Origin of the sequence: Micromonospora sp. WMMA1363 (assembly GCF_030345795.1) — a bacterium.
Lineage (GTDB): Bacteria > Actinomycetota > Actinomycetes > Mycobacteriales > Micromonosporaceae > Micromonospora.
Map to the genome: position 1 here is coordinate 1815426 of NZ_JAUALB010000001.1, position 57281 is coordinate 1872706.

The following is a 57281-nucleotide window of genomic DNA, read 5'->3' on the forward strand; positions in this document are numbered from 1 at the left end:
CCCCAACGTCAGATACGCGGTCACATGCGCCGGCAGTTTCCCGTCCGACCGCTTCTCCCGCACCCCGCACACCTCAACCGCCGCGTCGACCTCCTCCCGCGACACCTGCGAGATCAACACCCCGAGCGTGACCTGATCCGACCGCACCGCCGGACGATCCACCACATCCACCGACATGACCCGAGATCAAAACAGCCCGCCGAACCACGGCCACCCCGCCACGCCGCACCACCCGCGAGTCCACACAAAACCGCAGGCCACACCCAAGATCAACCTAGCCTACGTGGCATTGGGCCGAGGTGGCCCTGGTCCGCGAGCTCTTCCCGGAGTTCCCGGACTACCTCGCCGTGTACGAGGCAGCCGGCCTGGTAACCGACCGATCGGTGTTCGCGCACGGCGTATACCTGTCCGACTCGGAGTTGGCTCGCGTCAGCGCCGCCCGTTCGACGATCGCGCACTGTCCGACCTCGAACCTGTTCCTGGGTAGCGGCCTGTACGACCTGCAGCGCGCGAACCGGTGGGGCGTGCAAACATCGGTAGGGACGGACGTCGGCGGAGGAACATCTTTCTCCCTCCTGCGGACGCTCGACGAGATGTACAAGACACAGCAACTGCAAGGGTTCCCTGTAAATGCCTTTGAAATGTTGTACAGGTGCACTCTCGGGGCAGCACGGTACCTACACCTGGCGGGGACCATCGGCAGCTTCGACATCGGTAACGAAGCGGACTTCGTCGTGATCGACTATCTGGCCCAGGACATTCAGCGCACCCGAATGGAGTATCTGCGGAGTGCCGGCGACTGGACCACCGAGTCGATGTTGTTCGGCCTGGAGATAACTGGCGACGACCGGAACATCGCCGCGACCTACGTGATGGGTCGCCCGGTGTATACCTCAAGGCTCCAACGTAGCCGTCAGACGGAGCCCCGGGTAGGGCGAGTGGGCTGATGTCACATTGACCGGAATCGTCGACGTCCGGATCTAGGCCGATGTCAGTGCGTTCGTTGGAGGCAGCCAGGTTGGGGTGACGTCGTGCCTGCCGGGCTCACGCGACGTGGTTGTCGTACGCGGCGCGGTTGGCGAGCACGTCGTCCATGTGCGTTTCGGCCCAGGTTTTCAAGCCGCGCATCATCTGATGCAGAGAGTGGCCGAGGTCGGTCAGCTCGTAGGTGACCGTGACCGGCACGGTCGGCTCCACGGTACGGGTGATCAGACCGTCGCGTTCCAGGGAGCGCAGCGTCTGAGTGAGCATCTTCTGGCTGACCCCGGCCAGCAGACGCGACAGCTCCGAGTACCGCATCGGTCGGGGTTGACCGGCGCAGTCGGCGCCGAACTGAGGCGAGCCGTCGCTGCGTAGCGCGGCCAGCACCAACGTGACCCACTTGTCCGCGATTCGGTCGAGTAACGCGCGACTAGGACATTGCGCCAGGAAAGCATCATATTCCACCTTCGCCTGGGCCCTCCTCTGTGCCGCTGTCGTCGTCGCCACCGAACCACCCCTTCCGCACCGGTATGTTACGCACCTCTAGGTGCCTACTTCCCATGGGGAAGTTACCCCCTGATAGTGGAGCATGCATCCGCGATGCACCAGACCCCTTCAGCACCACACGAAAGCCAGAGGATATGAGCATGGCCTCCACTTCCCTTCCCGGCGGCACCTGGACGCTCGGAGACTTGACCGTCACCCGGTTCGGCTACGGCGCCATGCAACTCGCCGGCCCCTGGGTGATGGGACCGCCGGCCGACCACGACGGCGCGCTCGCCGTTCTCCGCGAGGCCGTCGAGCTCGGCATCACCCACATCGATACCGCCGACGCCTACGGGCCGCACGTCACCAACCGCCTGATCCGGGAGGCGCTGCACCCGTACCCCGACTCGCTGCACATCGTGACCAAGGTCGGCGCGAACCGCGACCAGCAGGGCGGCTGGCCCCCGGCCCGTGACCCGCAAAGCCTGCGCCGGTCGGTGCACGAGAACCTCGAGAACCTCGGTCTCGACGTGCTCGACCTGGTCAACCTCCGGCTCGGAAACGCCGAAGGACCCCAGCCCGGTTCGGTCGCCGAGGCGTTCGAGACGCTTGTCGAACTCCAGCAACAGGGCCTGATCCGACACCTCGGCCTGAGCAACGCGACGCCGGACCAGATCGCCGAGGCGCAGACGATCGCGCCGATCGTGTGCGTACAGAACATGTACAACCTCGCGCACCGCCAAGACGACGAGCTGATCGACGCGCTCGCCGATCAGGGCATCGCCTACGTGCCGTTCTTCCCCCTCGGCGGCTTCAGCCCGCTGCAGTCCTCGGCACTGTCTGCCGTAGCCACCCGGCTGCGGACAACACCGATGCCTGTCGCCCTGGCCTGGCTGCTGCAACGCTCGCCGAACATCCTGCTGATCCCCGGAACCTCGTCCACGACACACCTGCGCGAGAACATCGCGGGCGCGGGACTCTCCCTGTCCGACGACGACCTCGCCGAGCTAGACAAGATCGGCCGCTAACCCACACAACCGACGGAGTGCGTGAATCAGGCGTCCTCCTGGCCCGGTCCTCGAGTCGGTCCGCGCCCTGGGATCGGGTTACCGGCGGCCAGCGCGGTTGACGCGGGGTTGATCTGCACGGCGCACTGATCCGTACAGGACGGTGTCACCGTCCTGTACGGATCCTCACAGGACGGTGACACGGGAACCTGTGCGCGGGGGCCGGGCTCGGACAGACGTGGATCCTTGGAGGCTTCGTTGCGACCAGACAGTGGTATGGACCTGAGCCTGCTCGACAAGGGGGCGCACAGCGCCTCGTACTTCATGCTGACCCGGGGCATGGGTCCGGACGCGGACATCGTCGACTTCTGCATCCCATGCAACCCGTACTTCCCGACACCGGAGATGTTCGCCACGCTGGCGGACAACCTGACGACGATCCTCAAGTACTACCCCAGCGACGCAACGTCGATCACCAAGCAACTGGCCGGGGTGCTCGGGTTGCACCCGCAGACCGTAGCCATGGCGAACGGCTCCACCGAGCTGATCACCTGGATCGACCATTTGCTGATCAAGCAGAGCGTGGCGGTCCCGATCCCGACCTTCGGGCGGTGGACGGACCAGCCGTTGGAGACCGGCAAGCGGGTGGACATGTTCCTGCTGCAGGAGTCTGAGGGGTACGCCCTGGACCTGGACGCGTACCAGCAGTTCATCCGGGATCGAGGTTCCCGGGTCGCGGTGGTGTGCAACCCGAACAACCCGGACGGCGGGTACCTGCCGCGGCGCAACCTACTCCGATTCGTGGACGGCCTGCACGACCTGGACCTGGTTGTCGTGGACGAGTCGTTCATCGATTTCGTCGACGCCGAGCGATGCGGTTCGCTGGCCCGGGACGCGGCGATCCGGCCTAACGTGGTGGTGCTGAAGAGCCTGGGCAAGAACTTCGGCCTGCACGGCATCCGGTTCGGCTACCTGACGGCGAATCCGGCGCTGGCCGAGCGGGTCGGCAAGGCACTGCCGAAGTGGAACCTGAACTCACTGGCCGAGGCCGTGGTCTACATGATCAAGGACTATGAAGCGGAGTATCGGGAGAGTCTCCGACTGCTGCGCCGGGACCGGACGCAGATGGCCGAGACACTGCGGCTGGTGCCGGGACTGACGGTGTTCCCCTCACAGGGCAACTTCCTGCTGGTGAAGCTGCCGCCCGGGCAGAACGGGACGGCGATGCGGGACTACCTGATGAGCCAGCACCAGGTGTTCGTCCGGGAGTGCGGCAACAAGCTGGGCATGACCAGCCAGTTCCTGCGCCTGGTCGTACGCCCGCGCCACGACGTGGACCGGTTGATCGACGGAATGCTCAGTTACGGCCGGTACCTGCGCGGCGAGGACTCGGTGGGCGGTCACCTGGTCGTGCACCCGGCCAGCCGTACGGCGAGTCACACCGCGCGCGAGGCGATGGTCGCGCACTGAGTTCGGCGCCGACCCCGACGGCGCGCACCATCGCCATGGAACGCCCTGGGCGGCTGGCGGACCACGACGTACGGGTGCCCGACATGGTGCGCCGTCCCTGCTCGGAACGGCTGGCCGGGGCGCTCACCACGCTGCCGGGCCTCGACCGACCAGGTGGGCGCACGCGGCGGATAACCACCGCTCCGTCAGGGGGCTGGGAAGAGTCATCCCCGGCGGCACCGATGCCAGCCTAAGCGGCGCTGACGCACTTCCGGACTGGGACTGACCTGCCTGTACCCCGATCGTGCCATGTTCGTGCCGACCGTCCCGGGGCCGCCAACCGCGCCGCTTAGCGTTATGCCCACGAAGCGGGCATAAAGGGTGGTTAGCGCATGTGTGGGATAGCTGGCTATATCGGCATCAGCGCCATCTGGGGTGAGCCGGTGCTTCGTCGCATGGCGGATGCTCAGGTGCACCGGGGTCCCGACGGAGACGGATATCTGGCCGAAGGGCTGATCGGTCTGGCGCACCGGCGGCTGGTGGTCATCGACCGGGCCCGCGGCCAGCAGCCGATGCGCTCAGCGGACGGCCGATACGCGATGGTCTACAACGGCGAGGTCTACAACTACCGGGAGCTGCGCGCGGAGTTGACCGGTCTCGGCCATCGTTTCACCACCGCGAGTGACACCGAGGTCGTGCTCGCCGCATGGACCCAGTGGGGCCGGGCGGCGTTCGACCATTTCAACGGGATGTTCGCCCTGGCTATCGCCGATTTTGAACGCGGGGAGGTGGTATTGGCCCGCGATCAGTTCGGCATCAAGCCGCTATACCTCGCCGACGACGGGGACGGCAGGGTGTTCTTCGCCAGCGAGATTCGGCCGCTGCTGGCCAGCGACGCAATCCCACGAAAGCCGGACGACCTCACCATCTATCGATACCTACGGTTTCGGACACACGACGACACCACCCGCACCTTCTTTCACGGGATCAGCCGGTTGATGCCCGGCGAACTCGCGCTACTCTCACCGGACGGCCGAATTCAACGCTCGACCTACACCAACCTGTACGAGGACATGGACCGGCTCGCCGCGACGCCGAAGCCCTACGACCGGGCAGGCCGGCAGCGGTTCACCGCCGCGCTCAACAATGCGATCAAGACACGGCTGGTCAGTGACGTTCCGGTGGGAACCGCGCTGTCGGGTGGCTTGGACTCCTCGACCCTGGTGGCTACCATCCAACGGCTCCTGGCCGCCGCCGACCGGGCCGCCCAGCCGGTGGGTGCGACCCAGCAGACGTTCTCGGCGGTCTTCCCCGGCGAGAGCAACAACGAGGAGGACTACGTCGACGCGGTCGTGGCCGGTTGCGACGCGCTGCAGGTCCACAAGGTGCGCCCTGATCCGGACCGGTTTCTGGTGGAGCTGCGTGACTTCGTGCGGACCCAGGAGGAGCCGGTCATCTCCACCGCCCCGTATGCACAGTACTGCGTGATGCGCGAGGCGAGCCGCCACGTCACCGTGATGCTGGACGGTCAGGGTGCGGACGAGATGCTTGCCGGCTACCTGCCGTACTACCTGGTGAACCTGCGCGGCCTCCAACCGGTCCGGGCCGCCGCGGAACTGTCGCGGTCCCTCGACGTGCTGTGGCGGCTGAGCCGGTTCCGGCTGGCCGACACCGTACGCCGCCGCCGACTGGCACCGGCCGACGCCCTGCTCGGCCGAGACTTTGCCACGGCCTACCGGCACGAGCGTTTCCCGACGGTGAACAACGACATCAAGGCGCGCCTGGCCGAGGACCTGTTCCGGCACAGCCTGCCGGCCCTGCTGCGTTACGAGGACCGGAACACCATGCGGTTCTCCATCGAAGGACGGGTGCCATTCCTGGACACCACCCTGCTGCGCACGGTGTGGTCGCTGGACACCTCAGCCATCATTCACCGCGGCTGGAACAAGCGGGCACTGCGGGACGCGACCACCGATCTGCTGCCCCGGCTGGTGCATCGTCGCCGCGACAAGATTGGTTTCACCACGCCCGAGGACAGCTGGTTCAGGCGGATCAAGAACGACGTGTACCTAGTCTTCGCCTCGCAGTCGTTCGGCGCCCGACCCTACTTCGACCAGCCCGCCGTACTAAGGGCCTTCGAGGACTACGTAGCGGGCAGGGGCGGCGCGGAAAGCATGACGTTCTGGCGAATCCTCAACGTCGAACTGTGGCTGCGCGAATTCATCGACGCGCCACCGGCAGTCCGATCGGATTCAGGCGATCGCGTCACGTCCCTCAGGGCAGCCCGCCCCCAGGACGACGATTCGCACGCGGATCTCCCGGGGCTACACCCGCAGGCGCCCCCGAAGCCGGACTTCGTCCCCAACGCCCAGAAGGAACTGCTGCTAGCCGATGGCGCCTGGGCACGGTTTCCCCTTCGCACCGATCTCATCGCGACCGGCGACGACGTGCCGACGCTCGCCGCCACCCGGGTCGGGGAGTTCTTCAAGCAGGTACCCGAGATGCCACTCCCCGCCCAGCAACTGACGAACGCCGGACGCTGGTACCTGTTTGTCAGCGAGAAGGTGGTCGCGGTCGCCCAGGGACGGATCTTCAAGGTCGACGACATCCGCAGTGGGGTTTGGGCTCGACTCCTGTCCCGATTCGTCCGTCATACTCCGTACGGCATCGGGCTGGGGCACCCGGCCACGATGCAACTGGCCATCCAGGAGGTCGGGCTGCCGCGAATCCTGATCGCCTCGGCAGTCGCCGCCGCTGGCAAGGCGGTGGGGCGACGCGGGCTGTTCTATCAGGTCACAGGCCCGGCGGTGCGGGCGATCGACGGGCCCACCGAGTACTCGGCCTACCCGGCGAACATCTCGGCGAAGCTGGCGCCGACCGATCCGGCCAGGGTTTCCCGGGAGACCACAGCGGCGATCCGGGCGGTCCTGCCCACAGAGATCGCAGAGCGGTTCGGCGGCACCGTGGTGATCGATGCCAACGACTTCGGGCAGGACGTCCTGGGCCACGACGCTGATCTGCCCGAAGCGGTGTTGGCCCGCGCGTTCGCCGACAATCCCCTCGGCCAGGCGCGCGAGCAGACACCGTTCGCGGTCGTGGTCGACCAGGCATCCCGCGCTCCGGCGACATCGGATCGGTGCCGCTCCGGAACGCCGTCCAGGACTCGTTAGGGCCGATGCCGGTGCGGCGAGGGTCGCCCGGATGGCGACGAGTTGGACGAACCAATCCCTTGGCCCCGGCGGGTGTTGCGACCCGGGCGGGTGACCGCCCCGGCGGTGGTCCTTGTCGCCACCCGCCCGCGGTCCGACCGGTAGGGTATGCGTCCGTGGCGGTCCGCATCGACGTTGAGGCGTTTCATGATTCGATCCCTACGGCCGTGGGTGAGGCCGCGGCGCGGCTGCTGACCGACGACGGCGTCGGTGAGGTGGAGCCGGCCGGCGGTGGCGTTCAGGCAGTGGTGCGCGACGACGACGTCGTCATCCAGTCGTGGGTGGGCATCGTCGACGGGGTTTTCACCGGCGACTGCGACTGCGGGATCGTCGTCGGAGACGACTTGTGCGCGCACGGGGTCGCGACCGCGCTGACCGCGTTCCAGGCGGGCGTCACCTTCTCCGGCGCCGCGACCCCGCCCGGCGCCGCCCCCGTCGAGCCCGACGAACATTCCCAGTACCTTCAGGCGGTGCAGCGGCTGGCGCCCCACCAACTGGCTGACCTGGTGGCCGGGCACGCGGTCCGGGACCGCCTGTTCGCCACCCTGCTGCTCACCGAGGCCGGCATGCTCGACGCCGCCGACGAGTCCGGCCTCGCCGACTTCCGGGCCGCCGTCCGGGAGGCGTCGGGCGTGACCACCGGGAGCAGGTGGCAGATCTCCGATGTGGAGGCCGCCGGGCACCGCCTGGCGGCCGAGGTCGACATCCTGTGCGCCCACCCCGCGACGCCGTCCGCGCTCGACCTGGTCGAGGAGGCCATCGTCGTCTGGGACGAACTGTCCGGACATCTCCGCGACGCCTACCACGTCGCTCGCACCGAGCCGGAGGAGATCGCCGAGCCGCTCGTGGACGCGCACCGTGACCTGTGCGAACGCCTCGACATCGACCCGGACGAGATCGCCGAACGGCTGAACCGGATCCGCGCCCGCTGCCACTACGACACGATGGACGCCGACAGGTACGCCGATCTCCTCGGCGAGCACGCGGAGACACGCTGAGCGACGGGGCGGGGCGGGGCACGGGTGATCACCTCGAGCGACAACCGGGCACCACGACTCCATGATCAAGGCCTCTTCCTATTCCGACCCGGGCAACCGCAGGGCTGAGACCACGTCCTCGAGGGTGGCGGCTCGGGCAACCGGCTGGACGTGGCCCCCCTCGTCCAGCCAGAGCCGGCATCCCGTCCGGTCGACCGACACCACCACCGGCCGCCCGGCGTAGTGCCGGCCGACGCGGCGCAGCAGCGCGGTCGGTTCCACCACCGGGGGCGACGGTGCCGCCTGCGGCGCGGGCACCGGCCGGTCCGGCTCCCGGGGCACGGCGGCGAGCAGGTGACTGTCGAGGTACTCGACGCACCGGGCCACGGCGAGTTCGACGCTGGCGCAGAACGGGAACTCCGCCCCGATCGGCGCGTCCCGGGCAGCGAGGCGGATGTCCCACCGTTCTCCCTGGACCTTGGTCGGGTCGCCCGTGTCGAGCCGGTGGTCGCAGTAGGTCACCACGGCGGCGAGGTCGAGGGCGTGGGCGAGCCGCAGCAGGTCGGTCAGCGGTGGCGCGTCGGGCGCGGCGGCCAGCACGAACAGCCGGGCTCCGGGCAACCCGGCGCCGATCCGCTCGACGTGCCGGCGGGCCGGCTCGACGGCGGGGTCGTAGACCGTCACGGTGCCGTCGAGCAAGTCCTGGTCGACCGGCTGCTCCTCGTCGAGGCGGGTGAGGTCGGCCGGGCGTACCCCGAAGACGGTGGCGTGGCGGGACAGCCGCCAGCGCGGGCGTAGCTGGTGCACGGGCGTGCCGTTGGGTTGGTGCCCGGCCACCGGCGCCGACTCCCCCGGGGCCGGGCGCCACGTCTCGTGGCGCACCCGGCGCAGGTCGGTCACGGTCACCGTCAACGCCGCCGGGATCCGACCGCCGTCGCGGCAGGTGAAGCAGGCCAGACCCGACGAGGCGAAGCCGGCGCCGGAGCAGCGCGCGCACTGCGGGTCGGGACCGGGCGCGCCGACCCGGCAGTGGCAGCGGCGCAGCCGGGTGCCGGGTCGGCAGTCCGGGCACGGCCGATGCTCGACTGGCTCGCCCCACCAGGCCGGGTCGGGCGGCTCCACGGCTCTGCGCACCATCTCCCGCACATACCGGACGATCTGGCCGGTGTCGCGTTCATGCAGCTCCTCGACGCTGCCGGCGGGCCGCAACGGGGTGTGCCACCAGCGCCCGTCGCGCCACACCGCCTGGGCGCCGGGCGCGTCGTCGGCCAGGTCCGCGAGGACGGCCCGACCGAGCCGGTCGAGGTCCACGCCCGACGGCACGCCGGCAGCTCGCACCGGGCGCACGGTGTGGGCGGGCGCGTCACGCCCCCGCTCGTCGATCCCGCGCATCGCGTCCCGGAACGTCGTCGCGGCGACCGCCGAGGGCAGGTCTTGGGCGTGGGCCTGCGGGTCGAGCGGCACCCGCCCGCCGGGCAGCTCGTAGCGGATCGCCCAGACCGCCTCGTCGCGCCGGCGTCGCGCCTCCACCACCAGGTCGAGGTGGAGCAGGTCGGCCAGTTCGCAGAGCCGGGCCAGCTCGCGACCGGGCTCGGGGGCGGTGGCGCTTCGGTGCCGTGTCCGACACAGACCCGCCACGGTGCGTGCTCCTGCCGGGCGAGGGCCTCGGCCTCCAGGGCCAGGCGTTCCTGCTCCTGCGCCGGCAGGTCGGACCGCCACCGCCGGGACAGCCAGTACAGCTCGTCGTCCAGCGCACGCCGCCCCCAGCGCGGGCGTAACCCGCGCACGCCGACGACGCCGGCCAGCCCGGTGACGATGTCCCGCGCCCACGTGATGGTGTCGGGGTCGGCCGGCGGGTCGAGGCGGCCGGGCAGCAGCCGCCGCGACGCCGCCGCCCCGGTGTCCAGGTTGGCCACGGTGACCACGAGCTGCGCCCGCCGCCGTCCCGCACGGCCGCACCGGTCGCAGGGCGCGGCCACACTTCCGTCGCCGCCGCAGACCCGGCAGCCGGCGTACGCCTGGTCGGCGAACCGGTCCCCGTCGACGACGAGCTGGTCACCGCCCTGGGCGCAGAAGCAGCGCCGCACCCGGAAGCCCAGCCCGTCGCACTCGTCGCAGTCGATCACCTCGTGCATCGCTCCGTCCTTTCGTGCACGACCTCGGGGCTCACGAGCCCACCTTTCGCGTTCACGGCCGCCGCCCGCCGAGCCGGCGGGAGCACGCACCGTCGTGGCCGTCCCGCAGCAGGCAGCGCCGGCCGCCGGGCAGCGGCAGGTCGCAGAAGACCCGATGGCGTACGCCCTGCTCGTCCTCGGCCGACACGGTGGTCTCCCCCGGGTCGGTCTGCGGCAGCACCAGCGCCCAGCGGGCCAGCACCCGGGCCAGCCGCTGCGCGGCGGGCAGGTCGCGGGCGACCACCGGCAGGTGAACGACGTAGCGGCCGGTCACCGGCGGGGCCCCTGGTCCGGGTCCGCCTGCCGGGCCCGGGTCTGCTCGGACTGCCAGCGGCGTAGCGCGTCCTTGACCCGGTCGGTCTCCCGCCGGCTGCGGGCCAGCGCGTCGTAGACGGCGGCCAGGTCACCGGCGACCCGGTCGAGGAACTCCCCCACCTCCTGCGGGTCCAACCCGCGCCGACCCAGCGGCGTCGACCGGAACCGCCGCTGGCGCACCTGCCACGGCCGCAGCGGATGGTAGGCCGCCGAGCGGTAGCAGGTCGGCCCGAGGACCGATCGCTGACGACGCCCGGCACGCCGGAAGAAGACGCGCATGACCGCACCTGCCTCTCACCGTCGAAATTGACCTGTGGAAGGGGTGGGCCCGCCGACCCGCCCCGCACCGGCGGGCCCACCCGGCACCTGCCACCGCAGCCTGAAGATCAGCAGTACGACAGCAGGGCCCCGACATGACCGCTGAGCAGCACAAACTCCACAGTGGCCGCAGAGGCAGTGAAGCACTGAAAGGAGCCAATTGCAACATCGCAAGAGCCTCGTCCGACTCACGTCCTTGCTTTAGATATCCACATTCGGTGACGTGTCTATTGCCCAAGAGACACTGCCGATGTTCAATTGGACGGGCGACTGTCTACGGACTACGACAAGCGGAGGTTGGAGAGTGTCACAAGCTGTGACGGGGTCGACGATGTTGCGTCGGCAGATCGGGCGTAAGTTCGAGTCGCTTCGCAAGGCGGCGGGGTTGACGATGGAGCAGGCCGCCGAGCGCCTGGATCGAGCACGTGCGACCCTGCATCGGATCGAGAACGGTGCCGAGCATGTCCGCTTCAGGCAGGCCGACGTGCAGCAGATGCTGGACCTCTACGGAGCTTCCGCCGAGGACAGCGAGTTGCTCCTCGCGATGACGGCCGCCACTCGGGAGAACAAGAACTGGTGGCACGACTACGTCGGCTCGGGCCTTCCACGTTGGTTCCAGCTCTACATCGGACTCGAATCCGCCGCCTCCAGCATCCGGCAGTACCAGGCCGAACTGGTCCCCGGCCTGTTCCAGACCCGCGCCTACGCCGAGCGACTCTTTCAGATGCCCGGCGGTGCGGTCGACGCGGAGGCTACCGACGAGCAACAGCGCGCCATCCAGCTTCGGGTCGAACGGCAAGCACTTCTCACCCGGTTCTCCGCTCCGCAACTCAGCGTGATAGTCAACGAGGCTGTGTTGCGCCGCCCCGTCGGGAGCGCCACCATCATGGCCGAACAACTGCACCAGATCGTGAAGGCCGCGGAACTACCGAACGTGACCGTACAGGTTCTAACTTTTTCTGCCGGGCTACACGCTGGGGCGACGACCGGAGCCTTCTCGGTCCTTGAGTTCCAGCAGGACGACAACGGCAAGGAGGTGGAGCCGCCGGTGACCTACCTGGAGACCGCGACCGGGGCGATCTACCTCGATAAGCCGCACGAGACGGCGGCCTACAACGCCATCTGGGGCGACATGGCGGGGCGCACCCTCAACGAGTCCCGCTCGAAGAGCCTGATCCAGCAAGTCGCAGAGGAGTATTCCCGTGCCTGATCTGACCGGTGCCCGCTGGCGCAAGTCCAGCCGCAGCAACAACGGCGGTGAGTGCGTCGAGGTCACCGACAATCTTCCCGGCATCGTCGGGCTCCGCGACAGCAAGGACCCGACCGGCCCGGTGCTGGCATTCGCGCCGGATGCCTGGGCTGCCTTCGTTGCGGGAGTGAGGGGCGGATCCCCGCGCGCCTGACCCGGCGCTCCGGTACGTTTCCGCTCGACCCGAGCTTGATCCAGCCAGTCACAGCTACAGGCGACGCAGCAGCACATGTCCCAGCTCCGCGCCGTACACGACTCGCTGGAGCAAAGCCTGGCGCTGTTGCGTGCGGTCACCGCCGGGACCGGCCACCCGATGATCGGGGAGGCGATCAGCCGGATGGAACAAGTCAAGGTAAAGCTCAACGAGCCGTCTCAGCTCGCGGTGGGCGCCGTCGACGCGACCAAGCGGTACGCCGCCAGCGTCTGATTCCGGGAAGGTCCCCATGCCACGTGTCATCGTCCCGGTCGGCCTGTCGATGGGCCCCCGCTACCGCTATGTCCGACCACCGGACCCGATCCCCGAGTGCTACGAGATTCATCTCGGTGACGACCTGGTGGAGCTGACCGAGACCGAGGCGGCGACTTGGGCGGCGGCCTTCGTGGACGCCGAGCGCCACGCCAAGCTCGAAGTCAACCGAGAGTCGCTGATCCGACTGTTGGAGACCGCCCCAAGTCCGGAACCGCAGGCCACACTCCTAGTCGACGATCTGATCCAACGCGGGCTCCTCGTCGAGTTCGACACCGACGGCGACCTGGAACCGGTCTTCCGCCGCCACAAGCTCCTCCCCCTCGGAGAAGGTCTCGGCTCCACCCCCGAGCAACCACACCTCCACCGCATCGGCCACGCCGGCCAGCCCAAGGTCGCCGTGCCAGTACAGGTCTATTCGCAGTGGTCATACGCCTTTCTTCACCCGAATGTGTGGAAGGCGTGCATCTACTACGCGGACGAATCCGAGGAGCGCGAAGCGGGTGAAGAAGTGCTCGGCCTGACCGACGCCGAGGTCGCGCGAGACACGGCCCTGAACCTACCGCTGATGGTCTCCACCGGCTGCGCGTTCCTGGACGCCGTCGTGACACGATGAGATACGGACGCAAGCGGCGCAGGGAGCAGAAGAAGGAGCGGCCGTTCGCGCGCCGGCTGAAGTACGAGAGTGCCAAGGAAACGCTCGGCAAGTTGATCGAGTGGGGCGGTGCGGGCGTCGGCATGTTGATCGGGCTCGCGGGCACACGGTACGGGTTGCCGGTCTCCCCTGCCGTCGCCTCCACGGGCGGTGCGATCATCGGCGGCATGGTGGGCTCGCAGGGCAAGGCATTCGTCGTGACCGGGTTCGACCATCTCCGGGAACGACGCGACCAACGGAGGGCTACGGCAGCCAAAGGCGGTGGAATCGCTCGGAACGGGCGGCGCAGTCGCCGTCACGGCATCGCGTCATCCGCTGTCGCGTCATCGCGCGGCAGGGCATCGGCGAGCATCGCCGGGCAGGTGATCGGCGGGCTGGACAATGTCATGGATCAGCTCAACCGCGCCTCGCGGCAACTCGCCAACGTTCACCAGCGGATGTGGGCGAGCCAGAACGCGCTGAGCGTCGTGCTGGCGGGTGGACGCCCGGACGTGGTCAAGCGTGTGGAGGCCCAACTGACGATGGCCCGTGGTCACGTCCATGACTCGGCGGGTGCGCTCAAGGGCTGTGTCGACAACCTGGCAACCTACCGGGCCACGATCTGAAGCGCGTGGCGGCGTTGACGATTGATCGGAGGCGGCGCCAGGGCGGCGCGGCGGAATCGCGCGAGGGGATGTGTTGACGGCGGCCGTTGACGGCCGGCACCGGCAACCGCCTCGTTGACAACGCAGACGATTGAGGGGGCAATCGAATGAGTGAACCAGTTCCCGGCCAAGGCGATCGACAGTCGCGTCGGCGGGGCGGGCGGCACTGGGTGGTCGCGGCAGTCGGCATGCCCGCCCTGCTCGCGTGGGGATTGCTGGTTGTCCGGCTGAACGGGCGGTACGTGGAGTGCGTCACCGAGCACGGGCCCACGTCAACCGACATGATCGATGGCGTCGCCGGGCCGTGTTACTCCATCACCATGCGGGCGGTCGTCGTCTACCTCGGCTTCCTCGCCGCTCTGGTGGCAACCGTAGTCGTGGGTGTCGTTCTCGGAGTCGTCGACGGGCGCCGGCGGTGCCGCTTCGCGTACGCCCGATGGGTGTGCGTCGTCGTGGTCGGCCTCACCGGGACGTTGGCGCTGGCCGCCTACGCGCTCGCCTACGGGCTGGGCCGCCTGCTGCCCGCCCACCGGCCACCCCGACACCGCCCGCAACCGTCCGACGTGGCCCTGCAACAGGGCTGGATCGAAGCGATCCGCCTCCACCAGCGACTCGCCCGAGGGGAGCCACCGCCCACCGTGGTCGCGCTCGGCTTCATCGGGCCCGGCGTGGTCTACCTGGACGCCCCGTTCACCTACTCCCGCTTCTACGGCACTACCGTCACCTACGGACAGAGCAGCACGTTCGCTGTCGGCTCACCCATGTTCGTCACCGGTTCGGTAGTCGGCGACATGATCGGCAACAGCGTCGCTCGGTCCCGCGCCGCGAGCCTGGCGCAGCCACAGTGGCGGGAGTTCACGTACGCGCGGGTCGTCGTGACGCCAACCACCACCTGGTGTTCGCTTGGCGGCCGGTGGTTGGCGTTCGACCACGACGCGGCCATGGAATACACCATCGACGGCCCGAACTGCGTCCTGACCTTCGCCGAGGTCGAACCGCTACGGCTCTCCGGCCCGTCCGCCTGGCACCACGCCGTCATGTTCGCCTACGCCCGCTACGGCCCGGCTCAATGGCAGGACGCCCCGTTCCTGCATCCCCTGCGCGAGGCAGCCCGCAGCCTCGCCACCCCCAACCCGAGGTTTCCCCAGCAGAACAGGGAACACGTCTGAACCGAACCGAGCAGTAGACACGCGGCGACGGCAAGCGGCGGGAGTTGCCACGCCGGCTGGGACTGTCAGCCGGTGCCGACACCTCGCCTGGCGCGTGGATCAGGCAGACCGGCGAGCGCTTCGGGCAGCCCATCGGCGGTTTCGGAAACCAGCCCCACCAGGCACTGTTCACCAAGCTGGTGATCACCGAGCCGCAAGCGTCATCAACGCGACACCCGCAACCACCCGACCAGCACGGACACCACGGCCTCAGTGAGCCTTTTCCAGTCTGATCTTGCTGGTCAGGACGAGTGCGGGCAGGCCGGAGATCGATAAGGGCGAGGCTCCAGGTAAGACAGCAGTCGACCAAGACCCGATGCCCCGACCGGGAGCCTCGCCATGCTGTCTTACCCCGCCACGATCCCACTGTCCAACCGCACCCTCAACGACCTGGCCGAGCGTATCGCGCCCACCGCAACCAACACGGGTCCCGATGACGCCGGCTGCCACCAGGACGCCAAGCGCTGCTCGCCCTGGCCCACCTGCGCAACGGCGACACGATCTTGGCGATCACCGCGAGCCGTCACAAGATCAGCGACAGAGCCCTCCAGGCCGTACCCCGACAAGCCGGCGACATCAACGCCACGAACGACGGCAACGACACCAGCCAGGCTGGGCGTGCATCAGACTTCCTGGACGAGGCCCGTATACCACCGCCCCGAAGAACCGTGGCGTGTATCCGAATTTCTTGACGACGCCAGTTGCCCGCCGAGCGGGATCGCTACCGTTCGTGAAGATCAGGCTGTCCGACACCATGAGACGCCCGGTGGCAAGGTGCCGGCCAGCTACCGACGATGACGACATCGTTTATCCGTTTTCAGCCGAAGTTTCACGTTTCTTCCTGTTCAAGAGGTTCCTACACATATCGTGGAATGCGGCTGCTACCGCCTGCCTGGTAGCCGAGGAGCCTCCACCCCCCGCCCCTGGGTGATTGGTTCCTCGTCCATGACGGGGAAGGACACCGAGACCGCGATGCCTCACCAACACCACACCCACGAACACGAACCCGATCGCCCAGGCATGGACCGCACGAGGTCACGGTGGCGGTGGTGGACCGTCGGGCTGGCCGGGGCGACCGGCCTGGCCCTCACCGGCGCCGGGGTTGCCTCCACCACGGCCGCCGACACTGTCGGACGCACCGTCACCACCACCTTGCTCAGCGCTGATCTGCCCGGCAAATCCATCCGCGACCGGCCCTCCGCGGACGACCACCGCGACGACGACCACGGCAACCACGACAAGGGCAACCACGACAAGGGCAACCACGACAAGGGCGACAAGGACAACGGGAAGGGCGACAAGGGTGAGGGGAAGAAGAAGCGGAAGGGCATACCGGTCCCCTGCGACGCGGACCGGTTGATCGCCGCGATCACCCTGGCCAACACCCACGGCGGCGCCGTCCTCGACCTCGCCAAGGACTGCACCTACCTGCTCACCGCCGCGCAGAACGGCAACGGGCTACCCACGATCACCACCCCGATCACCATGAACGGGAAGCACACCACCATCAAACGCGCCGCCGCCGCCGACCAATTCAGAATCCTCACCGTCGACACCGGCGGCGAGCTCACCCTCAACCACCTGAAGATCACCGGCGGTCACACCGCCGACAGCGGTGGGGGAATCCTCATCAACGCCGGCGGGTCCCTCACCACCAACCACAGCATCATCACCCGCAACATCGCCGCTTCGGGGGGTGGCATCGCCACCAACGGCACCACCCACGTGAAGCACTCCACCGTCAGCCACAACACCGCCAGCAGCGGCGGCGGGATCAGCAGCAGCGGCGGCCTGCTCACGGTCGGCACGTCCCGCATCGCCGCCAACACCGCCTCGTTCGGCGGCGGTATTACCAGCGGGGTCGCTGTGCGGGTCGACCACAGCGTGATCATCGCCAACCAGGCTCAGTCCGCAGGCGGCGGTCTTCTCGTCGGAGGTGGGACGGGCACGATCACCAACACCCACATCACGAACAACGCCGCCCCTGTTGGCGGCGGTGTCTTGGGGTTCGCGGGCGGGCAGTACACGTTTCGCACCGTCATCGTCGCCGACAACGCCGCGACAACAGGCATCGGTGGCGGGCTGTCCGTGGACGTCGGCTTGTCCGTGGTCGTAGAGGACAGCGCCATCAAGAACAATACCGCCGTCACCGACGGCGGCGGCATCGTCAACAGCGGCGAGTTGGTGGTGCGGCACACGAAGATCGTCGGCAACCAGGCCGATCAGGGCGGCGGAATCGACAACGTCAACGGCGCCACGCTCACCCTCCTCGCCACCAAGATAACCAAGAACATCGCCGTCACCGACGGCGGCGGGATCTTCAACGAAGCGGGCGGCACGGTGAACCTGAACACCGCCACCGGCACCATCGTGATCGAGAATCGGCCCAACAACTGCGTCAACGTCCCCGGCTGCTTTGGCTGACCCGGTCCCGGGTATACGAGGGGTTCCGCCCCTTCGCCGGTTGGCGGCGGGGGCGGAACCCCTCTACCTATCCCCTGACGGTCATCGGCCCAGCACCCCGACGACCGCCACCACGACAACGGCCGGCGACATCAACGCCACGAACGACGGCAACGACACCAGCCAGGCTGGGCGCGCATCAGGCTTCCTGGACGAGGCACCCGAGTTCGCCAAGGGCGCCCTGGACGCGCTGCGCCAGCCACTCGAACACGGCCGGGTCCGGTTGGCACGGTCCCGCGGCGGCGCCGACTACCCGGCCCGGGTGCAGCTCGTCCTCGCCGCCAATCCGTGCCCCTGCGCGAAACCGTCCGGGGACGCCACCTGCGAATGCACACCCCTGGCCCGCCCCGAAATGGCTGCCTCATCCCAGCCTGACAGACAGGGTCCTCGCGCTGGCGATGTTGGACACCGTTGCCAACGCACTGCTGGCGACGGCGCCATGTGTGGCGGCCCTCATCCCTTCACGGGCCAGCGCTCTCCCCTCCGCTTGACGACTAGATCTCCGAACTTGAATCCCTTGTCCGCGTGGGGATCCACCACGAACTCGATGAGCTCGCCATCAACGGTACGGACCGTGAGGACGTAGTCGTGTCGGACCCCGGTGTTTAGCGTGGTGTGCCTTTCCCGGTAGTCCATCACCACACCCGTGAACTCTTGATCCATCATCGCTGCCCTTGTCTGGGCTCCGAGCACAAGGAAATAGAGCAACCCGGCAAGGATGCCGAGCAGCGCTACGGCCTCGAACGTCGTCAGGAAAACCACCACCCCACGCGCGGCGGGTACCGCATGCGCGTTGCTAGTCGCTGCCCCGGCTCCCCTATGGCTGACACCCACCCCGGCCGTCGCACGCGAACGTCGGTTCGCAACGGACACCGGGATCACGAACACGTCAAGTCTATCGGCGACCGTCAAGCTCGAGTAGCCGACGTGGTGAGCGGCGCAATCAGCGGACGCTCGGGCAACGAGGCCATCATCCGCACATCGGCATCATGTAGGTAATCCTTGTCAAGCTGATCTTGATACGTGTCGGTTGACGCGGGTGGGAGTCGGTCGAACAGATCGACTCGGTGGGTTTGGTGGTGCTTGGCGGCGTGATCGCGTTGGCATTGCAGGGTAGGCCGGAACTCGACGTTGGCCTGGAAGAAGGCGCAGGTTTCGCAGATGGCTTCGAAGGCGCAGTCGAGTTCGGGTGGGCCGGTGCAGTAGCCGTTGCCGAGCAGACGGTGGTGCTCGCGGCAGAGGCGAGGCCATCTTCGGTCCGATGGTGTCGGCAGGTAGCGGTTTCCTTGTTGGAAAAGGGCTTCGACCTTCTCGGCGACGGCGAGATACGCGTCGGCGACGGGTTCTGGTGGACGTCGATCACCGACGTGGGCGAGGCGGCGGGTCGGCGGCATCTGACGGCGATCGGTGCGACGGCGGGTTCCCCGCCGTCGATGCGAGGCGGGATCGGGTGCGGGCCGGTGCTGTCGGGGGCAGCGTGGCGATGATGTCGGCGAGGGAAACATCGGCGAGGCTGTGCCGCCACGCGTCGTGCGCCTCTGCCATCTTCTGCGCGAGGACGCAGGTGTTCTGGCACTCCTCGGGAGGAAGTGCTCCCAGTCCCCGTTGGCGGATCTCGCGGCACTCGTACGGCGGGGAGCTGCCGTCGACCGCCTCCACGATCCGCAGCAGCGTGATCTCGGACGCCGGTTGCGCGAGCCGGAACCCGCCGCGCGGCCCCGTCGTCGCGATCAGCACGCCAGCCTTCACGAGCCCCTGTAGCTGCTTGGCCAGATAGGCCGCCGGGAGGTCGTAGTACTGCGCGAGCTGCGCCGCCGACGCGGTGGCTCCGGGATCGAGCTGCGCCAGCGTCGCGGCACAGTGCAACAGCCATTCAGTGCTCACCGGAAGCTTCACAGCGTCAGCCTATCGCAGACATTGCGGATCCGTCAGGTCCGGGATACGGTCGATACGGCAACGAGCGAAAGGACGGATCATCATGCGGATCGCAGTCGCCGGGGCGACCGGAAACATCGGCGCCCTCACCGTCGCCGCCCTCGAACGGAATGGACACGACGTCGTACGCATCAGCCGTTCGCTGGGCGTAGACCTGTCAACCGGTGACGCGCTCGAACAGGCCCTCGTGGGCGTCGACGCGGTCGTCGACGTCACCAACGCGCCGGCCGCCGGCCACGCTGAGACGGTGGCGTACTTCGGCACCACCACCCGCAACCTGCTCGCCGCCGGAGAGCGGGCCGGCGTCCGACACCACGTGCTGCTCTCAATCGTCGGGATCGATCGCGTCGAGGGCACCGCACACTACGCTGGCAAACGCGAGCAGGAGCGGCTCGTGGCCGCCGGCCCGCTGCCGTGGACGATCGTCCCGACCACGCAGTTCCACGACTTCGCCGCGATGGTCGCGGGTTGGACCGAGCGCGACAGCGTCGCGACGATCGCGCCTCTGCTCGTGCAGCCGATCGCGCCCGAAGACGTCGCCGACATCCTCGCCGAGATCGCGGCGGGCGAGCCGCAAGGCCACCACGCCGATGTCGCCGGCCCGGAACCGCAGGACCTCGTCGACATGGCACGACGCACCAACGAATCGCGCGGCCACACGGTGAAGCTCGTGCCGACGTGGTCGGCCAACCTCGGCCCGGAGATGGCCGGCACCGTACTGCTGCCCGCCGAGGGGGCCCGCATCGCGCCGACCACCTTCGACGAATGGCTCGCGGGACAGCGATAGAACCACACATCCAACAGGCATCCGATCGCTGGACCACTCGCGGAGCCTCGGGCCGGTGTCGAACCGATCAGGCTCCCAACTGTGCTCCACTGAGCCAACCAACCTCGCGGCGTAACGGGTCATCCGTCGCGCTGGATTTCGAAGCGTCCACCGCGTCTTCCGGATCGCGGTAGTGCCAGGTCCATAGTATCGGCCGCAAACTGTGCGATGCCCGTGAGCCGTTCTGGATCTCCGCTGAGCCCCATCCTGCGACGCGCCGGAGCCGTCGGACATGGCGCCGGAGCCTTCTCATGCCCCATCACCCAGGCACGGGCAAGCAGAGCCGGAGAGGGTGTATCTGGGGACTCAGTTCTTCGGACCAGTGTGGATTTCGGACGGCCATGGGCCGATCATGGCAACCGGCTCTGAGTCATCCGATGGCCTGACGGAAGCGGTCAGCGAGGCTGGTGAGGCGATCGACCGGTTCGTTGGAGAACACGATCCGTAGGTAGTGCTCGCCGCTGGGCCCCAGCCATCCATGGCCGTGGTCGCGACCTTCGCTCGGTCGAACAGCAGCCGAGACAGCGCGGCGGGCGTCAGCCCCAGGAGCCTGGCGTCCACGAGCAGTGACCAGCCGCCGTGCGGCCGGATGATCGGATAGTCGGCAAGTTGGTCTAGCACCGTGGCGCAGCGCCGCTGCCACTCGCGGGTGGCAGCGGCAACATCGGCCTCGGCATCCGGTGCGTCGAGCGCGGCCGCCACCGCGCCTTGTGCCAACCCGACCTGGCAGACCACATTGGTCAGGCCAACCAGCTTGATGTCGGCGATGATGTCGGCCGGGCCTACCACCCAACCGACACGCCAGCCGATGAGCCGCAGTTCCTTGGATGCCGAACCGACCGTGATGGTGCGCCAGGCGAGGCCGTCATGGGCTGCCGGATGGCTCGGGCGGCGACCGTCGAACCGGATCCGTTCCATAGCCGCGTCGTAGACCAGCCAAGCGTTGTGCCGCCCACAGGCGTCGGCCAGCGCGGACCAGTGATGGTCGTCTAGGACCAGACCGGTCGGCATAGCTGGGCCCATCATCAGGACAGCGGCGGTATCGGATCCAACAGCGCCGGCAAGGCGTTCTGGATCAACGGACCAGCCGTCCGACATGGCCTGGGCTGGCACAAAGCGGGGCACCCCACCCGCAAGCCGGACTCGGTTCACCAGGCCGGCATAGATGGGATCTACCAGCACGACCTCCTGGCCCTGTTCGACCGTGGCAAGCAGCGTGTTGAGGATGCCGTTCAGCCCGCCAGCAACGCTCACGCACTCGGTGTCGGCATCGTAGCCGCGACCGGCGATGCGCCCCACGTGTGCCGAGGCCGCAGAGCGAAGGGACCGCTGTCCCTGGAAGGGCAGGTAGCTGTTGGCCGCGTCATCGTCGATCGCGGCCCGGGTCGCCGTGACCGCCACGGCGGGGGGTCGCAGGTCGGTGTCGAGATTCTCCAGGCGAAGGAAGTCCGGGTCGGCTACGGCGTCCGCGGCGTCGCCGACAGCGTCGACGCCGATGCCCGGGATGTCGCGCAGACGGGCAACCGTCACTTGGCCTCCTCAACGCTATCCATGCACTCTCTTCACTGGTACGAAGATGTCAGTACGCGTGGGTCTGCCATCTTAAATGGCTTCTTACTGAGCCTCAATCCACCGACGCGGTTGGTTTCGAGCGCCAGTGGATCTTTCCTGGGGTGGGTGAAGGCGATGAGCCCGGATGGTGGCGGATCGGGCGGTGGGTAAGCGCTCCACACCGGCCAAGCTGGCGGTCTACACGCCATGGTGGCGACTCGCGGTGGTGGCGACTCGCGGTGGTGGCGACTCGCGGGGGTCAAACCTTACTGGAGCACTACAGGCCAGGCGAGGACTTCGCCTGGGGCGGCTCGCTGGGCCTCGTCGAGTTCGGACCCGAGACGCTGCACGACATCCGGTCAGTCACCAAGAGCGTCACCGCGCTGCTGTACGGCATCGCGCTCGGCGAAGGGCTGGTCCCGCCGCCGACGGAACCGCTGCTGCCGCGGTTCCCGCAGTACCCAGACCTGGCAACTGATCCCCTGCGTGCCCGGCTCACCGTCGAGCACGCGCTGACGATGTCGTTGGGTCTGGAATGGCGCGAAGACCTCCCGTACAACAGCCCGGCCAACGCCGAGATCGCGATGGAACTGGCGCCGGACCGGTACCGGTATGTCCTGCAGCGGCCGATCCTCGAACCACCGGGTGCTCGATGGACCTACTGCGGTGGTGCCACGGCGCTGCTCGGTCGACTGATTGCCGACGGCACCGGGCAGTCGCTGCCGCAGTACGGGCAGACCGTGCTGTTCGCGCCGCTGGGCATTGGCAGCTTCGAGTGGATAGCCGGTGCGGACGGAGTGGCATCCGCCGCGTCCGGGCTGCGACTTTCGCCCCACGACCTGGCCAGGATCGGTGAGCTGGTGCTGGCCGACGGAGTCCTGAACGGTCAGCGGATCGTCCCCGCCGACTGGATCCACACGATGCTCCAGCCACGTCTGCAGACCAGCTGGGGCGGCCAGTACGGCTACCAGTGGTATATCGAATCTATCAAGGGCCGTCGGCTGGTGGCCGGCATGGGCAACGGCGGCCAACGCCTGTACGTCCTACCCGACCTGGACCTCACCGTGGCCATCACCGCCGGCAACTACGACGGCCCCGACCAGTGGCGAACCCCGCTCACGGTACTGGAGCAGGTCATCCTCCCCGCAGTGGCCTAACGCCCGCACGGCCGGCAGTTACGGCGGCTCGACCCGGTCCGGCAGCGAGTTCGGGTCCGACCCAAGGACCCACGCGAGTGGGCAGGTTGGCCCCGCTCATCGGGGAGCAGACCCGTCCGCGCCGCGAGGGCTACCCCTCGGCGAGTCGCGCCACCAAGGAGTCCTCCGCACCGGCGTATCGCATGCCGTCTCACCGCATGTCCCGCTCGACAGGCAGTGACCGGCCGAGGACCGCCTCATCTGTACGAGTTCTCGCCGGCGAGCCTGCTGTCGCGGTGGCCGTCACGCAGGACGCCGCCCTGATCGCGCTCGTGGGCGTCCTTGCAACTACTCCCAGCCCGCCAAACCTAGTCAGCTGAGGGTCGTCCAGTAGCTCCAGAATCGCACGCCGATCAGGATGGCGAGGATCAGCAGCCAGAGAGTCGGTATGGCGCTGTGGACGTGCACCAGGGCGTCGGTGAGCTTGCGGGGTGCGGGCAGTCGGCCGCGGTCGAGGTTGTGCAGCGTGGTGTAGGTGAACAGCACGATCATCACGACCCAGACGACCATGCAGTACGGGCAGAGTGCGCCGATACGGTAGAGGCTCTGGAAGAACAGCCAGTGCACGAACCCGACGCCGAACACCGCGCCGGCCTGCAGGGCAAGCCACCACCAGCGGGGCAGCCGAGCCCGGGCCAGTGTGGCGGCGCCGACGGCGGCCACGACGGGGAACGTGGCGAGGCCGATGAGCGGGTTGGCGAAGCCGAACACCTGGGCCTGGCTGGTGGTCATGATGGAGCCGCAGGACAGCACGGGGTTGATGGAGCAGCTCGGTACGTAGGCAGGGTTCTCGAGCAGGGCCATCTTCTCGACGGTCAGGGCGAACGCCGCGAGGGCGCCGACGAGCCCGCCGACGGTCAGCACCCACCCGATCAGGCGGTCGGACAGCCCGGCCTTCGCGTCGGTGCCGACCTCGTCGGCCGCGGTCCGTTCGGTCAGCGCCTGGCGACTCACGAGGCCAGTGACGTGTCGATCGCGGTCTTCAGATTGTCGTAGGTGGGCCGGCCGGTGAACTGGGTGCCGTTGATGAAGAACGTCGGGGTGCCCTGCACGCCCAGCGCCTCGCCGTCGGCGGCGTCAGCCTTGACCCGGTCGGCGACCTCGGCACTGTTTACGTCGGCCTTGAAGCGGGTCATGTCCAAGCCCAGTTGCTGGGCGTAGCCCTCGAAAACCGCGACCTGCGGCTCCCGCTGGTGCCCCCAGGCGGTCGCGGTGTCGAACAGCTTCCTGTACATCGGCTCGAACTTGCCCTGCCGGGCAGCGGCCTCGACGGCGTGTGCGGCATCGTAGGCATTCGGGTGGCTGGGGATCGGGAAGTAGCGCACCACGTAGGTGATCCGGTCACCGTACTCGGCGCGCAGCTTCTCCACGCCGGGGTAGGCGGCCAGGCAGGACTCGCACTCGAAGTCGAGGAACTCCACGACGGTGACCTTGCCGTCCGCGGCGGTCGACAGACGGTGGCTGCCGGCGCGCACGAGCATCTCGGACGCGGCGGCAGGCGCGGGCGTGTTGCCCTGGTTGGTCACCACGATACCGATCAGCGCGACAAGGGCGGCGGCGACGATGCCGAGAGTCACCTTCAGGTTCGTGCTCATGCCGGTCTTGCGGATCTTGCGCGCGACTTTGGCCGCGTTCGCCGTGGCGGCCACGCTGTTCGTCGCCGCCGGCTTGGGACGCGCCCCGCTCGCACGGGCCGTTGCCGCGGCATTCTTGGCGGTGCGCCTGCGTGCCTTGGCGTTCTTCGCCGGCATGAAACACCCCTCGCAGCTCGGCAGGGCACCATGGGGCGGGCCCCCGCTCCTCGCTCAACCCAAGCGAAGATACAGCGCAGCCCTACCATCGGCACGGGATGTCAGCTGAGGGTTTGCTGTATGCGGTACGGCGTGACTCACCTTTCCGTACATACTCCACTGTCCAGAAGATCGCGCTCCGGACCATCGCGTTCTCGTTCTTCGCTCTCGCCGCGTACGTCACGGTCGAATCGGTACGGGCGCTGGTCGGCGGCGCCAGGGCCGAGCACTCCAGCATCGGTCTCGTGCTGGCCGCCCTGTCGCCCGGTCGCCTGGAGACCGTCGAAGTGTCCCTGCGCCGACTGCTGGCTCGACCCGAGGCTGATCCGGCCAGTCACAGCTATCGCCCGCCGAAACTCCAACCCGCGCCTGGTCAGGCCCGGCGGTGGTGGGCGTAGAGCCGGCGAATCCAGCGCCGACGATGATCAGGCCTGGTAGGCAAGATTGCGGTTGCGGACGTTCAGCGACTGCTACGTCATCATGCTGACCGCCCGCACCGAGGAGGCCGACAAGCTGACCGGGCTCGGCGTCGGGGCGGACGACTACCTCACGAAGCCATTCAGCCCCGAGAACTCGTCGCCCGGGTCGCCGCGATGCTGCGTCGCCCACGCGAGCGCAGCCGGCCGGAGGCCCCACCGCGCCGGTTCGGTCCGCTGGAGGTCGACGCGCCCGCCCGGGAGGCCCGCCTCGACGGAGCGCCCGTGCCGCTCACCCGGACCGAGTTCGACCTGCTGGCGGTCCTGTCCGCCCGGCCGAACGTCGCGCTGAGCCGCGCTGCGCTGATCACCGCCGTGTGGGGTGACGGGTGGGTGGGGACGAACACCTGGTCGACGTGCACATCGGTCATTTGCGCCGCAAGCTCGACGACGACCCCGCCCGCCCCCGGTTCGTCGCTACGGTGCGGGGCGTCGGCTACCGGATGGGCCCGGAGTCGTGAACCTGCGGCGGCCCAACCTCGCGGTGCGGCTCTTCGCCGCGCAGGTGCTCGTGCTCGCCGTGGGCGGGCTGACCCTGGGTTGGTCGCCGTCGCGGTGGGCCCGCGGATCTTCCACGACCACCTCGGGCGGGCCGGCGGGGAGGTCAGCGCCGAGGCGAGCCGGCACGTCGAGCAGGCGTACACCTCGGCGAACGCGCTGGCGCTCGGTGTCGGCCTGCTCGCCGCGCTGGTCGCGACGCTGGCCGCCAGCGCGTACGCCACGCGGCGGATCGCCAGGCCGATCGCGCACTTCGCGCACGCGTCGGCCAACCTCGCCGACGGGCACTACGAGGTCCGGATGGCCGACCCCGGACTCGGAGACGAGTTCAAGACCCTCGCCGACTCCTTCAACCTGGTCCGGGATGCCGTGATCGCGGCCCGGCCCCGCTACGCCGGCAAGGGCGTGACGCTGCGCAGCGACGTCCGGCCGTCGACACAGGTCCACGTCGACCGGCAGCGAATGGGGCAGGTGCTCGGCAACCTCCTGGACAACGCGCTGCGGCACACGCCCGAGGGCGGGACCGTCACGGTACGTGTGACCGGCGGCGCCAGAAACGTGGAGCTGGCGGTGCTCGACACCGGTCCCGGCATCCCGGCGGCGCACCTGCCGCACGTCTTCGAACGCTTCTACCGAGTGGACACCGCCCGGGATCGGGACAACGGCGGGTCCGGGATCGGGCTCGCCATCGTGCGCGCCGTGGTCAGCGCACACGGCGGACGGGTACGGGCGCAGAACGCCCCCGGCGGCGGCGCGATGTTCACGGTGGTCCTGCCACCGGCCGGGCAGGCGCAGGTCTGACCAGGCGAGGTGACCGTCGGCGGGATTCGCCAGGCCCCGCCTCGGTGCTCAGGTGTGTAGCGCGGAGGAACCGCGCGCGGCAGCCGCAGTTCGCCAGTTTCCTGGAGTTTCGGAGGTGATGGCTCACGATCGGTGGGAAGACCAGCGGCACGGTGAGGCCGGTGCGGGGGGTGACGGGTGCCGACCAAGGAGATCGTCCTGGAAATCGGCGTGCTGCTGGACGTGGCCGGGGTGCTGGTCATCGCGCTCGGCGTCGTCATCGCCACCGTCGTCTTCGTGCTGCGCTGGTGGCGGACCCGCGAACTGGTCGACCACTACCGGTCGTACCGACAGGGCATCGGCCGGGCCATCTTGCTCGGGCTGGAGTTCCTGGTCGCAGGCGACATCATCCGGACCGTGGCGGTGTCGCCCACCTTCACCAGCGTCGGGGTGCTTGCCCTGATCGTGGTTGTCCGTACCTTTCTCAGCTTCTCCCTCGAGGTGGAACTCGACGGCCGCTGGCCCTGGCAGCGGAAGGAGCCGGTGGGCGCTCAGCGGCTCTGAAGCCCCGATGTTCTGTCGAGTACGGCGACAGGGGGCCGGGATTCTCACCTATCGTCGGGGTGTGGTGCGGGCTCGACGGACGGGGTGCGCGGCGAGCCGGCCGGAAGCTGGCTGGGGGCGGTGAGCAGCGGCCAGGTCTGGGTGGCCATTTCGTCGGGCGTGCGTGGGCATCCGCGCTGAAGCCAGTCGGCCGCTACGCCGATGAGGGCGCCGGCGGTGAACGCGGCGGGTACGTCCAGCGGGAGGTCGGTCGACGCCGTGCTGGGCGCCTCTGGAGCGCCGCCGGTCGTGGCCTCGCAGGTGGCGAGGTGGACGGCTGTGGTGGTGCGACGGCGGATGTGGTCGATGACCCGTGCGCTTCCGTGCGGACCGAGCAGGCTTCGGTAGAGGCCGGCATGGTGGGCGAGGCTGGCGAAGAACGCGTGCAGTGACCGGGTCGGGTCCTGGGTGTGGTCCGTCGGGTCGGGGTTGAGGGCGGTCAGGGACTCGACCAAGTCGTCGATCATGGCGGTGCAGGCGGCTTCGGCCAGTTCGTGTACGTCGCGGTAGTGGTCGTAGAAGGTCGAGCGACTCACTTCGGCCCGGTCGGCGACGTCAGCGACGTTGATCTGGGACAGGTCCCGTTCCTCGACGAGCTGGATGAGCGCACGCTGAAGTGCGCCGTGAGTGCGCCGTACGCGCCGGTCGCCTGCCGAAGTGTTGGTGTTACGGGTCGTGACCACCATCCCAGCCTACCTAAACCCCTACATCCGTATGTATTCCTACATCCGCAGGCCAACCGAGTGGTGTTCGGTCCCCGCCGGTCAGGGCACAGCGTGCCGGAGAGGTGGCGGTGGACGGCCGGGACCCCGGCCGACCACCCGCACCGTCCGCGTCATGCGGTCAGGCATGGTCGTCCCGCGCTGGGACACGCGTCGTCATGCCGGTCAGTTCTGCTGAGCGCTGCCACAATCGCCGGGCCAGGTCCGTGTCGCTGGCTTGCGCGTTCTTGAGGTCCTCGCGGGCGAGCCGGTGGAAGTAGGCCCCGTTCACCGAGTGCGGATCCGCCGTGGTGGCGAGCTGCAGCAGTGGTTCGGCGCCCTGCTCAGGCGTGAGCATCATGGCCTTGGCGGCCTTGCCCAGCGGACCGTTCATGATCGCCCGTTGCCACGCGTTGTCGCGGGTCACCTCGGTGGCGACCGATCCGGGGTGGAACGCGGACGTGGTCACTGCCGTGCCCTGCGTCCGGCGCGCAAGCTCACGGGTGAACATGATCGTGGCCAGCTTGGACGCGCCGTACACCCGCAACGTGCGGTAGCGACCCCGGCTGCTGTCCAGGTCGTTCAGGTCGAGGTGTGCCTTACGGTAAACCGTGCTGCCGGTGTTGACGACCCGCGCCCCGTCCGGGGATGCGGCCAGCCGATCCAGCAGCAGGTTGGTCAGCAGGAACGGTGCCAGATGGTTGACCTGGAAGGTCATCTCATGGCCGTCGACGCTGACCTTACGGCTGGCGAACATGGCACCCGCGTTGTTGGCCAGGATGTCGATTCGCTCGTAGGTGGCCAGCAGGTCGGCGGCGAGCCTGCGTACGTCGTCCAGCGATCCATAGTCCACCAGGTGCATCCGACCTCCGACCTCGGCCGCGATCGCGGCCGTCTTCTCCGGTGACCGGCCCACCACGGCCACGGTGGCGCCCAGTTCGGCGAAGCGACGCGCCGCCGCTGCGCCGATCCCGGCACTGGCGCCGGTGATCACCACTGTCGTGCCTCGGGAATCCCGCACTGCGCTGTTCACCATGATCCTCACTCTCCTGTCTGCCTCGTCGTCGGCTCCGTCGGGCGAAAACTGGCCCGCGTAGGGACACCCGACCAAGTTAGCCTACATCTGTAGGAATTCCTACAAGTGTCTGGCGAAGCTGCGGGGGCGCGGGCGCGTGGTTCGTCGAGCCGTCGCCCTCGCCGTCGTCAGGCGCACGGGCCAACGGACACCGGACACCCCGCCGGTAGGTGTGATTTATCCCGATATCGCATGGCAGATTCGTTTTGCCGGGAAACTCCGGGTAGGACCCTGACGAGACTCCGACACCCGTTCACGTAAGAGGTACCGACCGATGGATCCCAGCAAGCCCGCCAAGGCCGTCAAGGATGTCGTGGAGGCCGCGGCCGAGAAGGTGACCGACGTCATCAGCCCCGACATTCCCGGTTCGCCGGCTAGCGCCCCACCCGGCATCGAGGAACCGACGACGCCGCGCGACCCGCTGCCGCCCAGAAAGGAGCAGGGCACCCCGGAGACGCGCACCCCGACCGGCGCGACCACCGGCGCACCCGCCGCCGCCAACCGTCAGCAGGGAAAGTTCCTCACCACGGCGCAGGGAGCCCGGCTGCGCGACACCGACCACTCCCTCAAGGCCGGGCCACGCGGCCCGATCCTGATGCAGGACCACCACTTCCGCGAGAAGATCACCCACTTCGACCACGAACGCATCCCGGAGCGCGTCGTGCACGCCCGCGGCGCCGGGGCACACGGAGTCTTCACCGGGTACGGCGCCGAGGAGACCACCCGGGCCGACTTCCTGCGCAAGGGAAAGGAGACCCCGGTCTTCGTCCGGTTCTCCACCGTCCTCGGCTCCCGCGGGTCGGCCGACACGGTCCGCGACACCCGCGGCTTCGCGACGAAGTTCTACACCGACGAGGGCAACTTCGACCTGGTCGGCAACAACATTCCGGTCTTCTTCATCCAGGACGCGATCAAGTTTCCCGACATCATCCACGCCGGGAAGCCGCACCCGGACCGGGAGATCCCGCAGGCGCAGAGCGCGCACGACACGTTCTGGGACTTCGTCTCGCTGCACACCGAGGCGCAGCACCACACCATGTGGAACATGTCCGACCGGGGCATCCCGCGCTCGTTCCGGACCATGGAGGGTTTCGGGGTCCACACCTTCCGGCTGGTGAACGCGGCCGGCGAGACAGCGCTGGCGAAGTTCCACTGGAAGCCCAAGCTCGGCGTGCACTCCCTGACCTGGGAGGAGGCGCAGATGATCAGCGGTATGGACCCGGATTTCCACCGCCGCGACCTCTACGACGCGATCGAGGCCGGCGCGTACCCCGAATGGGAGCTCGGCCTGCAGGTCTTCCCGGACACCCCGGAGGAGACCTTCGCCGGAATCGACCTGCTCGACCCGACGAAGATCGTCCCGGAGGAGCTGGCGCCGGTGCGGCCGGTCGGCAAGGTGGTCCTCAACCGGACGCCGACGAACTTCTTCGCCGAGACCGAGCAGGTCGCCTTCCACCTGGGCAACCTGGTGGCGGGCATCGACGTCACCAACGACCCGCTGTTGCAGGGCCGACTCTTCTCGTACGTGGACACGCAGCTCACCCGATTGGCCGGACCGAACTTTCCGCAGATCCCGATCAACCGACCACACGCTCCGGTCAACGACATGCTGCGGGACGGCTTCCACCAGCAGGCCGTACACACGGGGGTGGCGCCGTACCGGCCCAACACGCTCGACGGCGGCAACCCCTTCCGGGCCGGGGACGACGAGAACGCGTTCCTCGACGTGCCGGTAACCGTGGTGGAGGCCCCGAAGGTACGCGCCAACCCGGTCTCCTTCGACGACCACTTCAGCCAGGTCCGACTGTTCTGGCTGAGCATGTCGCCGGTGGAGCGGGAACACATCGTCCGCGCCTACACCTTCGAGCTGGCCAAGTGCTACCACCAGGAGATCAAGGAACGGCAGCTGCGGTGCCTGGCCAACATCGACCCGGTGCTCTGCGCGCAGGTCGCCACCGGCCTGGGCCTTTCCGCACCGGAGCCCACGGCGCCGCTGGTCGACGTCGAACCCAGCCCCGCCCTGTCGCAGCTGGGCCGGAAGTGGCCGATGGACGGCCGGACGGTCGGCATCGTGGTCGACGCGGACAGTGACCTCGACAGCGTTGTCGGCGTCCGAAGCGCCGTCTTCGCCGCGGGCATGGTGCCGCTGCTGATCGCGGCGCACGGCGGCAAGGTCGGCGAGTTGCCGGTACAGCGGACCTTCGCCACCGGTCGTTCAGTCGAGTTCGACGCCCTGCTGCTGGCCGGTGCGCCGGCGCCGGCGCCGGACGCCCTGCCGGCCGCCGCGGACGCCGAGGCGGGCTCGGCCCACGCCACGCTCGTCGATCCACGCGTTCTGTTGCTGGTGCAGGAAAGCTGGCGGCACGCCAAGGCGATCGGCGGCTGGGGCGCGGGGGTCGCCGTGCTGGAGCAGGCCAGGGTGGTCGGAGCTCCCGGTGTGGTGACCGGCGATTCGGGGACCGACGTCCTTGCCGCTGTGCAACGCCTGATGGCCGCGCACCGGGTATGGGAACGCTTCCCCACCTCGCACTCCTGACCGACGATGTCCAGGTCGGCCGGGTCTCCGGCCGACCTGGACGCGCCGGGATCGGCCGGGTCGAGCCGGTCGACGTTGACGGCTCGTCCCCGCGGCAACGGTTGGCCGCGTGCGGCCTTGTCGTCGGGGTGCTGGCGGCCCCGGGCTGCTGACTCGTAGCTGCCGACGGTGTACTCCTGGTCGGCGATGGCGGCTGCCTCGAGCGAGCGCGCGGATCGGGTTGGCGGCCGCCGCACAGTCGACACGCGACGTCGCATCAACGGTCCGTGACCTGGCGAACGCGCTGCGCGACGTTTCTGGTGGCAATGGTGGCTTTTCGGCGCGATGGCGTCCATGATGGACGTGGCTCCGGCGCGGCGCGGCGGCTCCCCGTGACAGTTCCATGATCGACGGTGCCGCGGGCCGGCCGGAGTATCCGTCCGGGATCTCGAAGGAGTGTGCATGCCCGTCACCGCCGACCTCACCAAGCTGGTCGACAAGTCCTACCAGGACAAGACCCTCACCGAGATCGTCGACGCCCCGGTGTCCGCCCTCGCCGGGGTCAGCGACGGCGACGCCAAGCTACTCAAGGACGCCTTCAACATCACCACCGTCGGCGACCTCGGCCGCAACCCCTACTTCCGCACCGCCAACGCACTGGTGGCCCTCACCAACACGAAGTAACACCACGGTCGATGTCCGGCGGCCGGGGAGCAGTCCCCAACCGCCGGACACCTGGTCGGCTCCGCCGGCCTTGCTGGATCGCGGGGCCGCCCGACCCGCGTGGACATCGAAGCGTCGCTGGAACGAGCGCCGAGATCACGTGCCGTACCGGCTGCTTCACCCCGACCTACGCCTCCTGGGCAACCCGATCGAGGCCCAGTTCGGGCCGGTACGCACCTTCGTCGTCGCCGACCGGACCACCCGGACCACCCGGCGGTCACCATCGACCGGGCCGCCAGTCACCGCGACACGATCGAGGTCACTGACACCGGGGACGCAGTTACCGGTCGCGACCGATCCGGCAACCAGCAGGTCGCTGATCCGCCCGAGCGCCTTCAACTCGCTACCGAATTGCGCGAGGACGGAAAGCTCGGCGCTCATTCGACGGAGCGTAGAGGGGCTATGCGGACACGCCGACGTGGGTGCGGACCGTTCCGAGATACGGGCTGCCGGTCAGCGGTGATCGCCTGACGGCGGATCGCCGACCGGACCACGGTTCTCCGCTGACGTAGCATGTCGGAATGTTGCAGCCCGTAACGCCGATTCGAACTGACCGCCTACTGCTGCGCACCTTCGCCCTCGACGATGTCGATGACGTCTGGTCCTATCAGCGTCAGCCGACGGTGGCGCGCTTTATGCCGTGGCGAGCCCGCGATCGTGACGAGGTGGCAGCCGCCGTGCACCAAATGACCACCGAGAACGGTCTATTCGACGAGGGCGACTGTTTGAGTTTGGCGGCGGTCGACCCGGAAGCGGGCACGGTCGTGGGGCAAGTCGAACTGGTGTGGGTCAGCAAGGCGAACCGCCACGGTGAAATCGGCTTTGTGTTCAGGACGAGGTCTGGCTACCGAGGCCGTCCGGGAACTGTTGCACCTCGGGTTCGGCCAGTTCGCTCTGCATCGCATCGTTGGTCGTTGCGTCGCCAGGAACAATGCCTCAGCGGCGTTACTTCGCCGGCTGGGGATGCGCCAGGAAGCTCGATTCGTCGACAGCCTCTTCCTCAAGGGCAAGTGGGAGGAGGAGCTCGCCTTCGCCATACTCGAGTGCGAATGGTGTCCCGATCGATTGGCCAAACCGCAGGGCGGCGACGCGGAAAGGGCCTAGCCAAACCACCGGCAGGATGGGTTCGAGGCTGGGCTTCGTCCGTGCCGAGTCGGCGTAGGCGAGGCCGACGACCGACCCGAATGTCCGCACCCACACGCCGTATCACACCCACCGCGGGAGCAAGCACCATGACGTACGTCGTACGCAGGATCGAGCCGGGGGAATGGCGCCAACTGCACGCCCTACGCCTGGAGGCGCTGCGGGATTCACCGACCGCCTTCGGCACCACGTACGCTGACACCGCCGCCCTCAGCGATGAGGTCCGGCGGCAGCAGGCGGCATCGAACGCGACTTCACCGACATCAGCGACGTTCATCGCCGCCACTGAGTACGGCCGCTGGGTGGGGATGGCCAGCTCCGCTCCGCTGGAAGAAGTCCCGGGCCACGCACACATACACGGCGTCTACGTTGCGCCCGCACACCGCGGCCAGGAAGCGGGACTGGCGACCCGGCTGATGGACGTCGCGATCAGGTGGACACGCGACAACACCGACGCCGCCTGGCTCACCCTCGGCGTGCACGAGGACAACACGCGCGCGCAGGCCTTCTATCGGCGAATCGGGTTCACCGAAACCGGCAAAGTCGTGCCCTACCCCCTTGACCCGTCAATGAACCTCTACATCATGGGCTACGAGGACTTCCGCCGGGCCACGACCCTCCCCGCTCACCTCGATTCGTCAGAGGGTTTTGATCCCTCGCCGTCCGTTTCGGTTTGACCGTTTTGTCCCACGCGGTTGGGGGTCGGGGTCGGCGCGTGTCGCTGCGCGGGCGCCGGTTCTCCAGGTCCGGGTGGTTTCTCTGCTGGTAGGGCCGGGGGGACGGGTCAGGTCGGCGGGGGTATCAGGCCTAGGCGGTGCCAGCAGAGTTGGAACGCCTCAGCCCAGGGCCAGGTGTCGGGGATGGACAGGATCTTCCGGCGGGCGTGGCTGGCCAGCTTGGCGGGTAGGTGCAGCAGCCGGTAGCGCAGGGTGCCGGGTTCGGCGTCGGCGAGGTCGGGCTGGTCGTGCAGGCCGAGCAGTCGGGTGCAGGCGGCCAGATCGGCGGCGATGTTCGCGGCTAGGACCCAGCCGCGGTTGACGGTCCAGGCCTTCGAGGGCAGGTTTCGCAGGCCCATGGCCTTGTTCGTGCGCACCTGATCTTCCACTCCGGCGTGCGAACGGTGCAGCACGTCGAGCCATTGCGGCTGGTGAGAGCCGGCCACGCCGTGGATGCGGCGGATGTTGGTGGCGACGATCGCGTACCGCCAGCCGGTACGTTTCTCCAGGTCGGTTAGGTTCCTGACGTGTCGGGTGGACGGTCTGGTCCGCCGCACGATCAGCCGTAGCCCGTCGATCCAGTTGCCGACCCGCTGGTTGAGGCCGGTCAGCTCGGCGACCTGCGCCTGATCGGTGGCATTACCGTCGGGTTCGAGGCTGCTGGTCCAGGCATCGGCGGGCAGCACGGCGATCGCGGTCTCGTCGGCGTCGGTGATCGTCCAGCCGACAGTGAACTTCACGCTGCGCCACAGCCGGTTCATCTGCTCCAGGTGGGTCACCAGGTCGTGGGTGGCGCCGGCCCCGTCGACCCGCACCAGGATCTTGCGCCGGTATCTGACCGGCAGTTGGGCGACCGCCTCACCCAACACCCGGATGTGATCAACCACGGTGTTCGAGCCGGCGTTGCCCGGCCGCAGCAGCATGGCCAGGCTCTCACTGGTGTTCGCGCACCACGCCCCGAGGGGGTGGAACCCGAAGCCTTTCTTGAACGTGGCCGCCGCGCCCTGCTTGTCGGAGTGAGCGGTGATCAGGGTGGCGTCCAGATCGATGACCACCCACCCGGTCAGCAGCTTGCCCGCCACCAGCAGCCACGGAAACCCCTGCGGCCGGCGCTCGAGAAGCTCCCAGACCCGGGCGCGGGCCTTCGCCCGCGCCTTGGCGATCCGGCGCAGGGCGGTCTCGTCGAGGCCGGCCAGAGCACGGCGCACGGTCGCTTCCGACGGTGGCTCGGCGAACACCAGCGCCTGATGGGCGAGCAGCCCGATGTCGGACATGCTGGTCGCGCCGAGCACGATCGCGGTCGCCAGGCAGATCAAGACCGTGCCCCGGTCCCACCACCCCGGCCCCGCACCGCGAGGCAGCACCGCGTTCAACGCCCAGGCCAGCCCGGTCCGGTCCGCGCACCGCCGCAGCAAAACCGCGCCGGCATGCCCGACCAAACCCTTCCCACCCGCCGCGACCTGCAGCCGCTGATCCCACCCGCTACTCCCCGGCTTCGACGGTTGGCGGGCATGCGGCGGTGGCGGATCTGCGGGTTGACCTGGGGCGATGGGCGTGGGGAGGCTTCGGGGCCGTTTGCCCACGGCTCCGGATCCTGTTTTCCCAGCTCAGCGGCTATTCGGCGGTCTTGAGGCTGCTCATCTTTGGCGGGAGCGGGACACCGCAGTCGGTGAAGAGTTTGGTCTGGGTGTCGGTGAGCCGGGTGGTCTGCTGGAGGCTGCCGGCCGGGCCGGAGAGGGTGACCTGGTGGATCCGGCCGAGTTCGGCGGCGATCTTGGGCCAGGACTGCTGGGTGCGGCGCTCAGCGACGCGGATCAGTAGCAAGGCGAGCCAGCACAGCAGCACGTGAGCACGTATCCGCTCGTCGAGGCGGTGGTAGACCGGCCGCAGGTCGAGGGTGGATTTCAGGGTGCGGAAGGCGCGTTCGGCTTCGAGGAGGTTCTTGTAGCCGAGCGCGATGTCCTCGGCGGACAGGTCGGGGTCGCTGGTGGCGAGGAGGTACTTGCCGTCCAGGCGGGCCTCGGCGGCGACCTTGGCGGTGTCGATGGACAGCCGTCCGGTGGTGGGGTGCTGCTTGAGCCAGCGGCCGAGGGCAGGGTGGTCGCGCAGCGCGCACTCGGCCTTGCGGTGCGGGGCGTCCGAGGGGGCCGTGGGGCGCTTGCCGGTCTTGGCGGCCTTGGCCTTCGCCTTGGTCGCGTCGGCTTCCCGGGCGGTCTTGATGCGCGTCAACTCCTCGCGGATCGCGGTGAGTTGGTCTTCGCGTCGGGCGGCATCGCGTTCGGCCTCGGTGGGGTTGTGGCAGATGATGAAGCGTCTGCCCTCGTCGCCGTCGAGGCGGACCTCTTTGACGCGCAGGTTGTCGCGTACTTCCTGGTAGCGGCCCTGGCGGGCCAGGGCCTGGTCGGCGCGGTGGGAGCCTTCGCGCATCTTGATGCCGGTGATGTAGTGGCCGCCGGCCCGGCGCAGGTAGGACTGGTTGGCCTCGGAGGAGAATCCGGTGTCGCAGACGGTGACCACCCGGCCGAGCCGCCAGTCGCGCAGGCCGTCCTTGACCTCGGTGATCACGGTCTGGTCGTTGGTGCCGCCGGGCCAGGTCCAGCAGCGCACGGGGATGCCCTCGCGGGTGACGGCCAGTCCGATGACGATCTGGGGCAGGTCCTTGCGGTGGTCCTTGGAGTGCCCGTACTGGCGCAGGCTGGAGCTCTCGCCGTCCGGGTCGTCCGCAGTGTCGCGTTCGAAGTAGGTGGAGGTGGTGTCGAAGAAGACCAGGTCGACTTCGAGGTTGAGCAGGTGTGCGGCGGAGAAGAACACCGCTTCCTGCACGGCGGCGTGGACATCGGCGGCGACGAGCAGGTCCATGGCGCGGTAGGCGTGCTGCTCGGCCAGTGCGTCCAGGCCGGGGATGACCTGGTCGCGGGTGGCCCACTCGGCGGCGGCGAGCTTGGAGGCGGGGGCGATGGCCCGGTTGGCGACCAGCGCGAAGATCGTGCGCTCGACGTCGGTGCGGAACTTGCGCCCGTCGATGCGGGAGGCCAGGGCGGTGTCGATGCCCAACAGTTTCCACAGCCCGTCGAGCAGCCAGCTCGCCCCGAGCGGCCGGGAGAACTCCACCGTCAGCGGCCCGGCCTCCTCGGCGCCCAGCGACGCGGCGACCTCGTCCTCCTCGCCGAGGTAGCGGTTGATGGAGGCGACCAGGCGGCGCAACCCGTCGACGTCCAGACGGTCCTCGCGGCCGAAGTTGACCAGCACCTCGGCCTGCGTGGTGCCGCCGACCCGTCGGTTGTGGGCGAGTTGGAGGTATCGCACCACCGACCCGTCCTTGTTCCGCCGTTGGATCTTCCGCAAGTACATGCCCGCATCATCAGACAACAAGCCTGGCCAGAACAAGACCCACGGCAAATCCGTTTGCCCACGCCTCTGGACAGTCTCCGATGGGTGCCAGCCCTCTCACCTGCACGGATCCGCCGCCGATCCGCCCCGCATGCCCACCAACTGTCGAACTCGGGTACTCTTACTCACCAGAAAGGTGCACCCGACTCTGCTGTGGACATGACGTAGACACTCACATCCTTGCAGGCCAGGCGCACCTTTCCTTCATGACCCTCGATGAATCAAATCCGCTCTGAACGGACGAGGCTCACTGGGCGTGCGGGAACACGATCCGGCCAGGGGTGTTGACGGTGACGGCTTTGACGGCGCGGGTCTCGGATCCCGCGTCGCGGCCGCCGACGCGCTGGTGACAGCCTCCGACGCCGGGCGCTACCGCGCCGGCTGGCCGCTTTCGCGCTCGGCCTCACCGCGCTCGGGCTCGCCGCCAGTCCCACCGTCAGCCTGTACGCGACGTTGGCCGAGCCCGCCTTCGCTGACCTCCCTAGCGTCTATCCCTTTACTCCGGTCTATCGATGGATCGTGACCAGTCCCGCCGCTGAACAGGTCGTCGGAGCTCTGGTCATCGGACTCGCGATCCTTGTCCTAGCCGCCACGGGCCGCCGCCGGCCCACGGTGCGGCCCACGGCAGCGGCGGCCTAAACGAGCGGCCCGGCTCAGCCTGCCGAACTGGCGGGCTGAGCCGGACCGCGTCGCCCAGGTCCCGGACCGCACACGCGTGTCACCACGGTTCCGTGGACTACTTCAGGGATTCGTGTAACAGGCTCGAGCGAGGACGTGACAGGAGGCGACGGAAATCGAACCAGCGCTAGACCTTTGATCAAGCAGCTCCGCCATCGGCTGCCACAGCATTCCTCTCAAATGAGAGGAATGCGGCTGCCTACTCGTCGAGGGCTTGCTGAAGCGCCGGGTCGGGCGCTGAGGACACCGCGGGCGGGCGATCGGCCATCAGGTCGTAGGCCACCTTCCACGCCGCCGGGACCTCGCGTGCGGTGTTCTTCGCCAGAGTCACCGTCCGGCAGCCGTCACAGCGGGCGGCGACTCCGCTCGCGTCGATGCCGAGGTGCCGACACAGCGTCACCGCGCGGGGCAGGTGCAGTGACTGGCTGACGAGCAGCGCCCGCCGTGCGGCGTACACGTCATGGGCACGCTTGCAGGTGTCGTAGCTGTCGAGGCCGTACGGGTCGCCGACGATGCGCTCGGCTGGCACGCCCGCGGCGACGAGGTACGCCGTCATCACGGCGATCTCGTCGCCTGAGGTGCCGTCGCGGTCGCCGGAAACAAGCACGGCGCGGGCCTTACCGTCCTTGACCAGTTCGGTTGCCGCGTCCAGCCGTCCCTTGAGGAACGGCATCGGTTGGGCGCCTCCCGGTGCCAGTTGCGCACCGAACACGATCACGACCGGCGCCGCGGGCGCATCATCGGTCGTGTGCAGATGGCCGGCGGAGTTCGCCCGGACCCAGAGCGCCGGGGCCGCGACGAGCAACACAAGCCCGGCCCCGACGACAAGGGCCCGCTGGACGAGCCGACGGCGGCGACGGGCCGGGCGAGGGCGCCGACGGGCCGGGCGAGGGCTGAGCCCCGGCGGCTCGGCGTGGCGGGGGCCGGCAGCGTGACCGGGTGGAAGCGACGCGGACGGGCCTGGCGTGACGGTCATTGCCCGATGGTAGGCACCACCTCGAGCGGAGACGGTCGACCGATCTGCCAGACATGGTGACGAGCGCTGCCGCCTCTGCACTGCCAAGGTCACCTTGGCAGTCGCTTCCACCGGACACGCAGATCGCCGGGGCACGCACATCTACCGCGAGGCGCTCGCCACGGAAGACATCCGGTAAGGATCGCGACTCGGGCCGGTGTACCCATTCGGTGTCACGCTGTCCCGTCGAGCGCTCGTAAGCGATCAATGGGTACCTGGATCCGCCGCCAGGCATGTGCCTGCCTCGACCTCGGCTGTGGCACCGGAAGCTGGTCACGGGCCTTCCGCGCGTGGTGGCCCGCGGGCGCACGGTCCGGCGCGGTCAGGGCTACAGCCTGCACGTCACCGCACTACCCGAGGTCCACCAATCACTGCTGGCCGCCGCGGCCACGCTCGACACCGACGGGGCGTCCTCCGCCGACCGCAAGGCATACCGGATCTACACCGACCGGCCTAGTACTGCAACGGCGGGTCGTGACTTATGGCGGTTTGAGTCGTTTGCGGTAGTGGGCGGCTCGGGCTTGTTCCTGGCGGCGACGGCGGAAGTCGGACCAGCGCAGGATGTGGTCGGCTCGACGGCGGGTGGTCAGGACGAGGTGGGCGAACAGGCGGCGGATTTCGTTGCTGCTCAGCGGGATCTGGCTGCGCTCGTTTGCGGTGGTGCCCCCTTTGCGGCTTCGAGGGCGCGGGTGACGACGAGGAACGCGGCGGCGGCCATCGCGAGGGTGATGTGGGCGTACCAGGCGTCGTAGCGGCGGACCTGGTACTGGTCCAGGCCGACCTCGTTCTTCGCGGTCTGGAACGATTCCTCCACCGACCAACGGCTACCGGCGACCCGCACCAGGTCGCGTAGTCGGGTGCCGCGGGGGCCGAAGCAGACGTAGTAGGCGATGTCGCCGGGATCCGTGATCGAGCGTCGGGCCAGGACCCAGCCGCGGCGGCCGTGGGCAAAGGTGCGGCGGATCGGCAGCCGAGCCCAGTCGTAGCGGCGCGGCCCGTGCGCGCCGTCACCACACGACAGTCGTTGCCACGCGCCCGCACGCACCCTGCCGATCAGCTCGTCGACACCGGTGGTGGTGTGCAGCCCGGAGGGCACCCGATCGTCGCGTCGGGTGGCCATCACGTACGCGATGTCCCGATCCTCCAACCAGCCCCGCAGGCCAGGGTTCTGCCCGTAGGCCTCATCGGCCGTGAACCACGAAAACGGCACCCCCGCGGTGACCGCCCGCTCCAGCATGGCCTGCGCCTGCTGCGGCTTGGTCGCGAACCCGACGGCGTCCGGGATCGCCGAGCGCCGGCACCGGTCCCGATCACCGGTCCACGACTTCGGCAGGTACAACTCCCGATCGATCAACGCCCGACCCCGCGGCGTGGCGTAGCACAGGAACGTGCCGATCTGGCAGTTCTCGGTCTTGCCCGCCGTACCCGAATACTGCCGTTGGACCCCCGCCGACGCACGGCCCTTCTTGACGAACCCCGTCTCGTCAGCGATGAGCACCCCGGCCGCATCGCCGATCTGGTCCACCACGTAATCGCGCACGTCATCGCGGACCGCGTCCCGATCCCACGCCGCGCTGCACAACATGCCCTGCAACCCGTCCGGCGACACATGCCCAGCCTGCTCCGCGAGGGTCCAGCCGTTACGCCGCTCCAACGGTGCCAGTAGCCCCCGCACATACGCCCATGCCCGCCGCCGCGGCTCCACCCGCTCAAACCGATGCGCGAACCGGAAGAACAACTCCTCCAACCCGGCATCCCACGACCCGACCACCCGCGCATCCACCACAACCAACCAACGAATGATCAGCACCCGAAGCCACGACCCGCCGTTGCAGTACTAGCCAGCCCTCAGGATGACCCGACGGGGCTCCCGCACCGGCCACATGCCCTCTGACCAGCCTTACCGCTAGTGTCCGCACGATCCTCAGTCGAGGGCCGGGACCGCTGCGCTGGGCGCTTACCACGACGCGCCGGCGACGACGTTGGGCCGGCGGCTGGTGAAGGCGGCACTTCAGACCCGGACATTCGGCCGACGATCGTGCTGGTCGTCGGCGCCGGCCATCAATGACCGCCCACGAGAAGGCCCGGTGTCGCTCCCCGTCGCGACACTTGCCGGATGACTCGTTCATTCGTATCGAGAGGCTCGATGGTGAGAGCCGCGGACAAGCGGAGCCGCGGGGCCGTGTTCGTCCCGGTGGCCGCGCCGGACCCCGGTGTGCCCGTAGCCCGCCGCGATCACTTCCGTCGGCCCGGTCCGTCGCGATCACGGAGATTCATGACGAGGGCGGCGAGGCTGCTGAGTGGGCTAGCCGTGCTTACGGTCGTCGTCGGAGCGGCCGCGACGCCCGCGCAGGCGGCGCCGACGCTCGCGGCGCCGTCCGCGAACGCCGCCACCACGCTCACGCCCGTCGGCGGCGGCAGCGGGATCGTGTTCCGGCTCCAGCCGACCCCGGAGGCGCCCACCAGCTTATACGTCTGCACTCTCACCGCAGTCGGCCGCGACAGGACCGGCAAACTGGTGGCCCTGACCAACGCGCACTGCTTCATCGACTCCGAGGGCAACAAACTGGTCGGCGAAGAGGTCTATCTCGACTCCTCGCCGGCCGGGACGGCGTTCGCCCCCGCCCCGGTCGACCAGAGCCGTCCGGACCTGACGACAGGACCCATCGGCACGGTGACCTACGTCAGTACGCCCAACAACCTGCTCAACACCGGCCCCAAGGGTCTGGACTTCGCGGTGATCCTTCTGGACGAAACCAGGGTCGCACCCACCAGCACCGTCGGCGGGGTGACCATCACCGCGGTGGGACCTCCGCCCGCCGCCGGAACCCGCATGTGCAAGCAGGGGCATAGGACCGGTCTCACCTGCGGCGTGCGGCTGGGCACCAACGGCATCTGGTTCACCCACCTCGTCTGGACCTGGGCCGGGGACTCCGGCGCCCCCGTCGTCGTCGGCCAGACGCTGGTTGGCAACGCGTGGGGCTTCCAGAACAGCTCGCCGATCCTGAGCATCATCGACGAGATGAACGCGATCGGCGGCGTCGGCGCAGGCTTCCAGATCGCCTCCTGACGGCCCGCCCGTAGTTCTCAGACCAGAAACAACGGTGAGCAGTTGATCTAGGACCTCACCTGGGGTCGCACCATCCGACCCCTGACCCCGTTGGGGGTTCGGCTGGATGCCGGACCCCCAACGGCGCATATCGGGTCAGGCCGCGATGGCCCAGCCACTCAATGCCCAGTCGTCGATGCGGTGTCTGACGCCGGCACCGACCTGGGCGAGTTGCAGGGTGATGGTGTGATTGCCGGTGAAGGTCACCGTACGGGCCCGCTCCATGCTGTGCGACTCCCACGACGCGTTGGTTTCCTGGTTCGAGTTGGTGCTGTCGAACGCGAAGTCAGTTCCAGTCACCGGATCGGCCTCCACGCCGTCGACCAAAATTCGTGCCGAACACCAGCCGGAGCCGCCGTAACAGGCGCTTTCGGCGGTGAAGCGCGCGAGAACGTGACTGCCCCTCGGGGCGTAGATGCGGATGGTGCGGATGCTGACGAAGGCGGCGTTCTGGTGCTGGGTGGCGGCGTTCTCCGTGGAAATCACGGTCCGGGTGACCGACGTGCCGCTCTTGAGCGTCGCCACCGCGACCGCCGTACCCGCCCCGGTGATGACCAGCGCACCGGCGAGCGCGACGATTGTGAGGACTGCTCGACTCTTCCTGGAAAATCTCATGCGCGACCTCCTTTAGGCCCGCTGCGAGGTGGCCGAACGGAGAAAGTCGGCACGATTGACCTCGCAGTCCAGGCAAATAGTCCCGGTGGCATCGGGTGCGCGGAAAGACCATACACGACAGATCTCGTGTTCATTTTCCGGTGGCGCGACCGGGCGGCCCGGACTAGGTGAGCGACGTTGACGGATTGCCGATTCCGGTCCTGGCGCCCACAAATTGCGACCGTTCTTCACATGATACAGATGTTGAAATTCTTGGGTCTGTTTCGGTCGTGGGGCCTTGCCCCCTGATCTTGGAGCCGTACCGCAGGGCGGTGGTGTCGCTCGTGCCGCAACCGCTTGACCCACGTTGCCGTTGGTTCCGGGCTAGAAACTACGACTGGGCCCAGCAGGCAGCGCTGACCGCCTACACCGAACGACCCAGCCGACCTACCAGCCCGCCGACCAGCGCACGACGTGACGCCTTGGCCTATGTCGGGACGCGGTGCGGTACGTCGAGGCGATGAAACCGGGCTACGTCGACGCCGTGGCCGAGGAATGCCTGCGGGCGAAGAAGGTCATCCGCGTGGTGTCGCCCACGCTCGACGGCCTGCGCGGCAGGGTGGAGTGGTCCTCCGACGCGGACCGCTACGAGCAGCGTCTCCGGGAAACCATCGACCTGGTCGATGGCCTGCACGACGGGTTCGACAAGGCCGGCGCGGCCATCGCCGGAACGCATCTCCATCACGGCTCGGGGCTGCGTCAGCGTCGCGGGCGGCGGGAGCACTCGCCGTCGTGGCCGTCGCGGAGCACGCAGCGCCGGCCGCCGGGCATCCGCGCGTCGCAATAGACCCGGTGCCGCAGGAACTGCTTGTCTTCCTCCGAGACGGTCATCTCCCCCGGGTCCATCATCGGTAGCACGGTGATCCAGCGCCCGACGACCCGGGCGAGGCGCTGCGCGGCCGGCAGGTCGGCGGCGACCACGGGCAGGTGGATCACGTACCGTCCGCTCACCGCCGGCCGCCCTCGGCCTGCTCGGACTGCCACCGGCGCAGCGCGACCTTGATCCGCAGAGTCTCCCGCCGGCTCTGCGCCAGCGCGTCGTGGACGGCGGCCATGTCGACGGCGACCCGGTCGAGGAAGGCGTACACCTCATCGGGGTTGAGGCCGCGGCGCCCGAGCCGGGCGGGCGGGAAGCGGCGCTCACGCACCTGCCACGGCAGCAGACTGGGGTACGCGCGGGAGCGGTACGTCGTCCCACCACCCTCAGGGAACGGCCTCTGGTTGCGGACGCTCATCTGCGCCTTCCTTCCTGGTCGTGGATGGGGCGGGTCCATCCGCCCTCCCCGCACGGACGGACCCACCCCGCCCGAACGCCGCAGCTTCGCTCAGCGGTACGGCATCCGGGCTGGTCGGCGAAGGGGTTACCTGGAGAGTGCGGCGGCCGATTCGGGGGATGCCTCGGCCGCCGCACTGGTCATCCTGGGACAGTTTCCAGTGGATGGGCAACATTTGCCGCCACGATTTTCCTGGCCTACGTCGACTTTCTTTCTCGGAGCCGCAAGACGTTGCACGGAAGGTCCGGCAGTGTTGCGCAATGGACGAGTCAGGCACGCTCACGGGCCTTGCCGTCACCGCGTTGACCTCGCAGGCACGAGGACGGGCATCGGGTCTTTGTGCACGATGCACGCCAGTATCCGCACATGGGAATTGCGTGATGATGACTGGTGTCGGGGATGTCTAGTATGGTCAAACGCGTAAGTCGCTTTGTCAGCATGAAGCGCGAGGCAACCACTTCCCCGGCAACCGATCCGCGTTTCACCGATGGCGTCCGGATGTAACAAAACGCTACACGAAAAGGGGTGGCCGATGGCCGACGACATGGGTTCGACAGTCCCCAGGCGACAGCTCGGGCGAGCACTACGTGACCTGCGCACCGAAGCCCGCATGACCCTCGACGGCGCAGCCGAGGCCGTGCAGTGCAGCCGGCAGAAGATGTGGCGCATCGAGACCGGCCTCGGCCCCACCCGCGCCGTCGACGTCAAGGCCATGTGCGAGCTGTACGCCGCCACCCCCGAGCTGGCCACCGCTCTCGTCGCCCTGGCCAACGAGACCAAAGCCAAGGGTTGGTGGCACTCCTACGACCTGGCGATCCCGGACTGGTTCGAGATGTACGTCGGTTTGGAGTCGGCAGCTTCGAGGCTACGTGGCTACGACGAGTCCCTGATACCTGGCCTGTTTCAGGTGCCCGCCTACACGCAGGGCGTCTACCAGAACCGTCGGGACATGAGCGAGGCCGAGTTCGAGCAGGTGCTTGCAGTTCGACGGCAGCGTAAGGCGCTTCTGACCCGCAAGCTACCGAAGGCACCGACGCTCCGCTCTGTGCTATTTGAAGCAGTGCTACTGCGCAATGTGGCTGGTCGATCGGTGATGGCCGAGCAACTCACTCATCTCCTCGATCTTGCGGAGCTTCCCAACGTCTCGATCCGGGTGCTGCCGCTTGCCGCTGGTGCTCAGTACGGGGCACTCGCCGGAACGTTCATGATGTTGGACTTTCCCCTGCGCAACCGAGCGGTACCGGATCCTTCAGTCGTCTACTGCGAGTCGTTGACGGGAGCCCTCTACCTCGACCGGCCCGCCGAGATTGCGGCCTACGAACGAGTCTGGTCTAGCCTCGATGCACTGGCTCTCGATGAGGGACAATCCAAGCAACTGATCAACAAGATCGTTGGAGAGATCCAGAATGGCTAACTTGAACGGCGCCCGGTGGCGCAAGAGCACCCGCAGCGGCGACAACAACGGCGCGTGCGTCGAGGTCGCCGACAACATCCCCGGCCTCGTCGCCGTACGCGACAGCAAGGACGCGACCGGACCTTCCCTCAGCTTTTCGCCCGACGCCTGGGCCAGCTTCGTCCGCGCCACCAAGACCAGGCACTGAACCACTGTCAGACGGGAGCGCAGCCGGCAGAGTTGCCGGGGCGCTGCCGTCGCGCCATCGCTCAGGCGCTTGCGTCTCCACTCGCAGGCTGGACCGCCCGGTCGAACAGCGACCAGCGGTTCCGCCACGCCTCCACCTGGGCTGGGCAGATCACCGTGTGGCGACTGTCAGGGTTACGCGGGCGCACGACACCGACTGGCGGCCCGGCTCGCTCCGGGAGGTCTCGCGGCGGCACGCGACGACACTCGGCCTCGACGAGGCCGCCGCCCGCGACAGCCGGCGGGCGTGCCCCTCGTTCACCCCGGACGAATCCTCGGTCGCGCTGAGGTTCGACGTCCGAGCCGCACCACCACCACCGTCGATCGGCGAGTTCAGCTGGCGGTCCGACAGCACGATGAACGCCACGACCGCCGGACACCCGTTCACCGGCACGTCCGCCTACGTCATGCTGGTGGCCGGTTACACCATCGTCACCGTGTACCTATCCGCCCAGCTGGAACCGCTCCACGAGGACCCGCTGGAACCGCTCGACGAGGACCAGTTCCAGCGGGTCCTGGCCACCACCGAACACACCCCGCTCCACCTGCCCTGATGGACATCGGCTCGGTGAGCACCGGCTGATCGTCGAGCGGCGCGGGTCCGACGACCCGGTCGGCCGTGCGGGAACGGCGAGGGCTGGCGACCCCGATCGCACCGGACCGCTCGATCGCCACTGTCACGCGTTCGGCCGGTTGCGCTGTGTTGTGGCACCAGCCGACGATACCGGGGTGAGCATCCCGTCCGCCGCCGCGTCGACAGACAAGATCCGGTTCCAGGATTTCGCCGACGACCCGGATCCGGAGCTGCTGAACCGGACGTACGCCGAGATTCTCGAACCCAGCTTCCCCGCAGACGAACTGGACGGGCTGGACGACCTCACCGGTCGGGTGGCGGACGGTACGGCGTACCTGGCCGTGGCCGTGCGCGGCGACGACGAACCGGTCGGCACCATCGTGGTCGACGTGTTCCACGACTGCGACGCCCCGCTGCTCAGCTACCTGGCGGTCCGGCCCGGCGTCCGGGGCGGTGGAATCGGCGCGGCGCTGTTGGCGAGCCGGCTGCCGGTGTGGCGGGAGCGTGCCGGCGCCCGGGCGATCATCGCCGAGGTCGAGGATCCACGACACCATGGCACCACGGCGTACGGCGATCCGGCCGCCCGCCTGCGGTTCTACCAGCGCCAGGGCTTCGGCCTGGCGCCGGTCCCCTTCGTCCAGCCCCGGGTGCGTCCCGACGCTGACCGGGTGACGGGCATGTTCCTCGCGGTCTGGCCCGGCGAACAACGTCTTCCCGCGACGACGCTGCGGGCCTTCATGACCGAGTACTTCGTGTCGGCGGAGGGCCCCGACGTCCACGACGACCCGTTGTTCAACGCTCTGCTCGCCGCGCTCGACCGACACGGTCCCACACCGAAGCTGTTCTCCCCCGACGGGTACGCGCAGATCCCGTCGCTGGACGTCGCCGCCGAACTCGTACGGCGGGACTACCCCACCACGGCGGCCGCGCTGGACCTGCTGGCCGTCGACGAGCGGGCCGTGGCCGTACTCGACGAGACGTGGCGACGGGTGCTCGCCCGTACGGCCGGCCATCCACCCGCCCGGCCAAGGGCGGCGGTGCTCGCCGAGTTGGTCGATGCGCTGGACGCGGCCGATTTGTGGTACGTCTCGCCGGACCCGGTCGACGCCGACGTGCTCGCCTGGTGGTTCGCGGGCGAGGACGAGCCGTGGGCCGGTTGGTGGGCGACCGATCCGCCCCGGTGGGCGCTGGACCGGACGCTGGCTCGACACCTCACGCCGGCCGTACGGCGGTTGCCGCCGCTGCCCCGAGTGGTCATGGTTCTCTCCGATGTCGCGGGCCTGCGGCTCGACGAGGCCGCCGGGATCACCGGTCTTCCCGAGGAGGACTACCGCGCCATGCTCGCGGCGGCCCGGACCGAGGTGGTGGCGCTCATCGACCGCGAGGTGCACGAGGAGGAGAACGGTGGACAACTTCCTGCGCTGTGACACGGTGGTCGGACTCGCTGGCCGGCTGTTCGACGGCGCCGTGGATCCAGGCCGGCGGGAGCTCGTGGAAATGCACCTGCTGGTCTGCCCACCGTGCCTCGACCACCTGCGCAAGCTGGATGGCGTGCGGGCTGCGCTGTCCACCTTGCCCGGACGGCCGGCGCCGGCGCGGTTGCTCGGCATCCTGTCGGGTCCGGCCGTATGACCTACTACAAGTTCCTGGCACGCGGCGGTGTCGGGCCGTTCTCCGGGCAGTCCTGGTCGTCGGATTGGCTCGTCGTTCCCGACGTGGTGCCCTGTGTGCGTGGCCTGCACGCCTGCCGGGTCAGCGACCTGCCCTACTGGATGCACGACGAGCTGTGGCGGGTGGAACTCGACGGGCCGGTCACCGAGGTCGGCCGCAAGGTGGTGGCCCCGCGCGGCCGGCTGTCCACGCGGGTCGAGGCGTGGGATGTCGCGGCGGCGGAGGCCTTCGTGCGGGCCTGCGTGGCTCGGGTCGCCGGGCATGCCGCGGACGAGTGCGGTGAGCTGGACGACGGTTCGCTGCGCGAGGTCGCGCGGCACCTGACCGACTCGTCGGGCGGGGCGGCGCCGCTGGCCGGCGTGCGCGATCTCGCGCTGAGCCGCCAGGGGGCGGCCGCCGGTGCGGGCCGGTCGATCGCGGCCCGGGTCTGCGGGCTCCTTGTGGACGCCGTCGACATGGCGGGCGGGTACCCGGTGGTGGCGCTCGGATACGTTGCCGCGCGGGCGGCGCAGACCCGGCCGCTCGGCGCCGGCGGGGACCGTCACGACGCGGAACGGCGCTGGCAGGTCGGGTGGCTCACCGAACGGCTGGAACTGGTCTGACCGGACTGTGGCGTCAGCCGACCGGGTTCACCGCGGTCCCGTCGGCCGGTCCGTCGGTGCGGTTGATCCGGTCGATCCGGACGGCCAGTTGGTCGATCCGGTCCAGGTCGGTCAGCGCGTCCCGGTCCACGTCCTCGGTCACATTCGCCCAGTGGTCGGTGAACTCCGACGTGCGCCGGTGCAGATCCGAGATCGCCGGGCCGCGCGGGAACAGCTTCCCTGCCAACTGCGCCAGGGCGGCCGTCCGCGACCCCGGCTCCAGCCCGGACGGGATGCTCAGCTCAGCCCGCCACTGCTCGACCAGTGACGCGTCCGGTACGTCCGCACCGATGGGTCCCACCAGCGCAGTCATGATCGTGTGCCGCTCGGGATGGCCGGCCCATGCGGCCGCCTTCCCCGCCGCGAACTGGCTCATCTCCTGATAGAACCGCTGAGTGTACTCGTCGGGTGGGTTCACCGAGTCGTTCAGGGTGTTGGTCGCCTGCTGCAGGAGAAACGCGTGTAGGACGGCCCGGCCGTACTCCTGGGCCGCGGTGACGGGATCATTCGCCAGAAGCAGGTCACCCAGACAGCGGTGCAGGTTGGCCTGGAGTTCCGGGTCCTCCTCCCCGTCGGCCACCAGTGTCCGCATCTGGGCGCAGGCCTGCCGGATGTGGGCTGCCGCCGACACGCGGTCCCCCGCTGCCCTGGCGATGTCGGCCCACTCGAAGTAGAAGTACGACAGGAACACCTGATCGTCGAGGTCGACCAACTCCGGCTCCAGGCTTCGGTACTCCGCCTCGGCCCGGTCGAGCTGGCCGTTGTACCAGTGCGCGTGCGCGGTGAACAGCCGCAGGTAGAGCCAGGCGGTCCGGCGCACCTGTTGCGCCTTGTCCGACAGGGCTGGATTTCGCCATCCCTGCCGCAGGCCGCACAGGTCGCCGATCGTCCGAAGCGCCTGCCGGACCTCCGTCCAGTGCCCACCCGGCGGCTTGTCCGCACCGGGCGGATAGTTGTCCTGGAAGCGGATCAACTGCTCCAGCAGGGAGCGGTCACGCTCGTCCCGGATCGCCCGGCCCCAGCTCTCCAGCAGTTGGTGGCAGAACGGGAAGTCGACGTAGAGGCCCCACCACCAGAACGCCTCCATGAAGAGCACGACGAACTGTGCCCGGGTCAGTGGCCGCTCGTCGGACAGCTGCGCCGAGTGGAAGAGCCAATCCGTCTCGTACATCTGCCAGACCGGATTCTCGTACTTCAGCCAGGAGCCGTACGGCCGGTCGGCCGCGTCCTCCAACGAGGAGATCAGGTCGTAGTAGTAGGTGGCTGCTCGCCGGTGGACGCTCGCCCACCGGTCCGGCTGGAACTGCCGCACGTCGTCCGACAACCTCGGCCGGATGAAGTCGTGCAGCCGGAACCGTCCGGCGACCGGCAACGGATCGAGCAGGCCGAGCCGGTTGATCCGCTCGACGGCCGCGCTGACGGCGGCGCCGTCCATCGCCGGCTCGGCGTCCTCCATCAGGTGCCGGAGCATGGGTACGTCGAACGTGTTCAGCAGCGCCGCAGTCTCGACCGTCCGCCACACCCCTGGATGCCGATCCGGCTTGATGACCTTTCGGACCAGCCTGGCCGGGTCGAGGTCACCCTCGGTCGAGAGCTGGGCCAGCATCGCCCGTAGCCCGCCGGGACGACTCGCCTCGGCGCGCCGCCCGTGAATGAGGTGGATGACCAGGTTGAGACCGGACGGGTGTCCGCCGGTGAATCCCCAGACCACCCGAGCCAGTTCGGGACTGAGGTCGTCTCCGAAGTGGTACAGCAGGTAGGCGTCGACCTCGGACAGCGTGAACCGGGGCAGCGTCTCGGTCCGCTCCGGGTCCAGGGCTCCGCGCCCGTGCTCGTGGTATTCGCGGGGGATCATCGGCAGCACGACCGCCGTGTTGGGCAGCTGGGCGGCGAGCGCCACGAACCACTGTCCCACCGCGTCGTCGATGAGCGTCTCGAAGCCGTCGAGTAGCAGGACGGTTGGCCGCCCGGCCCGCCACACCGTCCAGTCGTCCAGGAACGCCCTGTCGATCCGCTGTTGGGCGTTGCGCAGCCGTTCCTCGGGGCTCTGCCCGTCGGTCGGGCGGGCTTGGTTGACGTTGACATTACTGATCCTGGACCGGAAACCGCCGGCCTCGACGACCACCCGCTGTGGGGGCATGGTCTGGGCCACCGTCATCGACTTCTCCACGGCGGCCGTGAATCCAGCAAACCGCTGGATGACCTCCTTGACGAGATCCCCCAGCAGCGCGGTCGACTTGTTCAGCACCTGGTGGAGCGAGGCGGCGGTGGCCGCCGCGCCGTACTGACCGCTGTACGTCTCGTCCAGCCCGCGCCCGACGAACGAGACCTCCGAACAGGCTGGGAGAATGTCGACGTCGGGGAGTTCCCGCCGCAGGTCCGCACGCAGCTGGCGCAGGAAGGCGGACTTGCCCATGCCGTGCCCGCCGAGCACGACGAAGATCCCCGACACGTCCGTCCGGATGCCGGTGAGAACCCGGCGCAACTGTTCGTCCCTGCTGATCAACCCATCCCGGACCCGCACCTCAGACCGGGCGGTCGCCCCGACGTCCGCAGCCGGCACCGCCGGCCCCCCGCCAACCGCTGGTGGTGCGCGATCCGCCACCGGCACCGTGCGCGCCGCAGGCCGGATGTCGTCGGCCGGTCCGGGCTGGACGGGAATCTGGTCGGTGATCCGTACGCCCTCGACACGTCCCCAGCTACTCGCGGTGATCTCATCGCCAGCCTTCCGGCCGGCGATCTCCACATCGCGGATCTTCCCGCCGAGCCAGGCCCGGACGGTGTGCCCGAGGCGCGCGGTCCGCCCGCGCGCCGCGCCCTGCGCGAGCGCGGCGACGGCACCGAGGAGGCTGCCCACGCCGGCCAGCCAACTCGCCACCTCCAGGCCGCCCCGGCCGAACACCACCGCCACCACGCCGAGCGCGACCGCCGCCACGAACGTGACCGCCAGGTACGCTGTCCGTACTCTGCGCTTACCCACGTCGCCCATTGTGGAAGTGGGGTGCGAACCCGTCGATCAGGTCTTCGTGTCACGACCGGGGCGACAAGGCCGCTCGTCGATCCGCCCGTTCCGCCGCCGGGAAGCCGGGTCGGTCCCGCCGACGCGCCCGAAAGTCCGACAAGCCGCTGGTCGAGACCGGCGCGGACGATCTCCAGGACGTCATCCGACGCCTTCTTCGCCGGGACCGTCCACGGGCTTCGGCGACTCGTCGAGCGGCGCACCGGTCTGGGACGAGACGAGTTCGGCGTGGGCGCCGCCGGCCCGCAGGAGCTGGTCGTGACTACCTTGTTCGGCGATCCGGCCGTCGCGCATCACGACGATCGTGTCCGCGTGTCGGATCGTCGACAGGCGATGGGCGATGACGAAGGTGGTGCGACCCGCGCGCAGCGCCGCCATGCCCTGCTGCACCAGCGCCTCGGTGCGGGTGTCGACCGACGCCGTGGCCTCGTCCAGGAGCAGCAGGGCCGGTTCGGACAGAAAGGCGCGGGCCAGGGTGACGAGCTGTTCCTCGCCGGCGCTGAGGGCGGTCAGATCCTCGTCCAGCATCGTGCCGTAGCCGTCCGGCAACGTCCGGACGAAAGCGTCCAGGCAGGTCGCACGGGCCGCGTCGATCACGTCCGCGCGGGTGGCGTCCGGCCGGCCGTAGGCGATGTTCTCCGCGATCGTCCCGGCGAACAGCCAGGTGTCCTGCAACACCATGCCGATCCGGGGGCGCACGTCGGCCCGGGTCATCGCGGTGGCGCTGTCCGGGCTGGACTTCGGCGGCATGCCACGAAACGCTACGTTGATGTGTCGTGACCGTCGAGGAGGATCCGGCCGCCGTCCTGGCCGCCACCGCGTGGGCCGACGACGACATCGTGATGGCGATCGAGCACCGCGCCTTGCCGCTGTGGGGGGTGCAGTTTCACCCGGAGTCGATCGGCACGGTCGGCGGGCACCAGTTGCTGGCGAACTTCGCCACGCTCACCGAGCGGCACCGGCCGGTCCGGCCGGTCGTCCAGCTGTCCGCTCCCGCCGCGACGCCGGCCGCCGTCGCAGTCGCGCCCGAGCGGGTCCGCCGGCTCGAGGTTCTGGTCGAGGCCATGGACACCCGCTGGGACGCCGAGGTCGCCTTCGACCGCCTGATCCGTGCCGGTGAACACCCGTTCTGGCTCGACAGCCCGGGCCTGGCTGTCCGGCACCACCGCCGCGCTCAGGGCGTCCTGGCCGGTGATTCCGGTGATCAGCGCACGCCTGGCCATGTCTTTCCCCTCACCGTCGACCGCCGACGCCGGTGACGCTACGACCCGCCGGACCGGCAGATTCCCTGGACTCGGCAAGCATCTCGGGTTACTTGATGAAGTCCTCGACGACCTTCGGCGGCCACACGCCCACGTTCAGTACGCCCATCGAGTACGCCCGCGAGACCAGGGCGGCCCGGTTCGGCACCTTGAGCTTCCGGAGCAGCCCGGAGACGTGGTATTCGACTCCCTGACGGCTCAGGTAGAGCCGTGCGGCGAGCGGGACAGTGGAGATGCCGGCCGCGATGCCTTCCAGGATCTTGGCGTCGATCTTGCTGAGGATCTTCTTGCGGCCGATGACCACCGACTCGGCGAGCGCCTCGGCGCCGGCCGGGCGCATCAGGACGAGCACGCCGGTGGCGTCCGGGGCGCCGCCCTGCACCGCGACACCGGTCAGTGTGCCGGTGAGCGGCTCGTCGCCTTGCCGGATGGCGATCATCCGACTGGCGAAGCGATGGTGCTTGCCTTCCACCAGGTGCGCCAGGCTCCGCATCATCGGCGTCTGGACGCTGGGGTGGATCAGGTCGGCGAAGCGCCGGCCGCACAGTTCCGCCGAGGTCTCGCCGAAACGACGGAAGAACTCCGGGTTGGCGTGCCGGATGGCCAGGGTGCGGTCGAGGTGCGCCATGCACATACCCGGTTCGTCGGCCGAACGAAGCGCCTCCAGCACGGCGTTCTCGTCGGCGACTTCTGCGGAATGCGCGATTGATGCGGAAAACACGACGAGCCTCCATGTATCAGTGTCAGCATCATTGGCCTTCCCGACTCGCGGCAGCGTAAGACGGAATTGTTTCCGGCGTACCCCGGCCCGTCGGCCTCGATCCGGGCATCACAGTAGGATCACGGGCGCAAGGATGTCAATCGATGCGGTCACCTATTCGGTCGACCTTCTCGGCGACGGTCAACGGTTCGGTGCACGGCGGGGAAAAACCTCACGCGGTACGGTGCGGTCCCGTCATTCCGCCCCTCCGTATCGCCTGTAGTCGCAGCTCAAGACGCCTTCCACCTGGGACTCGAACGCACCGAAGTGGACCCGGACCACCCTCGACACCAACCGGCGAGTAAATCACTGGACGTACACGAGCAAATCACTGGACGTACAGATGTGGGCCGGGTTAAAAGATTGCAAGATTCCTTTGACAAAGACGTGTGACTGTCGGAAACCGAGTCTGTAGCCGGCCGAGCACGGAACGTTCACATCCATGTAAACGAATATATAGTCGAGAATGCGTAAGAATCCGCCACTCGCCCGGCACGCCGCCCAACCGCCTGGCCGCAGCGGGAAACGCGCGGACAGGACGGGCACTTATCTAATCTTCTTCACCAGCGCGAGAATGTCCTGGAAGGCGGTCGGCGTGACCAACAATCAGCGTGCAGGGCGCGGATCCGGATCGGCGCCGGACACCACGTCGATCAGCCCGGCCCGGCCTGTCACCTTCAGCTTCCGGTAGCAGCCGGTGAGATGTTTCTCGACCGCCCGGCGGCTGACGTGCAGCAGGGCTGCGATCTCCTGATTGGTGAGCCTCGGGCGACGAACGAGCAACCAGTCTCTCCGTCTTGGTCAACGTGACGTCCACGACCGCCGGACCGCCGGGAGATCTGTTCGCCCATGTCCGCCACCGCGGTCGCGGAGCGCCCAGATCGTGCGCCACCCGGCGGAACAGGTCGACCACCGCCGGACGGTCCACGTTCAGCACCGTCGGGGCGATGCGCAGGGCCGCCGCGGCCCGGTCTCGGGGGTCGCCGAAGAGGGGCACAGCCTGCGCGACCAGTCGCTCGACAGTCTCCGGTTCCCGATCACCGTACGCGTCGGCCAGATCCAGCAGCAACCGAGCCCGGTCCGATCCCAGCTCGGAGGTATCCAGCAGGGCGCGCCGCAGATACTCTACCGCGGCGTCCGCGGCCCCGCGCGCCTGCGCGGCGGACGCCCGGGCCAAGCTGCGGACCAGCGTGTTCTGGCCGTTGCCGCAGCGCCCGGAGAGGGTGGAGAAAGAGGCGCGACCCTCGACTGCGGCGTGCAGAATAGTGATCAACTGCTGCTCGCCCGCCTGCCGCTCGATCAGTGCCGGATCGGCGACGGCCGGGGCCGTCACGGCATGGCATGGCCGGCGCGAGGCACTCACCCGCAGGCCGACCCTTGCGACCTGTCACCCGCCCATCATGCGCACAATAGATCTAGGGATGTACCCGTAGATGAACCCGAAAGTCTGGGGTATGTCGGCTCTTCTCGAGGTTGGCTTCCGCGCCATCATGTGATGGAACAGCGTCCACTGCGGATAGGGAAATTGCTAGATTCGGCGCTGCCCGCGCAGCACCCCGGCGATCCGGGGCACGGCGATGTCAGACTGACGGCCATGACGCCGATGGAGAGTCTGGCGCTGACCAACTACGGGCACTTCACCACGATGCGGGTGGAGGACGGCGGAGTCCGCGGGCTCGGCCTGCATCTGCAGCGGCTAGTCACCGACTGTGACACGCTGTTCGCCGTCGAGTTACCCACCGACCTGGTCCGCGCGCGAATCCGCGAGGCGATCGCGGACCACCCCGGACCGGTCACCGTCCGGGTCACGGTCACCGATCCGGATCTGCCGATCACCCACCCGGCCGCGCCCGCCACGCCCCGGTCTTCGTCACCACCCGCCCGGCCGCATCGCCGCCGCGACCGATGCGGGTGCGCTCGGCGCGCTACATCCGCGACCTGCCGGCGGCGAAACACACCGGCCTGTTCGGTGCCCTGCACGAACGCCGCCGGGTCCAACTCGACGGCTACGACGACGCCCTGTTCACCAGCTCGGACGGGCTGATCGGTGAGGGCGTCACCTGGAACGTGGGCTTCTTCGACGGCGACAGCCTGATCTGGCCGATGGCCGACGTGCTGCCCGGCGTCACCGCGCGGCTGATCGCCGGAGCGTATGACGGCCGGCAACGCACCGAGCCGGTCGCGCTCTCCCGGCTGTCCGGTATGGCCACCGCCTTCGCCACCAACGCGGCAGTCGGTCTGTGCCCCCTGGACTCGATCGATGCGTCTGGCTTCGACACCGGCCACCCTGTCCTGGAACTCCTGCGCGAACAGTACGAGGCGATCACGCCGGAGAGGATCTGACGACCGTAGGCTCGGGCGGCAGCTGAACCGGCGCCCGAGCGGCGACACGTACTTCCCGCTACCCCTACCACGAGGAACAAGACGGTCGAGCCGAACGGACGACCGGGAACCGGGCCCTCCTGACGGATCGGGGCCAGTAGACCTATTCCATCGGGCGCAGCCACGGGCTGCAGGTCGAGAAGGTCGAGCACCGCGCACACCGCCCGCCGCAAGCACGCTCTCACCAGCGGGTGACGCCAGCCACGCGGACCGGGCACCGCAGCCACGTCACGAACCGGCTGCGCTGTCTTCCTCGGCGACCGTAGCGCCCTTGCACCTGTCACCGATCTGGATGTGGTGCGAACGGCGCAGGAAGGCACTGCGCGTGTTGATCGACGAGTACAAGCGGGCCGCGTAGCCGAACCCGCGTTCTCGAACGGTACAGGGGTGGCCCGCCTTGACGACGGACCCGATAGTCGGTTGCCGGCGACGGTGAACACCGGAACACTTGGCGGCATGACGTTCTGAGGGCAGCACCTTCGTCGCCGCCGCGCCATCGCGATCGGCGGCCGTCCACCCCACCTCTGGCGAGAAGTGAGCGTCCTTGTCCGTTCAGCCTTTCCGGCAGGAGTCCCTGTCGGCACCGACCCCTGCCACCGTCACCGTCTTCGCCTCCCCGACCAGCTGGGTCGAGTCCGCAGCCGTCGACCAGTGCCGTCGCGTGGCCACCCTCGACGGCATGGTCCACGTCGCCGGCATGCCGGACCTGCACCCCGGCAAGGGCGCCCCGATCGGCGCCGCGATGACCTCGACCGTGCTCTACCCGCACCTGGTCGGCTCGGATATCGGCTGTGGCATCGCCGTCTTCCCGATCGCGCTGAAGCGGGTCGTGCCGGAGCGGCTCGCCGCCCGCTTTCCCGACCTGGACCGCCCGCTCGACCCGGATCGGGACGCCGACGACCCGGCCTGGTCCGTGCTGGACGGTGACGTCCCCGCCGGTCACCTCGACGGTCTCGGTACCGTCGGGCGGGGCAACCACTTCGTCGAGCTGGCCCGCGTCGGCGAGGTCCTCGACCCGGGCCACGCGGCGCGGCTCCGGCTCGCTGCCGGCGACACGGTCCTCGTCGTGCACAGCGGGTCGCGC

The 57281-nt window shown here is 68.8% G+C and carries 49 protein-coding genes and 14 pseudogenes (2 of these 63 cut by a window edge); 38 read left to right on the plus strand and 25 right to left on the minus strand.

The annotated features are described in order from the left end of the window. On the minus strand, positions 1 to 177 hold the beginning of the coding sequence (locus QTQ03_RS08250; protein ID WP_289277303.1) for an IS4 family transposase. The gene continues 1155 nt to the left of window position 1, outside the view; 177 of the gene's 1332 nt are visible here — the first part of the coding sequence; its start codon is at positions 175 to 177; the stop codon falls past the left edge of the window. A 122-nt stretch (positions 178 to 299) separates the two neighbouring features. Here QTQ03_RS08250 and QTQ03_RS08255 point away from each other — a divergent pair, with 122 nt between their 5' ends. Then, on the plus strand, positions 300 to 947 hold the full coding sequence (locus QTQ03_RS08255; protein WP_289277471.1) for an amidohydrolase family protein: 648 nt from the start codon (positions 300 to 302) through the stop codon (positions 945 to 947). 97 nt (positions 948 to 1044) lie between these two features. On the opposite strand, the gene QTQ03_RS08260 is transcribed toward QTQ03_RS08255, so the two are convergent. Beyond that, positions 1045 to 1488, minus strand: coding sequence for a winged helix-turn-helix transcriptional regulator (locus QTQ03_RS08260; RefSeq protein ID WP_289277472.1), 444 nt, complete (start codon positions 1486 to 1488; stop codon positions 1045 to 1047). Between the two features lie 140 nt (positions 1489 to 1628). Here QTQ03_RS08260 and QTQ03_RS08265 point away from each other — a divergent pair, with 140 nt between their 5' ends. From QTQ03_RS08265 to QTQ03_RS08280, 4 genes are all read left to right on the plus strand, one after another. Next, positions 1629 to 2495, plus strand: a complete 867-nt coding sequence (locus QTQ03_RS08265) for an aldo/keto reductase family oxidoreductase (RefSeq protein WP_289277473.1) — start codon at positions 1629 to 1631, stop codon at positions 2493 to 2495. A 237-nt stretch (positions 2496 to 2732) separates the two neighbouring features. Further along, on the plus strand, positions 2733 to 3944 hold the full coding sequence (locus QTQ03_RS08270; RefSeq protein WP_289277474.1) for a pyridoxal phosphate-dependent aminotransferase: 1212 nt from the start codon (positions 2733 to 2735) through the stop codon (positions 3942 to 3944). 371 nt (positions 3945 to 4315) lie between these two features. Further along, complete coding sequence (gene asnB, locus QTQ03_RS08275; protein ID WP_289277475.1) at positions 4316 to 7093, plus strand: asparagine synthase (glutamine-hydrolyzing); 2778 nt, start codon at positions 4316 to 4318, stop codon at positions 7091 to 7093. A gap of 206 nt (positions 7094 to 7299) precedes the next feature. After that, positions 7300 to 8130, plus strand: coding sequence for a hypothetical protein (locus QTQ03_RS08280; RefSeq protein ID WP_289277476.1), 831 nt, complete (start codon positions 7300 to 7302; stop codon positions 8128 to 8130). A gap of 78 nt (positions 8131 to 8208) precedes the next feature. Here the strand turns inward: QTQ03_RS08280 and QTQ03_RS08285 are convergent. From QTQ03_RS08285 to QTQ03_RS08295, 3 genes and pseudogenes are all read right to left on the minus strand, one after another. Further along, positions 8209 to 10244: pseudogene (locus QTQ03_RS08285) on the minus strand (hypothetical protein). A gap of 52 nt (positions 10245 to 10296) precedes the next feature. Then, on the minus strand, positions 10297 to 10557 hold the full coding sequence (locus QTQ03_RS08290; RefSeq protein WP_289277477.1) for a hypothetical protein: 261 nt from the start codon (positions 10555 to 10557) through the stop codon (positions 10297 to 10299). Continuing rightward, on the minus strand, positions 10554 to 10877 hold the full coding sequence (locus tag QTQ03_RS08295) for a DivIVA domain-containing protein (RefSeq protein WP_289277478.1): 324 nt from the start codon (positions 10875 to 10877) through the stop codon (positions 10554 to 10556). Before QTQ03_RS08295 ends, QTQ03_RS08290 begins: the two co-directional genes overlap by 4 nt. A 370-nt stretch (positions 10878 to 11247) precedes the next feature. On the opposite strand from QTQ03_RS08295, the gene QTQ03_RS08300 reads away from it, so the two are divergent. From QTQ03_RS08300 to QTQ03_RS08340, 9 genes and pseudogenes are all read left to right on the plus strand, one after another. Continuing rightward, on the plus strand, positions 11248 to 12126 hold the full coding sequence (locus tag QTQ03_RS08300) for a helix-turn-helix domain-containing protein (RefSeq protein WP_289277479.1): 879 nt from the start codon (positions 11248 to 11250) through the stop codon (positions 12124 to 12126). Continuing rightward, entirely contained in the window at positions 12119 to 12319 is a 201-nt protein-coding gene (locus QTQ03_RS08305; RefSeq protein WP_289277480.1) for a DUF397 domain-containing protein, read from the plus strand. Before QTQ03_RS08300 ends, QTQ03_RS08305 begins: the two co-directional genes overlap by 8 nt. Positions 12320 to 12394: 75 nt before the next feature. Beyond that, positions 12395 to 12592 (plus strand): hypothetical protein, encoded by a 198-nt coding sequence (locus QTQ03_RS08310; RefSeq protein ID WP_289277481.1) that lies wholly within the window; start codon positions 12395 to 12397, stop codon positions 12590 to 12592. A 16-nt stretch (positions 12593 to 12608) separates the two neighbouring features. Next, complete coding sequence (locus tag QTQ03_RS08315; protein WP_289277482.1) at positions 12609 to 13247, plus strand: hypothetical protein; 639 nt, start codon at positions 12609 to 12611, stop codon at positions 13245 to 13247. Then, positions 13244 to 13891 (plus strand): hypothetical protein, encoded by a 648-nt coding sequence (locus QTQ03_RS08320; protein WP_289277483.1) that lies wholly within the window; start codon positions 13244 to 13246, stop codon positions 13889 to 13891. The genes QTQ03_RS08315 and QTQ03_RS08320 overlap by 4 nt, the downstream gene beginning before the upstream one ends. 146 nt (positions 13892 to 14037) lie before the next feature. Next, positions 14038 to 15099, plus strand: coding sequence for a hypothetical protein (locus QTQ03_RS08325; RefSeq protein WP_289277484.1), 1062 nt, complete (start codon positions 14038 to 14040; stop codon positions 15097 to 15099). A 378-nt stretch (positions 15100 to 15477) separates the two neighbouring features. After that, positions 15478 to 15656: pseudogene (locus tag QTQ03_RS08330) on the plus strand (IS5/IS1182 family transposase); the annotation flags it as partial. 427 nt (positions 15657 to 16083) lie between these two features. Continuing rightward, positions 16084 to 17562, plus strand: coding sequence for a right-handed parallel beta-helix repeat-containing protein (locus QTQ03_RS08335; RefSeq protein WP_289277485.1), 1479 nt, complete (start codon positions 16084 to 16086; stop codon positions 17560 to 17562). Positions 17563 to 17602: 40 nt separating this feature from the next. Beyond that, positions 17603 to 17947: pseudogene (locus tag QTQ03_RS08340) on the plus strand (ATP-binding protein); the annotation flags it as partial. A 107-nt stretch (positions 17948 to 18054) separates the two neighbouring features. Here QTQ03_RS08340 and QTQ03_RS08345 read toward each other — a convergent pair. From QTQ03_RS08345 to QTQ03_RS08355, 3 genes are read right to left on the minus strand one after another with little or no spacing between them, the layout of a single operon-like run. Beyond that, complete coding sequence (locus QTQ03_RS08345) at positions 18055 to 18513, minus strand: DUF7489 domain-containing protein (protein ID WP_289281033.1); 459 nt, start codon at positions 18511 to 18513, stop codon at positions 18055 to 18057. Continuing rightward, entirely contained in the window at positions 18510 to 18995 is a 486-nt protein-coding gene (locus tag QTQ03_RS08350) for a hypothetical protein (RefSeq protein WP_289277486.1), read from the minus strand. Before QTQ03_RS08350 ends, QTQ03_RS08345 begins: the two co-directional genes overlap by 4 nt. Then, complete coding sequence (locus tag QTQ03_RS08355; RefSeq protein ID WP_289277487.1) at positions 18961 to 19497, minus strand: RrF2 family transcriptional regulator; 537 nt, start codon at positions 19495 to 19497, stop codon at positions 18961 to 18963. Before QTQ03_RS08355 ends, QTQ03_RS08350 begins: the two co-directional genes overlap by 35 nt. 82 nt (positions 19498 to 19579) lie before the next feature. On the opposite strand from QTQ03_RS08355, the gene QTQ03_RS08360 reads away from it, so the two are divergent. Continuing rightward, entirely contained in the window at positions 19580 to 20323 is a 744-nt protein-coding gene (locus QTQ03_RS08360) for an SDR family oxidoreductase (protein ID WP_289277488.1), read from the plus strand. Between the two features lie 409 nt (positions 20324 to 20732). Here QTQ03_RS08360 and QTQ03_RS08365 read toward each other — a convergent pair. Next, positions 20733 to 21892, minus strand: a pseudogene (locus tag QTQ03_RS08365) (pyridoxal phosphate-dependent aminotransferase). Positions 21893 to 22087: 195 nt separating this feature from the next. On the opposite strand from QTQ03_RS08365, the pseudogene QTQ03_RS08370 reads away from it, so the two are divergent. Then, positions 22088 to 23070 (plus strand): annotated as a pseudogene (locus tag QTQ03_RS08370) (serine hydrolase domain-containing protein); the annotation flags it as partial. Between the two features lie 351 nt (positions 23071 to 23421). Here the strand turns inward: QTQ03_RS08370 and QTQ03_RS08375 are convergent. Both QTQ03_RS08375 and QTQ03_RS08380 read right to left on the minus strand, forming a co-directional pair. Further along, on the minus strand, positions 23422 to 23997 hold the full coding sequence (locus QTQ03_RS08375) for a vitamin K epoxide reductase family protein (RefSeq protein ID WP_289280733.1): 576 nt from the start codon (positions 23995 to 23997) through the stop codon (positions 23422 to 23424). 62 nt (positions 23998 to 24059) lie between these two features. Next, complete coding sequence (locus QTQ03_RS08380) at positions 24060 to 24704, minus strand: DsbA family protein (protein WP_353890629.1); 645 nt, start codon at positions 24702 to 24704, stop codon at positions 24060 to 24062. A 320-nt stretch (positions 24705 to 25024) separates the two neighbouring features. On the opposite strand from QTQ03_RS08380, the pseudogene QTQ03_RS08385 reads away from it, so the two are divergent. The 4 genes and pseudogenes from QTQ03_RS08385 to QTQ03_RS08400 all read left to right on the plus strand — a co-directional run. Then, positions 25025 to 25162, plus strand: a pseudogene (locus tag QTQ03_RS08385) (cation transporter); the annotation flags it as partial. Positions 25163 to 25346: 184 nt separating this feature from the next. Next, positions 25347 to 25836 (plus strand): annotated as a pseudogene (locus QTQ03_RS08390) (winged helix-turn-helix domain-containing protein); the annotation flags it as partial. Continuing rightward, positions 25833 to 26674, plus strand: a pseudogene (locus QTQ03_RS08395) (HAMP domain-containing sensor histidine kinase). The pseudogenes QTQ03_RS08390 and QTQ03_RS08395, both read left to right, overlap by 4 nt. Positions 26675 to 26851: 177 nt before the next feature. Next, positions 26852 to 27217, plus strand: a complete 366-nt coding sequence (locus tag QTQ03_RS08400; RefSeq protein WP_289277491.1) for a DUF1622 domain-containing protein — start codon at positions 26852 to 26854, stop codon at positions 27215 to 27217. Between the two features lie 44 nt (positions 27218 to 27261). On the opposite strand, the gene QTQ03_RS08405 is transcribed toward QTQ03_RS08400, so the two are convergent. Next, positions 27262 to 27939, minus strand: a complete 678-nt coding sequence (locus QTQ03_RS08405) for a TetR/AcrR family transcriptional regulator (protein WP_289277492.1) — start codon at positions 27937 to 27939, stop codon at positions 27262 to 27264. 160 nt (positions 27940 to 28099) lie between these two features. Continuing rightward, positions 28100 to 28993, minus strand: coding sequence for an SDR family NAD(P)-dependent oxidoreductase (locus QTQ03_RS08410; RefSeq protein WP_289277493.1), 894 nt, complete (start codon positions 28991 to 28993; stop codon positions 28100 to 28102). A gap of 313 nt (positions 28994 to 29306) precedes the next feature. Between QTQ03_RS08410 and QTQ03_RS08415 the strand changes: the two genes are divergently transcribed. Then, positions 29307 to 31568, plus strand: a complete 2262-nt coding sequence (locus QTQ03_RS08415) for a catalase (RefSeq protein ID WP_289277494.1) — start codon at positions 29307 to 29309, stop codon at positions 31566 to 31568. A gap of 441 nt (positions 31569 to 32009) precedes the next feature. After that, positions 32010 to 32231 carry a hypothetical protein gene (locus QTQ03_RS08420; protein ID WP_289277495.1) on the plus strand — a complete coding sequence of 74 codons (222 nt, stop codon included), beginning with the start codon at positions 32010 to 32012 and terminating at the stop codon, positions 32229 to 32231. Positions 32232 to 32387: 156 nt separating this feature from the next. Here QTQ03_RS08420 and QTQ03_RS08425 read toward each other — a convergent pair whose 3' ends face one another. Continuing rightward, positions 32388 to 32651, minus strand: coding sequence for a hypothetical protein (locus tag QTQ03_RS08425; protein WP_289277496.1), 264 nt, complete (start codon positions 32649 to 32651; stop codon positions 32388 to 32390). Positions 32652 to 32791: 140 nt separating this feature from the next. Here QTQ03_RS08425 and QTQ03_RS30270 point away from each other — a divergent pair. Together QTQ03_RS30270 and QTQ03_RS08440 are read left to right on the plus strand one after the other, a co-directional pair. Further along, positions 32792 to 33374, plus strand: a pseudogene (locus QTQ03_RS30270) (GNAT family N-acetyltransferase). Positions 33375 to 33502: 128 nt separating this feature from the next. Next, a complete protein-coding gene (locus QTQ03_RS08440; RefSeq protein WP_289280735.1) occupies positions 33503 to 34090 on the plus strand; it encodes a GNAT family N-acetyltransferase in 588 nt (195 codons plus the stop codon). Between the two features lie 107 nt (positions 34091 to 34197). Here QTQ03_RS08440 and QTQ03_RS08445 read toward each other — a convergent pair whose 3' ends face one another. Together QTQ03_RS08445 and QTQ03_RS08450 are read right to left on the minus strand one after the other, a co-directional pair. Then, on the minus strand, positions 34198 to 35595 hold the full coding sequence (locus QTQ03_RS08445; RefSeq protein WP_502889850.1) for an IS1380 family transposase: 1398 nt from the start codon (positions 35593 to 35595) through the stop codon (positions 34198 to 34200). Between the two features lie 148 nt (positions 35596 to 35743). Beyond that, positions 35744 to 37480 (minus strand): IS1634 family transposase, encoded by a 1737-nt coding sequence (locus QTQ03_RS08450; protein WP_289276459.1) that lies wholly within the window; start codon positions 37478 to 37480, stop codon positions 35744 to 35746. Between the two features lie 393 nt (positions 37481 to 37873). Here QTQ03_RS08450 and QTQ03_RS30275 point away from each other — a divergent pair. After that, positions 37874 to 38158: pseudogene (locus QTQ03_RS30275) on the plus strand (hypothetical protein); the annotation flags it as partial. A gap of 238 nt (positions 38159 to 38396) precedes the next feature. Here QTQ03_RS30275 and QTQ03_RS08455 read toward each other — a convergent pair. Beyond that, entirely contained in the window at positions 38397 to 39173 is a 777-nt protein-coding gene (locus QTQ03_RS08455) for a SanA/YdcF family protein (RefSeq protein ID WP_289277498.1), read from the minus strand. 239 nt (positions 39174 to 39412) lie between these two features. Between QTQ03_RS08455 and QTQ03_RS08460 the strand changes: the two are divergent. Next, positions 39413 to 39515 (plus strand): annotated as a pseudogene (locus QTQ03_RS08460) (SAM-dependent methyltransferase); the annotation flags it as partial. A gap of 325 nt (positions 39516 to 39840) precedes the next feature. On the opposite strand, the gene QTQ03_RS08465 reads toward QTQ03_RS08460, so the two are convergent. Further along, entirely contained in the window at positions 39841 to 40983 is a 1143-nt protein-coding gene (locus tag QTQ03_RS08465) for an IS701 family transposase (RefSeq protein WP_289279559.1), read from the minus strand. 504 nt (positions 40984 to 41487) lie between these two features. On the opposite strand from QTQ03_RS08465, the gene QTQ03_RS08470 reads away from it, so the two are divergent. Continuing rightward, on the plus strand, positions 41488 to 42282 hold the full coding sequence (locus QTQ03_RS08470) for a chymotrypsin family serine protease (protein WP_289277499.1): 795 nt from the start codon (positions 41488 to 41490) through the stop codon (positions 42280 to 42282). A gap of 135 nt (positions 42283 to 42417) precedes the next feature. On the opposite strand, the gene QTQ03_RS08475 is transcribed toward QTQ03_RS08470, so the two are convergent. Beyond that, on the minus strand, positions 42418 to 42936 hold the full coding sequence (locus tag QTQ03_RS08475; RefSeq protein WP_289277500.1) for a hypothetical protein: 519 nt from the start codon (positions 42934 to 42936) through the stop codon (positions 42418 to 42420). A 481-nt stretch (positions 42937 to 43417) separates the two neighbouring features. Between QTQ03_RS08475 and QTQ03_RS08480 the strand changes: the two genes are divergently transcribed. Next, on the plus strand, positions 43418 to 43762 hold the full coding sequence (locus QTQ03_RS08480; protein ID WP_289277501.1) for a hypothetical protein: 345 nt from the start codon (positions 43418 to 43420) through the stop codon (positions 43760 to 43762). Here the strand turns inward: QTQ03_RS08480 and QTQ03_RS08485 are convergent. Further along, complete coding sequence (locus QTQ03_RS08485; RefSeq protein WP_289277502.1) at positions 43675 to 43926, minus strand: hypothetical protein; 252 nt, start codon at positions 43924 to 43926, stop codon at positions 43675 to 43677. The genes QTQ03_RS08480 and QTQ03_RS08485 overlap by 88 nt on opposite strands. Continuing rightward, complete coding sequence (locus tag QTQ03_RS08490; protein WP_289277503.1) at positions 43923 to 44210, minus strand: DivIVA domain-containing protein; 288 nt, start codon at positions 44208 to 44210, stop codon at positions 43923 to 43925. Before QTQ03_RS08490 ends, QTQ03_RS08485 begins: the two co-directional genes overlap by 4 nt. A gap of 571 nt (positions 44211 to 44781) precedes the next feature. Here QTQ03_RS08490 and QTQ03_RS08495 point away from each other — a divergent pair. The 6 genes from QTQ03_RS08495 (at position 44782) to QTQ03_RS08520 (ending at position 48735) form a co-directional block, all read left to right on the plus strand. After that, entirely contained in the window at positions 44782 to 45663 is an 882-nt protein-coding gene (locus QTQ03_RS08495) for a helix-turn-helix domain-containing protein (protein WP_289277504.1), read from the plus strand. Continuing rightward, positions 45656 to 45850 (plus strand): DUF397 domain-containing protein, encoded by a 195-nt coding sequence (locus tag QTQ03_RS08500; RefSeq protein ID WP_289277505.1) that lies wholly within the window; start codon positions 45656 to 45658, stop codon positions 45848 to 45850. The genes QTQ03_RS08495 and QTQ03_RS08500 overlap by 8 nt, the downstream gene beginning before the upstream one ends. A 157-nt stretch (positions 45851 to 46007) precedes the next feature. Beyond that, entirely contained in the window at positions 46008 to 46442 is a 435-nt protein-coding gene (locus QTQ03_RS08505) for a hypothetical protein (RefSeq protein ID WP_289277506.1), read from the plus strand. Between the two features lie 175 nt (positions 46443 to 46617). Further along, positions 46618 to 47889: a GNAT family N-acetyltransferase gene (locus QTQ03_RS08510; RefSeq protein WP_289277507.1), complete on the plus strand. Its 1272-nt coding sequence runs from the start codon at positions 46618 to 46620 to the stop codon at positions 47887 to 47889. Beyond that, entirely contained in the window at positions 47867 to 48094 is a 228-nt protein-coding gene (locus QTQ03_RS08515; protein ID WP_289277508.1) for an anti-sigma factor family protein, read from the plus strand. The genes QTQ03_RS08510 and QTQ03_RS08515 overlap by 23 nt, the downstream gene beginning before the upstream one ends. Next, positions 48091 to 48735 (plus strand): hypothetical protein, encoded by a 645-nt coding sequence (locus QTQ03_RS08520; protein ID WP_289277509.1) that lies wholly within the window; start codon positions 48091 to 48093, stop codon positions 48733 to 48735. The genes QTQ03_RS08515 and QTQ03_RS08520 overlap by 4 nt, the downstream gene beginning before the upstream one ends. 13 nt (positions 48736 to 48748) lie before the next feature. Here the strand turns inward: QTQ03_RS08520 and QTQ03_RS08525 are convergent, their stop codons facing one another. Further along, positions 48749 to 51754 carry a P-loop NTPase family protein gene (locus QTQ03_RS08525; RefSeq protein WP_289277510.1) on the minus strand — a complete coding sequence of 1002 codons (3006 nt, stop codon included), beginning with the start codon at positions 51752 to 51754 and terminating at the stop codon, positions 48749 to 48751. Between the two features lie 180 nt (positions 51755 to 51934). After that, positions 51935 to 52513 (minus strand): annotated as a pseudogene (locus tag QTQ03_RS08530) (ATP-binding cassette domain-containing protein); the annotation flags it as partial. Between the two features lie 56 nt (positions 52514 to 52569). On the opposite strand from QTQ03_RS08530, the gene QTQ03_RS30600 reads away from it, so the two are divergent. Further along, positions 52570 to 53052, plus strand: a complete 483-nt coding sequence (locus QTQ03_RS30600) for a glutamine amidotransferase-related protein (protein ID WP_502889717.1) — start codon at positions 52570 to 52572, stop codon at positions 53050 to 53052. A gap of 52 nt (positions 53053 to 53104) precedes the next feature. On the opposite strand, the gene QTQ03_RS08540 is transcribed toward QTQ03_RS30600, so the two are convergent. Together QTQ03_RS08540 and QTQ03_RS08545 are read right to left on the minus strand one after the other, a co-directional pair. Continuing rightward, on the minus strand, positions 53105 to 53776 hold the full coding sequence (locus QTQ03_RS08540; protein WP_289277511.1) for a helix-turn-helix transcriptional regulator: 672 nt from the start codon (positions 53774 to 53776) through the stop codon (positions 53105 to 53107). Between the two features lie 645 nt (positions 53777 to 54421). Beyond that, entirely contained in the window at positions 54422 to 54598 is a 177-nt protein-coding gene (locus tag QTQ03_RS08545) for a LuxR C-terminal-related transcriptional regulator (RefSeq protein ID WP_289277512.1), read from the minus strand. 820 nt (positions 54599 to 55418) lie between these two features. On the opposite strand from QTQ03_RS08545, the pseudogene QTQ03_RS30280 reads away from it, so the two are divergent. The 3 genes and pseudogenes from QTQ03_RS30280 to QTQ03_RS08555 form a co-directional block, all read left to right on the plus strand. Then, a pseudogene (locus QTQ03_RS30280) lies at positions 55419 to 55637 on the plus strand (aminotransferase class IV); the annotation flags it as partial. A 41-nt stretch (positions 55638 to 55678) separates the two neighbouring features. Next, a pseudogene (locus tag QTQ03_RS08550) lies at positions 55679 to 56158 on the plus strand (aminotransferase class IV); the annotation flags it as partial. Positions 56159 to 56741: 583 nt separating this feature from the next. Further along, on the plus strand, positions 56742 to 57281 hold the 5' portion of the coding sequence (locus tag QTQ03_RS08555; RefSeq protein WP_289277513.1) for an RNA ligase RtcB family protein. It continues 663 nt past the right edge of the window; only the first 540 of its 1203 coding nucleotides appear in the window; the start codon lies at positions 56742 to 56744; its stop codon lies beyond the right edge, outside the window.

What these genes read in the sequence shown, in the direction of transcription:
- QTQ03_RS08265 (WP_289277473.1), top strand. Translation starts at nt 1,629, where the DNA reads ATGGCCTCCACTTCCCTTCCCGGCGGCACCTGGACGCTCGGAGACTTG.
- asnB (WP_289277475.1), top strand. Translation starts at nt 4,316, where the DNA reads ATGTGTGGGATAGCTGGCTATATCGGCATCAGCGCCATCTGGGGTGAG.
- QTQ03_RS08295 (WP_289277478.1), bottom strand. Translation starts at nt 10,877, where the DNA reads ATGCGCGTCTTCTTCCGGCGTGCCGGGCGTCGTCAGCGATCGGTCCTC.
- QTQ03_RS08300 (WP_289277479.1), top strand. Translation starts at nt 11,248, where the DNA reads ATGTTGCGTCGGCAGATCGGGCGTAAGTTCGAGTCGCTTCGCAAGGCG.
- QTQ03_RS08310 (WP_289277481.1), top strand. Translation starts at nt 12,395, where the DNA reads ATGTCCCAGCTCCGCGCCGTACACGACTCGCTGGAGCAAAGCCTGGCG.
- QTQ03_RS08315 (WP_289277482.1), top strand. Translation starts at nt 12,609, where the DNA reads ATGCCACGTGTCATCGTCCCGGTCGGCCTGTCGATGGGCCCCCGCTAC.
- QTQ03_RS08320 (WP_289277483.1), top strand. Translation starts at nt 13,244, where the DNA reads ATGAGATACGGACGCAAGCGGCGCAGGGAGCAGAAGAAGGAGCGGCCG.
- QTQ03_RS08325 (WP_289277484.1), top strand. Translation starts at nt 14,038, where the DNA reads ATGAGTGAACCAGTTCCCGGCCAAGGCGATCGACAGTCGCGTCGGCGG.
- QTQ03_RS08335 (WP_289277485.1), top strand. Translation starts at nt 16,084, where the DNA reads ATGACGGGGAAGGACACCGAGACCGCGATGCCTCACCAACACCACACC.
- QTQ03_RS08350 (WP_289277486.1), bottom strand. Translation starts at nt 18,995, where the DNA reads ATGCCGCCGACCCGCCGCCTCGCCCACGTCGGTGATCGACGTCCACCA.
- QTQ03_RS08360 (WP_289277488.1), top strand. Translation starts at nt 19,580, where the DNA reads ATGCGGATCGCAGTCGCCGGGGCGACCGGAAACATCGGCGCCCTCACC.
- QTQ03_RS08380 (WP_353890629.1), bottom strand. Translation starts at nt 24,704, where the DNA reads ATGAGCACGAACCTGAAGGTGACTCTCGGCATCGTCGCCGCCGCCCTT.
- QTQ03_RS08410 (WP_289277493.1), bottom strand. Translation starts at nt 28,993, where the DNA reads ATGGTGAACAGCGCAGTGCGGGATTCCCGAGGCACGACAGTGGTGATC.
- QTQ03_RS08415 (WP_289277494.1), top strand. Translation starts at nt 29,307, where the DNA reads ATGGATCCCAGCAAGCCCGCCAAGGCCGTCAAGGATGTCGTGGAGGCC.
- QTQ03_RS08420 (WP_289277495.1), top strand. Translation starts at nt 32,010, where the DNA reads ATGCCCGTCACCGCCGACCTCACCAAGCTGGTCGACAAGTCCTACCAG.
- QTQ03_RS08425 (WP_289277496.1), bottom strand. Translation starts at nt 32,651, where the DNA reads ATGAGCGCCGAGCTTTCCGTCCTCGCGCAATTCGGTAGCGAGTTGAAG.
- QTQ03_RS08440 (WP_289280735.1), top strand. Translation starts at nt 33,503, where the DNA reads ATGACGTACGTCGTACGCAGGATCGAGCCGGGGGAATGGCGCCAACTG.
- QTQ03_RS08450 (WP_289276459.1), bottom strand. Translation starts at nt 37,480, where the DNA reads ATGTACTTGCGGAAGATCCAACGGCGGAACAAGGACGGGTCGGTGGTG.
- QTQ03_RS08455 (WP_289277498.1), bottom strand. Translation starts at nt 39,173, where the DNA reads ATGACCGTCACGCCAGGCCCGTCCGCGTCGCTTCCACCCGGTCACGCT.
- QTQ03_RS08470 (WP_289277499.1), top strand. Translation starts at nt 41,488, where the DNA reads ATGACGAGGGCGGCGAGGCTGCTGAGTGGGCTAGCCGTGCTTACGGTC.
- QTQ03_RS08475 (WP_289277500.1), bottom strand. Translation starts at nt 42,936, where the DNA reads ATGAGATTTTCCAGGAAGAGTCGAGCAGTCCTCACAATCGTCGCGCTC.
- QTQ03_RS08490 (WP_289277503.1), bottom strand. Translation starts at nt 44,210, where the DNA reads ATGAGCGTCCGCAACCAGAGGCCGTTCCCTGAGGGTGGTGGGACGACG.
- QTQ03_RS08495 (WP_289277504.1), top strand. Translation starts at nt 44,782, where the DNA reads ATGGCCGACGACATGGGTTCGACAGTCCCCAGGCGACAGCTCGGGCGA.
- QTQ03_RS08500 (WP_289277505.1), top strand. Translation starts at nt 45,656, where the DNA reads ATGGCTAACTTGAACGGCGCCCGGTGGCGCAAGAGCACCCGCAGCGGC.
- QTQ03_RS08520 (WP_289277509.1), top strand. Translation starts at nt 48,091, where the DNA reads ATGACCTACTACAAGTTCCTGGCACGCGGCGGTGTCGGGCCGTTCTCC.